The following is a 57485-nucleotide window of genomic DNA, read 5'->3' on the forward strand; positions in this document are numbered from 1 at the left end:
TGGGGATGGTTCCGCTGGTTCGAAAAGCCGATCTTCTGGCTGCTCGATTCGCTGTTCAAGCTGGTCAAGAACTTCGGCGTGGCGATCATCCTGCTGACGCTGATCGTGCGCGGTGTGATGTTCCCGATCGCCCAGCGCCAGTTCGCCTCGATGGCGGCGATGCGCGCGCTGCAGCCCAAGATGAAGGCGCTGCAGGAACGCTACAAGGACGACAAACAGACCCAGCAGCAGAAGATCATGGAGCTGTACAAGACAGAGAAGGTCAATCCGCTGGCCGGCTGCCTTCCGATGTTCCTGCAGATCCCGGTGTTCTTCGCGCTCTACAAGGTGCTGACGCTGGCCATCGAAATGCGGCACCAGCCGTTCGCGCTGTGGATCAAGGACTTGTCCGCGCCCGATCCGCTGCACGTGCTCAACCTCTTCGGCCTGCTGCCGTTCACCCCGCCCAGCTTCCTCGCCATCGGCGTGCTGGCGATCCTGCTCGGCATCACGATGTGGCTGCAGTTCAAGCTGCAACCGGCGGCGATGGACCCGGCGCAGCAGCAGGTCTTCGCGATCATGCCGTGGATGATGATGTTCGTGATGGCGCCGTTTGCGGCGGGCCTGCTGATCTACTGGATCACCTCGAACATCCTGACCATCGCGCAGCAGAAGTACCTTTACAGCAAGCACCCGCAGTTGAAGGCTCAGGCCGACAAGGACCAGCTCGATGTCGATCGCTCCGTCGCGCGTGAGCAGAAGCCTGCTGCCAACCGGAAGCCGAAGACGCGGTGACACCTGAAGAAGAAGCCGCCCGCGCCGAACTGATCGAACAGGCACGCCTCCTCTTTGCAGGCCGTGTCGAGTTCCTCAAGTCGGCCCCTGCGCTCAAGCACCTGCCCGATCCTGACGTGCCCGAGATCGCCTTTGCCGGCCGATCGAACGTCGGCAAGTCGTCGCTGCTCAACGCGCTGACCGGGCGCAAGTCAATTGCGCGCACCTCGGTCACGCCGGGGCGCACGCAGGAACTGAACTACTTCGAAGTGGGCGAGCCGACGCGCCTGCGCCTGGTCGACATGCCGGGCTATGGCTTCGCCAAGGCCCCGCCCAAGGTGGTCGAGCAGTGGCGCCGGCTGGTCCGCGATTTCCTGCGCGGACGTGTCGTCCTGAAGCGCACGCTGCTGCTGATCGACAGCCGCCACGGCGTGAAGCCGGTGGACGAGGACATGATGCAGATGCTCGATGAAGCGGGCGTCGGCTATCGCGTCGTGCTGACCAAGGCAGACAAGATCAAGGCCAGCGAACTTGAGGCCGTCACGGCCGAGACCATCGCCGCAGCGCGCAAGCGCACGGCGGCCTATCCCGAAGTGCTCGTCACCTCTTCCGAAAAGAAGATGGGCATCGAGGAACTGCGCGCCGCCGTGCTGCAGGATTCGTTAATCTAACATCTCTCTTTTCTGAATGACGAGCGCGTCAGTTATTCCTCCCCGGCCGCAGGTGGGAGGGGCCTAACGCAATCTCCCCTCCCGCAAGCGGGAGGGGTCGGGGGTGGGCAAGCGGCGAAAACCGCCGACCATTTCCAACACTCCGCCATTCCGGAACGATAAACGCTGTCCTACAGCCGCACGCATGACGCAGCCTTCGCGCCATGCCCTACCGCGATCCTCTCCTCCCCGCCCGCAATTCCTTCGGCCAAACCTTGCGTGAGGCCGTGACGGCGCCCGCTCTGCTGAACGGATATCGCCTCCACGAAGCTCTACGAGGGATCGAGACGATACACTCCTTGAACTGTGTAAACCGTGTAAACCCGTTCACGGTCGACACAGCGAACCTGAACGGCTACGCGGCTCGCAGGCGTAACAGGGCGAACACGATGAAGCTGATCATCGGCAACAAGAACTACTCCAGCTGGTCGCTGCGGGGCTGGCTGGCGTGCAAGCAGTCCGGCCTGCACTTCGAGGAAATCACCGTCCCGCTCTACGGCGAGGACTGGGACGAAGCGCGCCGGACCGACGAACTTGCACCATCTTCGGGAAAAGTGCCGATCCTGTGGGACGGCGATGGCGAGGACGCACCCGTGGTTTGGGACAGCCTCGCGATCATCGATTACCTTGCCGACAAGGTCGGGCGCGACCGCTTCTGGCCCAAGGACGAAACCGCGCGCGCCATGGCCCGCTCGATGGTGGCCGAGATGCATTCGAGCTACCTGCCGCTGCGCCGCAGCCTGCCGATGAACATCCGCAAGCGTGTCGAGGGCGTTGAGATCAGCGCCGAGGTTCGCGCCGACATCGTGCGCATCCTCTCGCTCTGGGCCGAGGCGCGGGCGCGGTTCGGCAAGGGCGGGCCGTTCCTGTTCGGCACCTTCTGCGCCGCTGACATCATCTATGCCCCCGTCGTCTCCCGCTTCATGACCTACGGCGTGCCTGTGCCCGGCTTCGCCATGACCTACATGGAAGCGGTCTGGACGCACGACTGGATGCAACAGTGGATCGAAGCCGCCGAGAGCGAGGGCTGGACCATCGAGCAGTTCGAGGAGCCCGCGCGCTGATGTCTCTTGATCCTGTAATCCTGGCCGAGCAGCTGATCGATTGCGAAAGCGTGACGCCCGCAACCGGCGCGGTATTCGACTGCCTGCAAGGAATGCTCGAACCGCTAGGGTTCGCAATCCATCGCTTCGTGGCGGGCGAAGCACCCGACGGCCCGGTCGAGAACATGTTCGCGATCCGGCGTGGTCCTGAAGGCTCGCGGCACTTCGCTTTTGCCGGGCACCTCGATGTCGTCCCGCCGGGTGAGGGCTGGACGACTGGTCCCTTCAAGGCCGAGCGCCGGGGCGAGCTGCTCTACGGGCGCGGCGCGGTCGACATGAAGGGCTCGATCGCCGCGATGGTTGCCGCTGCGGCCGAGGTTCCGGCCGAGGCCGGAACGCTAAGCTTCATCATCACTGGCGACGAGGAAGGCCCGGCGCGCTACGGCACGGTGCCGCTGATCGAACTGATCCGCGAAATGAAGACAGAGCCGGACCTGTGCCTGGTAGGCGAGCCGACCTCGGTCCACCGTCTGGGCGATATGGTGAAGATCGGCCGTCGCGGTTCGGTCAACATGTGGATCACCTGCAAGGGCGCGCAGGGCCACGTTGCCTATCCGCACCTCGCCGACAATCCGATCCCGCGCCTGATCGCGCTGCTGGCTGACCTTGACGCGCTGGTGCTGGACGAGGGCACGGAGTGGTTCCAGCCGTCGAACTTAGAGATCACCGACCTTGAAGTGGGCAACAAGGCGACGAACGTGATCCCCGCCGAGGCGCGCGCGCGCATCTCGATCCGCTTCAACGATCGTCAAACCGGGGCGGGGCTGGTCGCGATGGTCGAGGACGTGGCGCGGCGGCACAAGGGTGAGGTTCGTGCTGTCATTTCCGGCGAGAGCTTCATCACCCTGCCGGGCGATTACTCGACGCTGATCGCCGAGGCGGTGAAGGCCGAGACCGGCCTCGACCCCGAACTCTCGACCAGCGGCGGCACGTCGGACGCGCGCTTCCTGCGCAGCCTCTGCCCGGTGGTGGAATTCGGCCTGTGCAACGCGACGATGCACAAGAAGGACGAGGCGGTGGCGCTGGAAGACCTGTCCGTCCTCCAGCGCATCTACCGGCGTATCACGTTATCTGCGCTGCGCGCGTGAGGCGGCACCGGCCCACTCCCCCACCCGGCCACCCGCGAGAGTACCCTGAATGGGTGGCCGGGTGGGGGAGCGGGCCGGTGCCGATCAAAGGCCTCAGCCTTTGACTTTCGACGCGAAGCTCTTGCGCAGCTTCATCAGTTTGGGCGGAATTACGGCGAGGCAGTAGGGGTTCCGCTGGCCTTCGCCTTCCCAATATTCCTGGTGATAGTCCTCGGCCGGATACCAGGTTGCCATCGGTTCGATCGTGGTGACGATGGGCCCCGGCCAATCCGGCTGGGCGCGGGCAATGGCGGCTTCCATCGCGGCCTTCTGCGCCTCGTCTGCCGGGAACATGGCCGAGCGGTACTGCGTGCCGACGTCGTTCCCCTGGCGGTTCAGCTGCGTCGGATCGTGCGTGGCGAGGAAGATATCGAGGATCTGGTCGAGGCTGATCGTTTCGGGATTGAACGTCACGCGGATAGCTTCGGCATGTCCGGTGTTGCCGGAACAGACCTGCTTGTAGGTCGGGTTCTCGACCGTACCGCCGATGTAGCCGCTTTCGACATTGCTCACGCCGATGACGTCGCGGAACACTGCCTCGGTGCACCAGAAGCATCCCCCTGCGAGGATGGCCGTTGCTTGTTCGCTCATGCGCTATATTCTCCTGAATTGAGTGAGAGATAAGCACGCCTCCCCCGCTTGTCATCGGCCCGAAGGAGAATCTCCCCATGCGTTCATTGAGCCTTGCCTTGCTTGCTGCCGTTGCTGGCAGCAGCCTTGCCAATCCCGTAATGGCAGAGACTGCGAAGACGGCATCGGCCATGATCGACCCGGCCCTTGCCGCCGCAGTCGCTGACCCCTTGCGCGAAAAGGACCGTGCCCGTGACGTCTATCGCAAGCCTGCGGAGACGCTGAGCTTCTTTCAGGTTTCGCCGACGATGAAGGTGGGCGAATATGCGCCGGGCGGCGGCTGGTATTCGCGTCTGCTCGGGCTCTATCTCGGCCCGAAGGGCAAGCTGGTCGGTCTGTACTTCGACCCCACGTCGAGTGCGTTCGGCGACAAGATGAAGGCGGGCATCCGCGAAGGCGCGACCAAGTATCCGGCGGAGGTTGCGGAATGGTCGGGCCAACCGGCTGAGCGCTTCTCGGCCTTCACCCTCGATGTCCTTCCCGACAGCGAAAAGGGCACGTTCGACCGCATCCTCGTCATGCGCATGATGCACAACCTGCTGCGCTGGAACCTTGCCGCGCACGAGATCAAGCAGATGCGCGAGCTGCTGAAGCCCGATGGCATGATCGGCATCGAGCAGCACCGCGCCAAGCCTGATGCGCCCTACTCCTTCACCGACGGTTCGAAGGGCTACCTGCGCGAAGCCGACGTGATCAAGTTCATGGAGATCAACGGCTTCACCTTTGTCGGCAAGAGCGAGGCCAACGCCAACCCCAAGGACCCGGCGAACTGGCCAAACGGCGTCTGGACCCTGCCACCGCAGCTGGGCGGCAATCCGGACGAGGCCACCAAGGCCAAGCTGCAGGCCATCGGCGAGAGCGACCGCATGACCCTGCTGTTCCGCAAGCGTCCCTGATCTTGCGTTGATCGCAAACGGCGGCGGTTGAATTGCCGGGGCAGGGGCCTTAGGTCCCACCCATGACCACGATCTCCGTCGCCGCCCTGCAACTCGCCCTTCCCGGGGGCGAGGCCGAGAATATCGCCGCCACTGCCGCGCTGGTGGAAGAGGCCGCGCGTGGCGGCGCGCAGATCGTGCTGCCGCCCGAGCTCTTCGCCGGGCCCTATTTCTGCAAGGTCGAGGACGAGGCCCTGTTCTCGATGGCCTATCCGCTCGATGCGGACCCGTCGGTGCGCGAGATGCGCAAGCTCGCCAAGGCGCACGGCATTGCCATCCCCACCAGCTTCTTCGAGCGCGACGGGCACCACTACTACAACACGCTGGCGATGATTGGCCCGGATGGCGAAGTCATGGGCATCTATCGCAAGAGCCACATTCCCGATGGCCCCGGCTATGAGGAGAAGTACTACTTCCGCCCCGGCAACACTGGCTTCAAGGTGTGGGACGTGTTCGGCACGCGCATCGGCGTGGGCGTGTGCTGGGACCAGTGGTATCCCGAATGCGCCCGCGCCATGGCGCTGATGGGGGCAGAGCTGCTGTTCTACCCCACCGCAATCGGCAGCGAACCCTATGACGCCGATCTCGACACCAGCCGCATGTGGCGCCGCGCGATGATCGGCCATTCCGTCTCCAACTGCATGCCGGTCATCGCCGCCAATCGCATCGGGACCGAGGATGGCCAGCGTTTTTACGGGCACAGCTTCATTTCTGACGAATGGGGCGATTACCTTGCCGAGTTCGGCGCCAGCGAAGCCGGTGTGCTGCACGCGACGATCGACCTCAAGCGCGCTTCCACGCACCGTGCTGGCATGGGCTTCTTCCGCGATCGCCGCCCGCAGCTTTACGGCCGGCTCGCCGAGGACATCTGAGCCTGCACCGCTACATCGTGGCGCTCGGCTCGAACCAGCGCCATCCGCGCCATGGCGATCCTTCGGCGATCCTGTGGGCGGCGCTGGATGAGATCGGGCGGCGCAACTGCAGGATCGATGCGGTGTCCCCGACGATCCGCAGCAGGCCGATAGGTCCGTCGCAGCGCGTGTATTGCAACGGCATCGCTGTGGTTTCGACCGGTCTCGAACCCCACGAGCTGCTGGACGAACTGCAGGCTGTGGAAGCCCTGTTCGGACGTCGCCGACAAGGGCAGCGCTGGCGCTCGCGCACGCTCGATCTCGACATTGTCTTGTGGTCCGGCGGGTGCTGGGCGGACGAGAGCCTGATCATCCCGCACCCCGAATTCCGCAAGCGCGATTTCGTGCTGGGTCCGGCGGCGCGCGTTGCCGCTGGCTGGCGCGATCCGATTACCGGACTGACAGTGCAGCAGTTGCATCACCGGCTCGCCAAAGGCTTGACCCGCTCGCCCACGCCCCCTAGGTGACGCGCCACGCCTGACGCGCGATCCGCGTCAATGCAGGCGGGCCCTTAGCTCAGTCGGTAGAGCAACTGACTTTTAATCAGTAGGTCGCTGGTTCGAACCCAGCAGGGCTCACCATTACAGATCCGCAGTGATGCCGAATTGCAGAGCTATCGCAAGTGGCCTGCTGGTCGCTCGAAGCCGGACTCTTTTCCATCTCCCGTTTGCCACGGGAATGGGGCGACGGTGAGGGCCGCCGCCCCTGCCGGCCCTCAGGCAGGCTGGTATTCCGTGGCCTTTTCCTTGCGAACGGTGCGGCTGTTGCGACCGTCGATGCCAACCGGCACTTCGCCCGCGATTGTCGCGCGGCGCAGGGTGCGGCGTTGCAGGCCGAAGTCGGCGACGGCGCGGTGCTGGGTCGACTGGTTGTCCCAGAAGGCCACGTCACCGGGCTGCCAGCGCCAGCGCACGACGTTCTCGGGACGGGTGATGTGGTCCTGCAGGATCTGGAACAGGCGCGAAGAGTCAGCCTGGTTCAGCCCGACGAACTGCTTGACGAAATGGCCCAGCAGCAGGCTGCGCTGTCCCGAGACGGGATGGACGCGGACCACCGGGTGCTCGGTTTCGTAGACGGTCGAGGCGAAGACATTCTTCTGGAACAGCTGCCGTTCCTTCTCCACCGCGTCACCCTTCGGCGCGTTCGAGAGGACCGCTGCGTAGTCGTAGAGGTTGGTGTGGACTGCCCAAAGGTTGTTCACCAGCTGGCGCAGCGTTTCAGGGAGGCTTTCGTAAGCTGTCTCGCCATTGGCCCAGACGGTATCGCCACCGGCTTCGGGAATGGTGATCGCGCGCAGGATCGAGCCCTTGGGATAGGCATCGACGAACGTCACGTCGGTATGCCAGCTCGAGGCGGCGTAGCCTTCCTTGCTGTCGAGTTCGAGCAGGTAGCGCGAACCCTCGGCCACCGGCACGGTGGGATGTGCCACCGGATCGCCGAAAAGCGAGGCGAAGCCTTCGTGGCGTGCGTCGTCCAGTTCCTTCTGGCCACGGAAGAAGACGACCTTGTGGCGCACGACCGCGTCCTTGATCGCCTGCACGGTCTCCGCGCCAAGATCGCCGGAAAGGGTCACCCCGCGGATTTCGGCACCGATCGTCCCGGTGATCGGAACGATGTCGAGCGGGGAGTTCGGGTCCTTGGCATTGGCATAGGTGGTGATGGCATTCATGTGGGTTACTCCTGCTTGGGGTAAGGATTTGGGGTGTTATTCGGCGGGCTGGAGCGCGGGGTCGGCGGCGGTGTCCAACTGGCGGCGAATGGCGTTGTGCTGTTCGGCATCGAGCGCGAAGCCCGATATGACGGCAGCGGAGATGGCATGGGCGAGGGCAGGTCCGGTCGCGAAGACAAGCAACAGGCCGTTCAACGCCTCAGGAGAGTTTGCGGCGGACTTCGGATCGAAGCCCAGCCACGCGATCAGCGGCAGGGCGATGCCTGCGGCAAGCGCACCGCCGATCTTGTCGGCCAGGGCAAAGACTGAATAGTAAAGGCCGGCGCGCTCCTCGCCGGTCTCGGCGCGGTGCTTGTCGGCAACGTCGGCGACCATCGAGCGCAGCATGATGTTGCCTGAGCCCTGTGTGATCCCCTGAGCAAAGGCGAGCGCAAGGACCAGCCAGAACCGGTCGGGCGTGGTCAGCACCAGCGCGAGGTTGATCAGTGCCTGCAGCACTTCGGCGAGAATGGCAGCCCGGCGCTTGCCCAGGGATACACCGATGCGCTGCCAGATCGGCGCGGCGAGCATGCCGAAGGCGTATTGGAACAGGAACAGTCCTGCACCCCATTCAGGCCTTCCGAGATAGAAGGTCACGTAGAACAGCAAAAGCGTCGTGCGGATGCCCTGTCCTGCCCGGACTGCGGCGTCCGAAGCGAGGACGCGCAGCAGCAGGCGGTTGCCGAGCACCGCGCGCGCGGCGGCCAGTGGCGACAGCGGGAGTGCCAGAGCAGCAGGCGCGCTGTCATCGCGATTGGACAGCGTCAGCCACAGCGCCGGGATAGCGGCAGCGAGGACAAGCGAACCGAACAGCGTCAGTTGCAACTGACCGTCACCGGGTCGCAGATGCTGGGCGAGTGCCGCGAGCGCAAGCGCACCTACCAGCGCAATCGACTGCCACAGTGTAAAGGTTGATGCCGCGCGGGTCCGGTCGTGATAGCCGGTGGCGATCTCGCCGCTCCACGCCAGCAGCGGCGTGGAGAGAAGCGCAAGGCCGATGTAATAGGCGGCCAGTGCAGCAATCAGCCAGCCAACGCCGAGGTTCGCAGGCGGGAAGAACAGCATCGCGCTGCCAGCGACGAACAAGGATCCCCCGCCCGCTACCCACGGTCGCCGCCTGCCGAAGCGGCTCTGCGTGCGGTCGCTCAATGCGCCGACTATCGGGTCGAGCGCGCAGTTGAGCAACTGGCCCGCCAGATACAGCGTCCCTACCAGCGTGAGTGGCACGCCATAGTCTCGCGCAAGAATGGCGGGGAGCCAGGCAGCAACTGGCTGAGCAGCAGCGGTGACCGGCACGTAGATCGCAGCAAGGCGGTGGTAGCTACCAGAAGGCGAACTGACGGGGGATCCTGTTGTCATGCGGCCAGCCTCACAGTCGCGTCCGCAACGTCACACCATAAGTGCGTGGCTCGCCCACCTGGGCAGTGACCACGCCGGTGTTGGCGGCGGAGAGGTTGAGGAAATAGTCTTCGTTGAGCAGGTTGCGCGCCCAGACCGACAGGTCCCACAACCCGTCGTCGGTCTTCAGCCCGATGCGCGCATTGGCGATGCCGAAGCCCGGAACCTGCGCCCATGCGGAGTTGGTTGCAGATGTATTGAAACTCGAGCGGTGCGCGTAGTCGGCGTGGGCGTAAAGGCTCAGTTCGCGCCCGCCGAGCTCACCCAACGGCGTGTTGCCGTCGGCACCGACTGACCATGCGAACTTCGGAACGCCCGAAAGCGGTTTGCCTGACAGGTCCTGGATACCGCCGAGGTTGAGGTTCTCCACCGCCTGCGGTGCGTTGGCGTACTCGACGTATTTGGCGTCGGTGTAGCTTGCCGATGCGGTGAACGAGAGACTGTCGCTGGCCTGGAAGGCAAGGTCGCCCTCAACTCCGCGCGAACGCACCTTGGGGATGTTGGCGATGTATTGGCGCACGTTGACGGTGTTGGGCACCTGCTCGGTGATTGCCGTCTGATAGTCGCGGATCTCGGTCCAGAACGCAGCAGCATTGAAGGTGGCGCGCCGATCGAGGAACTGGGATTTGAAGCCCAGCTCGAACGCATCAACCTTTTCCGGGGCGACTTCGGGCGCAATGCCGGCGGGCAGCGCCGTCAGGTTCAGTCCGCCCGACTTGTTGCCGCGCGAATAGCTGCCATATACGCTCGCGTCCGGCGCAACCTTCCAGTTCAGCGTGACCAGCCCTGACAGGCTGTTGTCGCTGAATTTCGTCGCGAAGCTTGTCACCGGGTTGAACTGGGTGCGGATCGCGTTGATCGCGGTGACCTGCGCCGGGGTGAAGCCGGAAAGATCGGCACCATCCACCCAGAACTGGCTGAACGCGCCCGCCTTCTTCTCGTGCGTCCAACGCAGGCCGGTGGTCAGCGTCAGGGCATCGGACATGTGCCAGTCGGTCTGCCCGAACAGCGCGAATGTGCGCGTTTCCGGCGTCGAGGTCGAATTTGCCTCGAACCCGTTCAGCGCCGCATTGGCGAGGGTCTGGTCGGCCGCAGGCAGGTTCCACAGCGCGGCAGCCGAGCCATAGCGGGTGGCGCCATAGCCCTTGACGACCTGCCAGAAGTAGTACGCGCCGATCACGTAGTCGACCGTGCGGTTGCCCATCGAGGCAAGCCGCAGCTCCTGGCTGAACTGGCGCTGGCGGTTGGCTTGCTGGGCCTTGGTGGTGGTGGGCAGCGAGGTGCTGTCGCCATCGTTGGCCGGGTTCCAGTCCCACCAGCGATAGGCGGTGATGGAGGTCAGGGCCGCGCTGCCGAAGTCCCAGTTGACCTCGCCCGAAACACCATAGCCCGCCATGTTCGACTGGTAGTGGCTATCGGCCTCGCCGATGCGGTCGAACGGCCTGAAGGCGGGGAGGGTGTAGCCAGGGAACCGGGCAGCTCGCAGGGCAAAGTTGTTGGGTATCGTCGCGCCATTGGCATAGGTCGTGTGCAGGTCGGCGAAGACCGAGAGCACGTGATCCTGCTCCTGCTTTGCGTAGTCGCCGATGATCCGCACCTCGAAGTCCGGGTCCGGCGTGAACAGCAACTGGCCGCGAATGCTCTCGTTGCGGTAGTTCTGGGCGCGGGTATTGGTGGTCTTGTTGAACAGGAAGCCGTCGTTCCCGCTGATCGCGCCGGAGATGCGCACGGCGAGCAGATCGGGCAGGATACCTGCCGAGGCCGAAGCCCGGACTTGCCGGAAGCCGTAATTGCCGATGCTCGCCTCGCCCGAAAGCTCGGGATCGAAGCTCGGCTTGCGCGAGGTGATGTTGATGACGCCCGAGGTGGTGTTCTTGCCGAACAGCGTGCCCTGCGGACCGCGCAGCACTTCGATGCTCTGCAGGTCGACGAGGTCGAACTGTGAAAGCCCGACGCGGCCGTAGTAGACGTTGTCGATATAGAAGCCGACGCCGTTCTCGAGCCCGTCGTTGGTCAGCGCGACGTTCGAGCCCAGGCCACGGATGTTGATGTTGGTATTGCGCGGATTGAAGCTGAACACCTGCAGGCTCGGTACCTGCTGCTGGATCTGGCCGAGGGTGAAGTCGCCACGCCTTTCCAACGCGTCGGCGCTGATCACGCTGATGGCGACCGGCACGTCCTGGACATCCTCGTCGCGGCGGCGCGAGGCGGTGACAACGATGGCTTCACCGGCCTCGCCGGCGTCTTCGGCAGCAACTGCCGGAACCTCGACATCGGCAGGCTGCTCGGCGGCGAAAGCCGGAGCCGCGCCGATGAGCGAGCCCAAAGCCACGCCTGCAAGGATAAGCTGGCGCTGCTTGAAGAGAAAAACCCTGTTCATTCCATTACTTCCCTGAACCCAAGTGGCTTGCCGCGTCGGGGCGGCGATTGAAGGCAGCGGGAACGGGCACGGCTTCGCGCACGGGGTCGCCGGGGGCGACGCCGCAAAGGGCAACGATCGACTGTTGCAGGGACGCGGGATACCGGGCCAGTTCCGCAAGGTCGGAGCTGGTTAGCGGTCGCATGACGCATTCCTCCGGGCGGCGACCGCAAGGGCCGCGCCGAACTGGCGTTATGGTGAGAGAGGCGGACGAGAGCGGACCGCGCCCGGTCGGGGCGGCAGGTCCGTCAATCGTGTCCGGTGGTTTGCGCGCTCTAGGCGCGCGTCATGGGCTTGTGCATCGTATCACCTCTTGATTGGAGGGGAACACGATGCCTGGCGCCGTCGCCCCAGCATCGCGCGCTTTAGCGGTTGTTCACGCGGAGCAAGCTGCTTCCCATCAAATGCCGCGGATCAGGACCCTGGATGTGCAGGCCGACCTGATCGTCGGATGTCCTGCGGGTTAATCTCTACTTATCTGGTTGAGTCTTCTCGGTCAACCCGGGCCTCACCCGTTCGTCGCAAAAGGAAAACTTCCCGACGGACAAGATGAATTGTCTATCGATGCAATAGACATTGATGGGGCTGGCGATAAGTTCATATTGCCTTACGCGACCACGCGCGGGTCCACCTGCAACTGCAATCACGGACCGCACCATGACCTCGACCTACAGTCTTACCCGCCGCGCGACCCTTGCAGGCGCCGCCGCCACTCTGGCCGTCGGCTCTGTGCCCGCGATTGCCCGCAAGCGCGTGCGGCAGCCGAACATCCTCTACATCATGGCCGATGACCTCGGTTACGCCGATCTGTCCTGCTATGGTCGCCGCGATTTCGAGACGCCGGTGCTCGACAAGCTGGCGGCGGAGGGCCTGCGTTTCACCAATGCCTACGCCAACAGCGCCGTCTGCACGGCCACGCGCGTCGGCCTGATCACAGGCCGCTATCAGTATCGCCTGCCCGTTGGCCTCGAGGAGCCGCTGGCCTACCGACCCAACATCGGCCTGCCGCCTTCGCATCCGACGCTGCCGTCACTTCTCGCCAAGGCTGGCTATCGCACCTCGCTGATCGGCAAGTGGCATCTTGGCAGCCTCCCGGACTTCGACCCGATCAAGAGCGGCTACCAGTCTTTCTGGGGCATCCGCAGCGGGGGCGTCGACTATTACACCCACGCCACCAGCAACGGTCAGCCCGACCTGTGGGATGGTCCCACGCCCGTCGACAAGGCGGGTTACCTGACCGACCTGCTTGCCGACCGCGCGATTGCGGAAATCCGCCAGGCGTCGTCAGCCAAGGCGCCGTGGTTCATGTCGCTCCACTTCACTGCGCCGCACTGGCCGTGGGAAGGGCCTGACGACGCCAGCGAATCCGCTCGGATTGCCGGACTGAAGGACCCCAAGGCGCTGTTCCACTTCGACGGCGGCAGTGCGGCGATCTACGCCGCCATGGTCCGCCGTCTCGATTACCAGATCGGGCGCGTACTCGAAGCCCTCAAGGCAAACGGCGCCGAGCAGGACACCATCGTCGTCTTCACCAGCGACAACGGCGGCGAACGCTTCTCCGACACCTGGCCCTTCAGCGGCCGCAAGACCGAGCTGCTCGAAGGCGGCCTGCGCATTCCGGCCATCGTACGCTGGCCGGGCGTCACCATGGCATCGACGATCAGCGATGCACAGATCATCTCGATGGACTGGCTGCCGACATTCCTTGCCGCCGCCGGTGCAGCGCCAGATCCCGCATTCCCCAGCGATGGCGAAGACATCACCGCAGCCCTGTCGGGCCGAGCCTTGCCCGGACGCACGCTGTTCTGGCGCTACAAGAACCACGCCCAGCGCGCGGCCCGTCGCGGCAACCTCAAATACCTGAAGATCGGCGGGAACGAGTTCCTGTTCGACGTCGTTGCCGACCCTCTCGAGCGGGCCAACCTGAAAGACCGGCAGCCCGAAGCCTTCACCTCGCTCAAGAAGGCGTGGGAGGACTGGAACGCCCGAATGCTGCCGCTGGATGCGCAGTCCTACACCCACGGTTTCGGGCCTGGCGAACTGGCGGATCACTTCAACCCCGAACTCTGACAAGCCTCCGGCAGCCGGCAACATTTGGCATTGCTGGGAAACACTTGTCTTGAAAGCAGAAACATTGCATCAGCCGTCCAACCGGGTCAGCGCAACCTCCCGGTCAAGCGCAGCGCGCGCTCAAGTGTTGCTTCATTGGACGGCCGCTTGGCCGCGATGGAGCCTGCCTTGAAGTCGTTCGCGTTCCTTATGCCAGTTGCTGTCACCGCAGTTTTTCTACCGTCCGGCAGCGCACTCGCCGACACGCCCCGGCTCCAATCCATGCTCGGCGCGCCGCCGAATATCGCGGTCAGCGGCTCGGTCCGTCTGCGCTACGAGACCCTGACCGGACAGCCGCGCGTAAACCTGCCGCCCGCCGACGAGCAGCTCGCGCTTCGCACGACACTGGCCATCGAATACAAGGCCGCGCCGAACGTCCGCATCGGCGCGGAGATGTTCGACAGTCGGGCCTGGCTCGGCAAGCCCGGCAGTTCGGTCAGCGCCAACGACGTCAACACGCTCGAAATCGTGCAAGGCTATGTGGCCGTCGATCTTGCGCCCGCACAGGGCACCAGGCTCACGCTCGAAGCCGGGCGTTTCGTTCTTAACCTCGGCTCGCGACGACTGATCGCGGCAGACGACTATCGCAACACCACCAACGGCTACACCGGCCTGCGCGCGGACCTCAAGGCAAGTGATGGCACCGCTGCTACATTGATTTACACCTTGCCGCAGATCCGCAAGCCCGATGATCAGGCATCGGTGTTGTCCAACCGCCATGGGTTGGACAAGGAGAGTTTCGACCTCCGGCTCTGGGGTGGTCTGGTCTGGCATCCCAGGACCGTCGTAGGTGCCATGGCAGAAGCATCCTACTTTCGCCTGCAGGAGCGCGACAGCCCGTCACGCGCCACGCGGGACCGCAACCTCCACACCGTTGCCGCACGCCTGATCCGCGAGCCGAAGGCTGGCAAGCCCGATTTCGAGATCGAGGGCGGATGGCAGTTCGGAGATGTCAGCGAGACAACGCGGCCCAATACCCGCAAGCTCGATGTCGATGCCTGGTTTGTCCATGCCGATGTCGGATACCTGTTCCCCGGTCCGGCGCGGATGCGGCTGTCAGTCGAATACGATTACGCCAGTGGAGACGGTCCTGGCGGCTCCTATGGCCGCTTCGACACGCTGTTCGGCATGCGACGCGCTGACTTCAGCCCCGCAGGCGTGCTCGCCGCGATCGGCCGTAGCAACATCAACAGTCCCGGCATGCGCGCCGAAGTGGCCCCCGGCAAGCGCTTCGACGCGTTCGTCACCTACCATCCGCTTTGGCTCGCCGAAAAGACGGACAGCTTCGCCACGACCGGCGTGCGAGATGCGAGCGGCAAGGCAGGCTCCTTTGCTGGCCATCAGGTGGAAGGACGGATGCGCTACTGGATCGTGCCAGGCTTCCTGCGCGGGGAGATCAATGCGTTCTGGCTCGCAAAGGGACGGTTTATGCGCGGGGCTCCCAACGCACCGGCTTCAGACAACACGACCTATGTCAGCTCAGCCCTGTTGGCCTCATTCTGATGTTCGAAGACAAATGGGATCTTGATTGCCAATGGGGCGTCCCTTGCGCCCAGCAGGGCTCACCATTCCTCATCCTTGGCGCGCGCGGAGCCCTTCGCCCAGCAGGTCTGCGGCCACTTCGGCGATCTCTTCCACTGGACGGCTGTCGTCCCAGACGCCGAAGCGCAGGCCGAGGAAGACGTTCATGCCCATGATGGCCCATGCCCGCACGTCCTGTTCCCCATCGCGCAGCGTGCCGGACGCCACGCCGTCGGCCAGACGCGCGGCGATGCGAGTGGCGGTGCCTTCGTAGTGGTCGCGGTAGCTTTGCGGATCGGCAAATTCGGCCTCGTCGATAATCCGGTAGATTTCCTTGTGATCACGCGCAAAGTGCAGGAACCCGACCAAGGCTTCGCGCTCACGCTGCAAGCCGGTGGCGCCTTCGCTTACGGCGGCGGCGGCGGTCGTTGCCACCCTGGCTGACATGTCACGCACCAGCGCGGTGAAGATCGCGTCCTTCGAATCAAAATAGGTGTAGAAGCTGCCCAGGGCCGTCCCGGCGCGCCGGGTGATCCCGCTGATCGAGGCTTCGTGAAATCCGCGCTCGCCGAACTCTGCGGCAGCGGCGTCAAGCAACTTGCGCAAGGTTTCGCGCCCGCGTGCAGTGCGCGGCACCTTTCCCGGACTTGCAGCGCTCGTCTGCGCCATGTGCGATCCTCCCCGCAACCGCCCACCCCACACGCGTGTTGCCGTTTCGCCACGATTCGTAGCGACAAACGGGCAATCTCACAACGAGAAGTTGAAAGGTGGTTCAACTTTCAATATCAGGGTGATCGAGCGGACGGAGCAGTCCGCGAGAGGGAGCCTGTCTGATGACCCGTATTTCCACGCGCGCCGCCCTGGCCGCCACAGTTGCGCTGTTCGCCGTGCCCGCCATGCCCGCCTTCGCACAGGAAACGCCTGCTGCCGAAGATGCTTCGGATATCGCTACCGGGAACGAGATCACCGTGATTGCCCGCCGCCGCGAGGAACGCCTGCTCGACGTGCCGATTGCCATATCCGCACTGAATACCGATGCACTCGAACGTGCCGGTGCGAAGGACCTTTCGGGCATCCAGGGCGCCATTCCCAACGTGAACATCGTGCAGGGCCGCGGTTCGGCCAGCAGCGCCAACTTCTACATCCGCGGCATCGGCCAGCCTGATGCGCTGCAGACATTCGACCCCGCAGTCGGCGTCTATGTGGACGGGGTGTACCTGAGCCGTATCCAGGGCGCGCTGCTCAACCTGTTCGATGTCGAGCGGGTCGAAGTGCTGCGCGGGCCGCAGGGCACGCTCTACGGCAAGAACACGATCGGCGGTGCTGTCAACGTCGTGTCGAAGAAGCCCGACCTCGATACCGTGAAGGGCGAGGCTGCGTTCACCTACGGTCGCTTCGATGAGGTGACGGCGAAGGGATATGTTTCGGCCCCGCTGGTCACCGACAAGCTCGCGCTGTCGCTTGCCGGGGTCTATGACGACCGCGACGGGATCGTCACCGACCCGCGCACCGGCCGCAAGTACAACGATCGCAACAATCTTTCCGGCCGCGGAATCCTGCGTGCCAAGCCGACCGATACGGTCGAAGTGCTGATCTCGGGCGATTATACGCGCCAGCGCAATGCGGCCACGCTTGGCTATCTTACGGCACCGTTGATCCAGACCGACTTTGCCCGCGGCGCGGTCGTGCTTGCTCCGGCGGAACCTTATGGTCCCTATGACTACAAGGCATCGACCAGCCTTGCCTCGGACCAGGGCCAGAAGCTTGATCACTGGGGCGTTTCGGGCACGATCAACGTCGATCTCAGCGACAGCTTCCAGCTGACCTCGATCACTGCCTACCGCAAGCTCAAGACCGACTTCTTCATCGACATCGACGCCACGCAGTTCGAGCTGGGCGACGTGTTCGTCGGCGTTCGCCAGGACCAGTTCAGCCAGGAACTGCAGCTCAAGTACGATGCCGACAAGCTCAAGGGCGTGTTCGGCCTTTACTACCTCAACGAGAACGTGAGCTCGCATCAGGAAGCCTACGCCGACGGTCTGTTTGCCTTCAACGGCGCGCCGATTACCTTCCTGCGCACGATCGACGACAAGCAGGTGACCAAGAGCTATGCCGCCTTCGGCCAGCTGACCTACGATTTCACCGAGCAGCTCTCGATGACTGCCGGCCTGCGCTACACGCACGAGAAGAAGACCTACAACCGCTGCACGGTTACTGCCTCGACGCTTGGCCTGCTTAATAACATCCGTTACTGCTTCCCCGACAACCTGCCCGCGCCCTTCACCGGCGACAACGACGTAAGCTACGATGCGTGGACGCCGATGGTCAGCCTTTCCTACAAGCCGACGCCTGACACCCTGCTCTATGCCTCGGCCAGCCGCGGCTTCAAGGCGGGCGGCTTCAACGGCCGCGTCAACTCGAACGGCGATATCTCGGTAACGCGCAATGGCGTGACGACGGTGGTGCCGAACTTCGAACCGGAAACGGTCTGGTCCTATGAAGCGGGTGCCAAGGGCACCTTCCTCGACGGCCGCGTCAATGTTTCGGCTGCCGCCTTCTACACCGACTACAACAACTTCCAGGCCCGCGTCGGCAATGGCACCAATGTCGGGCTCGGCGGAAGCTTCCCCGTGCTCAACGCCGGCAAGCTGCGCATCCAGGGCTTCGAGTTCGACATCTCGGTCCGCCCGGTCCAGCCGCTGACGCTTTTTGCGTCGGTCGGCTACCTCGATGCCGATTACAAGCGCTTCGACGATCCGCGCCGCTTGCCGCCTGCCGGTGGCGCCGCGTTCAGCTGCAACCCGACAGGAACGCAGATCACCTGCCGGCCGGCCTTCGCGCCACCGCTTACGCTGCGGGCGGGCGGCGAATACCGCGTCTCGCTCGGCGATGCTTCGCTGACGCTGGGCGGTGACGTCCGCTTCGTCGACAAGCAGTACCTCTCGGTCGACAACCGCCCAGGATTGACCGAAGACGGTTACCTGATCGGCAATCTCTATGCCCAGGTCGACTTCGACAAGTTCTACCTTCGCGGCGCGGTCAAGAACGTGGGCAACACGCTCTACAAGACCGATGGGCAGGAATTCAGCTCGGTGGGCAACATCCAGACCGTCTACTACGGCGATCCGCGCACGTGGAACGTCACGGTCGGCGTCCGCTTCTGATGTGACACAAGACCTCGAGCGGGGCAGGCGCCCTCAAATCCCTCCATCGCCTGCCCCTGCCGCCGAAGCCCCGGTCCGACGTGGCCGGGGCTTTTGGCAGGTTTGGACTGCTCCATACCTGTTGGTTCTTCGCTTTGCGGACGAAGCGCGTCCCGCTCTATTGACGGCATGGAACTGCACTTCGAATGCACGCAATGCGGGCGCTGCTGCCATGATCTCAGGTTGACTCTTTCGGTAGCAGAAGCCTGTGCCTGGGCTGGAGAGGCCATCAGGTTGACCTGCTGACGGAAGCCTGGCCATGGCCCGACGATGGCGCTTCTTCCGATGCCGGGATGGCGTGGCGGAAGGCGACCAGCTTCGCTGTTCGCGTCGGGGACGTTCCATTCCGGATCAATCTCAGGCTGGTTGCGCGGCACGAGGGCGCTTGCCCCCATCTGCTGCCGGACATGCGCTGCGGCAACTACGAAGCCCGTCCTCGCATCTGCCGCATCTATCCGCTGGAAAGCCGCCCCTTCGAAGCGGTGGAGCCCGGGCGTCGGAAGTGCCCTCCCGAAGCCTGGCACGATGATCTGCCGCTGCTGGAGCGCGACGGTGAACCGTCCGAAAGCGCAGCGGGCGAAGTGCTCGCCGCGCATCGCCAGGCCATGATCGATGACGTCCCGGTCAAGGCGCGGCTGGCGTCGGCACTGGGCTTTGCCGAGACGGCCTTTGCCGGGGAGGGCATGGCGGTCTGTGAAGTCGCTCCGCTCGCCTTGCTGGCGGCTGTCGAGGAAGTGTCCTCCGGTCGCTGGGATGTTGCGCAGGGCTGGGCAATCGTCACGAACCGGACATCGACGGCGCAGATGCTGGCCAATCTCGATTGCCCGGTGCGGTTGGTGTCGGCCGGGCCCGCTTACCTGCCCGCCTTTGCTGACGAGGCTTGATCAGGCGGACTTGGCGCGTGCGCCGAAGCGACCGAACTTGCGGTAGCGCGTCATCCAGCGGGCGAGAAACAGGCCCAGCGGCCGCGGAGTTACGCCGAGTGCCTCGATTCCGGGCAGGTCGCCCGAAGCCACGTTGCCAGCCTTCAGCAGCTTCCACTGGTCGGTGCTCATCGGTGCGCCCGGCAGCCATCCGGTCAGCGAAGCGAAGGCGCCCGAAACCGCGTCCGGCAGTTCGACCAGCATGGGCGTGCGATCCGCAGCCTTGGCGATGCGGCGGTTGAGATCGCCCATGGTGATGACTTCGGGCCCGGCCAGCTCGTAAGTCTTGCCGCCGTGCGCCTGCGGATTGGCCAGGGCATTGCCGATGGCTTCGGCAGCATCGTCCACGAACACCGGCTGCAACCTGGCGGCAGGGCCGAATACCGGCAGCACCGGCAGCTTGGCTACCAGACCGCCGAACATGTTGAGGAAGTTGTCATCCTCGCCGAACAGGATCGAGGGGCGCACGACCGTGGCGGTAGGGAAAGCAGCCAGCGCGGCCTTCTCGCCCTCGGCCTTGGTCCGGGCGTAGGGCACGTCCGATCCGGCATCGGCGCCAAGCGCGGAGACATGGACAAACGCGCGCGCGCCCGCAGCCTTTGCAGCATCGGCCACGCGGCCTACGCCCTGTCCCTGCAGCGAATCGAGATCGCCGGCAAAGGCACCCACCAGGTTGACCACGGCGTCCGCGCCGGTCAGCGCAGCGGCGACGGTGTGCGGCTTGGTCACATCGGTGGCCACGAACTGGATCTGTCCCAGCGAGCCCAGCGGACGCAGCTTGAAGCTGCGCTCGGGATGACGGCTGCAAACGCGCAGGCGGGCACCGCGCGAAAGCAGTTCCTGCGCCAGATGCGTGCCGAAGAAGCCGCTGCCGCCCACCAGTGCCACCAGCATGCCTTCGAGATCGCGCGTCCTGCCGTTTGCCATATCGAGCGTGTCCTGAATCATCTTTGCCCGCCAATCAGGGCCGTTTCACGCGACGCCTTTGGCACAGCAGCGGGCGCAGTTTCAATGAGGAAACTCCCCATTGGCCTGCCAGTTGCAAAAAGAGTTACCCTCGCGTGGATTTGCCCCGTTGACACCCCGCCGCGCCTGTCCTAGTGGCGCGCTCCTACCCGGCGAGACGGCACTTCAGCCCCTCGCCTCCGTGCCCAGATGGCGGAATTGGTAGACGCACCGTCTTCAGGTGGCGGCGCTGGAAACGGCGTGGAGGTTCGAGTCCTCTTCTGGGCACCATTTCTTGATCGGGCGGTCATCCGCCATCAGGTTCAGCTCCCTTTTTGAGAATTGCGTATTCGCCTGGACAGGCGGTGTGCGGCATTCCGGCTTGGTCCGGTTCGCTTTTGCGGCGCAGGGAAATGTCCCTTCACTCCGATTTATTGTCGATGATCGACAGTCCCGTGCGTCTCGCTTATCCAGCAAGGCGGGATGGATTTCGAAACGGGGTGGGCACAGATGCGGGCTTCTCGGATGCGTAGGGCTGCGCTGGCCGCCGTCTCGGGCCTTGCCTGTCTTGGACAAGTGCCAAGCCATGCCGCAGCAAAGTCCCCCGCACCGCTCGCCGCGCTCGACAAGGCCCTGTCCGCGGCAATCAACCGGGAAAACGCCAATCCCAACCAAGCCAATTTCGATGCCAGCCTGAAAGCGGCCGAAGCCGTCATTGCTGCGGCGGAGGGTTTGCCGATGGGGCCGGACACATCGCCATATCTGGCGCGCGCGCTCGTATCGCGTTCAAGCTATGCGCGCGAAGCAGGAGAGATCGACAAGTCCCTGGCCGATGCCGAGCGTGCGCGCGAGGTGATCCTGCCCTATCGCGATCTTGCGCCCGATGCTTACGTGCAGTCTATTGCCCTTGCCGGTGACGTGGCGATCCGCCGGGCCTTGTTCCAGCAGGCGGCCGATCGGCTTGGCGAAGGGGCTGGCTATCTGGCGCAGCGGCGCGGCAAGGGGCCGTCGTCTGCGGCGCTCGACATGAGCGAATCCAACATCGGCTACACACTGGCAATCGCCTACATGCAGCTCGGGCAGTACGATGCCTCGGTCAAGGCGCAGGAAGCGAGCCTGGCTGCCCGGGTGCGCGCCGTGGGCGAGTTCCATCCGGCGACGATCAGCGCACGGTACAATCTGGCGTTGCGCCTGTCGCGGGCAGGGCGGCTCGAAGAGGCCGAAGCTATGGCGCGGCTTGCAGCCGAGCAGGTCAAGCAACATGTGCCGCAGACCGACCTGGGGCATGTCCGCGCCGTCGAGACGCTGGCGCTGGTGCTGGCAGGTGGAGGCAAGCGGAGTGAGGCGGTGGAGGTGGCGCGGCATGCGCTCGATATCCGCGTCGCCACCACTGGCACCGGCGATGTCAACTTTGCTGCCGGCCTGACCTCGCTGGGAGGGCTGCTGGCCGATCTCGGGCGCTATGACGAGGCCGTGAGCGTCCTGTCGGGGGCAACGTCGACGCAGGACAAGCTTGGCGCGCTTGCGGCGCCTACGGACCGCCTTCGCACCTTGACGTTTCTCGGGCATGCCCAATTGGGGCAGGGCAAGGTGGCCGATGCGCGTCAATCGCTGGATGCGGCCTACGCGATCTGGGAAAAGACCAGGGCGGCAGGGACGGCCGAAACCCTTCTGCCATCGGTAGCGCTGGCGCGTCTCGACAGTGGCGACGAAGCTGGTGCGGTTGCCGCCGCGACAGCACATCTTGCGGTCGCCTCCAGCCCAAGAGCGCCCGTGCTGGGCAAGGCTCAATCATGCGCTATCGGCGCCTTGCTTGGCATTGCGGCGGCCGAATGCGGCGGTAGTCCGGGCTATGCGCTTGTTCGCGCGGTGACCGACCGGCTCGATGCGAGTGCGGATGGCGAGCTCGTGCTGGCAGACCGCCTGTCGCTGGAACTGGCAATGCGGCTGGCACTGCGTAATGGTGATGTTCAACTGGCGGCCGATGCATCGCAGGTGCTGGTAGGATCGAAGGTTGCGCGGGCGACACGGCTTGCCGCGGCCCGGGCGGGGACTTCAGACCCCGGGCTGGCAGCGCGCATACGCACTCTTCAGGATGCCGAGATGGCCTACCGTCGTGCCAATTCGGTCTATCTGCTGCTGCTGGGAAATGGCGGCGACGTGCAATCGGCCCGTACGGCTCGCGATGTGGCGCTTGCCACGCTGGAGCAGGAGCGTGCCGGTATCGCCAGCAGCTATCCTGCCTGGGCCGCGCTTACCGCTCGCCAAGGCGTCCCCCTGGCCGATATCAGGAGCACGCTGGCAAAGGACGAGGCTGTCCTGGCGGTCGTTCCGGCGTTGACGTCGGCCTTCGTCCTGCTGGTCTCGCCAGACCGGGCCGTGGTGCAGCGGATGCAACCTAGCCGCGCGAGCTTTGCATCGAGCGCGGCACGGTTGCGTCGCGCGCTCGACCAGCGGAGCTTCGATGCGGCAAGCTCGCACGAACTCTATCGCGCGATCTTCGCAGGCATAGCACCTGATTTGCGCAGGACAGGGGCCTTGCGGATAGTCGCTGGTGGTGATGCCGCAGCCATCCCGTTCGCAACCTTGCTGGAGCGTCCGGTCGACAGGATCGGTCGCAAGGCTCCGTTTCTCGTCATGCGCTATGCCTTGTCGGCTGGTGCGTCATTGCAGGCGCGGACAGCACAGCCGCGGCGCGCGCTGGCTGCTTCGGCCATGCTGGCGCTGGGCGCGCCAACACCGTTCGGCACCAGCATGGCGGATGCGCAAGCGGCAAGGAAGGGGCCGCTCCTGGCAAGTGCTGTCTTTCGCGGGGGGCAGGCGGATGCGCAGTCGCTCGCCTCGCTGCCCGCCTTGCGCTCGGCCGAAGTTGAAGCCGTCTCGCGCAGCGTTGGCAAGGCAACCGTCCTTACCGGTGACCAGGCAAGCGAAGAGCAACTGGCCAAGACCAGGCTGGACCAGTACGGCGTCCTGTTGTTTGCCACGCATGCATTGGTCGCCGGGGAAATGGAAGGCGTTACCGAGCCCGCGCTCGTGCTGGCTCGACCGGAGCGAGGATCAAGCAGCGATGGCGTGCTGACCGCGTCAGAGATTGGCGCGCTACGGCTCGATGCCGACTGGGTGATCCTTTCCGCCTGCAACACTGCTGCCGGCGACGGTGAGGCAGCCCCGGCCTATTCCGGCCTCGCACAGGCATTCCGCTACGCGGGGGCACGAACGCTGATGCTTTCGCATTGGCCCGTACGCGACGATGCCGCGGCGGTACTGGCCGCAACAGTGCTCAAGGAGGCGGCGAAGGGGCGAAAGCCGGCGCAGGCGCTACGTGCGGCCATGTTGCACGCCATGGCCGATCCGGACCTGCCGGATGCGGCCAATCCGCACGTCTGGGCTCCGTTCGTCGTGTTCGAATAGGCGGATGTTCAGAGGTTTGACTTGAACAGGTCGAGCATCCTGCCCCAGGCCCGTTCTGCCTGGGTACGGTCATAGATTGGGGCGTCGAGAGTGCACCAGCCGTGCTGGGCAGGGTAGACTTCGATTTCGGCAGGGCGGCTGGTGGCATCGGCTGCCGCGCGAAGCTGGGTCTTCTCCTTGGGTGCGCGTTCGTCATCGTTCTGGGCGATGGCAAAGAGATAGGCGGCGCGGGTCTTGCCGATCAGGTTGACCGGGCTGTCAGCTTCCGGCCCGACGAGACCGCCGCCGTGGAACGAGGCAGCCGCGCCGACGCGAGCGGGGTTGGCAAAGGCCGTCCGCACCGTGAAGGGGCCGCCCATGCAATAGCCGGCGGAGCCGATGCGCTTCCTGGCGTTCACTTCCTTCTGCATGTCGAGCCATGACACGAATGCAGCGGCATCCGAGGTGGTGCCCGAAGGCGTGATTGCCGCGATCATGGGCTTAAGCTTCTTCTGCCCGGCGTCAGAGCGCCACGCCATCAGTGAATCGAGGATCGGGGCGGGGCTGGAGCGGTAATACTGGTTGACGACCAGCACCGCATAACCGGCAGCGGCAAGGCGGGTGCCCATGGTCTTGTAGGCATCGCGCAGGCCCGCGATGTCTGGCCACATGATCACGGCAGGGTGCTTGCCGCGGGTGGGGTAGACAAAGAAGGCATCGGCCTTGCCGTCGGGCGTGTCGATCGTCACCATGCGGCTGGAGGTCGGCGCTTCTGCGGCGGTGACGCAGCCCGGGATCGTCGCGAGTGCGGCAGCGCCTGCGCCGAGGCCTGCAAACTCGCGCCGGTTGAGGAAGAATGCAGCGTTTTCGGCTTCGGTGATCTCATCACACATAGCAGGTTCTCCAGCTCCCGTCAGTCGAGAAACCTAGCGCAGCGCAGTTCGCGCGCAAGGTTTGAATCGGTTTCATTTTTCCCTCTCGCAATCACGGCGACATTTGTTAGTGTTGCTTACAATATTAGCCCTGCCGAAGAACTCTGGGGAGAGTCGAGACATGACCGATGTGAATGCCCGCCTTGCCGCGCTCGAAGCGCGCGTGACCGAACTTGAGGATCTCAACGCGATCCGTCGCCTGCAGTGGGCCTACGGCTACTACATCGACTACAACCGGCCGGAAGAAGTGGCCGGGTTGTTCGCGAAGGACGGCGCGGTCGTGTTCCTGTCGGGCGAATACGTCGGCTACGAAGGGGTGATGCGGCTTTATGGAACGTGGTTCCAGAACCTGTTCACCGGAGGGCGGCGCGGCCCGGTCCATGGGCTGCTGCTCGACCACTTCCAGCTGCAGGACGTGATCACGATTTCTGACGACGGTCAGAGCGCCAAGGGACGGTTCCGGGGCATTCTTGCAGGCGGCTGGCACGATGACATCCTGGGGGACAAGCCCGAGGGCATGCCGCAGCAGTTCTGGGAAAGCGGGATCTACGAAAACGACTACGTCAAGGAAGACGGCGTCTGGAAGATCAAGCGCCTCGACTACATGATGCAGTGGCAGGCCGATTACGAGACTGGCTGGTCAAAGACCGTGGCGCACCTGCAGCCTGCCGCGGTGTGCTTCCCCGAGAACCCGATCGGGCCGGACCGCCTGCTACCCGATACCGACGTACGCCAGACCTGGCCGCATCGGCAGGAAGTGGCGATGAGCTTTGCCCATCCGGTGCTGGCCAAGGCCTTTGCCGTGGGGGATTTCACCAGGATGCAAAAAAAGTGGCCGTAAGGGGCGTCGGGGCGGGTTAACCGCCCCAGCGGCCGATGCGAGCGAGTACGGCTGCGGCGACGCGGCGGAAGGCTTCGCGGTCACGCGCCGGAACGCCCTTGAACAGGTCTGCGCCGACGTGGGCCAAGGCTGGAATGGTCTGTGCGAACAGTTCTTGCCCCGCAGTGGTCAGCCGAACCGGCTTGCGGCGGCGATTGCGGCGATTGGACCCGGGTTCCACAAGGCCGCGCTGCATGAGCGCGGCGATCGCACGGCTGACGTTCATCGGCGGGACGCCCATGATTTCGGACAGGTCATGGCCGGCCAGTTCGCCTTCGCCACCCAGGGCCAGGACAATGCGCAGGTCGGTGGTGGTAAGGCCAAGCGGATCGGCGACCCCTTCGCGCATCGGCGTGCCGATAAAGGTGCCCAGCTTGAGCAGGTCGACCAGCAGCGCAACCTCACCCTCGATCAGGGCGATGTTCTGGTCTGCTTGTGCCGTGGTTGGTGGCGTGTCCATCAGGCGCATCTATTGCCGGGTTCCCGTCCTTCGGCAAGGGCTGAAGTGTGCCCGATCTGCATCACTTTGCACCCTCTTGAACATGCGCAAATGTTAGGCTTGCAAAGCGGTAATTAGTATGTCTTACTAACAAACAGCAACCGGTTCCGAAGAGGACCATACAGGAGAGGGGATATGGCTCAAGCCCATCGTACCACGTCACATGTGCGCCTGCTAGCCGCAGGTAGCCTGGCCGCGCTCATGCTCGGTCTTGCCGCGCCGGCCATGGCGCAGGATGCTCAGGCGCAGGCTGAGGAAAGCACGCCGGAATCGGCGCGCGAGATCGTCGTGACCGCGCAGTTCCGCGAACAGCGCTTGCAGGATACGCCGCTTTCGATCACTGCCGTCGATGCGACCTTGCTGGCCTCGCGCAACCAGACCGACCTGTCGCAGATCGCGCAACAGGCCCCGAACGTCACGCTGAATGCGATGGGCGGCGCCTATGGCTCGTCGCTGGGCGCTTCGATCCGCGGCATCGGCCAGTTCGACTTCAACCCCGCCTACGAACCGGGCGTCGGCATGTATGTCGATGATGTGTATTACGCCACGCTGACCGGCGGCATTTTCGACCTGCTTGACCTTGAGCGCGTGGAAGTCCTGCGCGGCCCCCAGGGCACGTTGACCGGCCGTAACGCAATCGGCGGCGCGATCAAACTGTTCTCCAAGAAACCGACCGACGAGAATTCAGGCATGGTCGAGGCGGTCTACGGCAGCCGCAACCGCGTCGACATCCGTGGCAGCGCGAACTTCATCCTCGCGCAGGACCTCTATGCCCGCATCTCGGGCGTGTACAAGCGCCAGAATGGCTACGTCGACCAGATCGACTATGGCTGCGCCAATCCCGGCAACCCGCAGGGTATCAGCGCGCGCCCCGGATCGGGCCAGGACTGTGTGATCGATAAGCTCGGCGAGAAGGGCTACGCCGGTCTTCGCGGATCGGTGCGGTATAATCCGGGCGATAATTTCGACCTCGTCATCATCGGCGACTATACGCATGAGGAGCGCACCAACGCGGCAGAAGTGATCTCGCTGATCAACCCGGCGCGCATCACCAACGCCTATGCCTGCGGCCGCTTCTGCACTTACGCGAACTTCTACGCCCCGCCGGGCGGCTTCGTCAGCCAAGGCTACGAGATGCCCAACCGCCTGAAGTTCGATGGCTATGGCTTCTCGGCCAACATGACCGTGGGCCTGAGCGATTCGATCAACATTCAGTCGATCACCGCCTACCGCAACTACCGCCAGAAGTGGGGCACCGACGACGACTTCACCCCCGACCTTGCGATTGCGGGTCAGGGCTACAACGACCTGAAGTTCTGGTTCTTCAGCGAGGAACTGCGCGTCAACGCCAAGCTTGGTGACATGATCGACCTGACCGTCGGCGGGTTCTATTCCGACCAGCGCTCGGTCTACTTCACCCGCCAGGACATTCGCTACATCGCGCCGGGCCTGAACTTCCAGTTCCTCGGCAACGACCCGGTCAACGCCGATAGCAAGGCCGTGTTCGGCACGGTCATCGCCCGCCCGATGGATGGCCTGACGCTGACTGGCGGTCTGCGCTACACGAAGGAAAGCAAGGACTACACCTTCGTCCGCAAGAACTTCGGCGGCGTCACCAAGTCGATCTACCTGGGCGCACTCGACGGCGTGAAGGCCGTCTACTCGGGCGACAAGGTCGACTGGCGCCTTTCGGCTGACTATCGCTTCAGCCCGGAAGTGCTCGCCTACGTGACAGTCGGAACGGGCTTCAAGGGCGGCGGCGTTACCGCGCGTCCATTTGACGCCGCGCAGGCGCTCAACGGCAGCTTCGATCCCGAAACGGTCACCGCATATGAAGCAGGCCTCAAGACCGATCTGTTCGATCGCCGCCTGCGCATCAACATCGCCGGGTTCATCAACGACTACAACGATATCCAGCTGCCGCTGATCTCCTGTGCGTCGCTGGGCTCGAACGCGCCGTGCGGTGCGCGCCAGAATGCGGGTAACGGCCGCATCAAGGGCTTCGAGCTCGAAATGCAGGCCTCGCCGATTGAGGGTCTGGATATCGATGCCTCGCTCAGCCACCTGACCGGCAACTACAAGAATATCGATCCACGCGTTGGAAACGCGATCCTGCTGACCGACCCGATCGTGACACCGAACTGGAAGTACAGCTTCGGCATCCAGTATCGCGCCGATCTCGGCAGTGCAGGTTCGATCACCCCGCGCTTTGACTTTGCGCACACGGGCAAGACCAGCGCCGGCCGCATCGCTGCTGGCCAGCCGATTGAGTTCTTCAACGCCTATGACATCGGCAACGCCCGCCTAACCTGGCGGAACGAGGCCGAGGACCTGTCGATCTCGTTCGAAGTGCAGAACGTCTTCAACGAGTACTACACGCCGTTCCGCTTCGCATCGGTCTATGCCTTCACCGGTACGGCCTACAGCCAGGTGGGTCGTCCGCGTGAATGGGCAGTCACTGTGCAGAAGCGCTTCTGATCATTTCAGAGTACGCTAGGGAATGGGGCGGTCAGCGATGGCCGCCCCATTCTTTAGAGCTTGGCGTGAACCATATCAAATGTTAGCTTTTCCATGCGAGCCGAATCCGGCCGCTAGTGGGAGAGCCACCGTGCTGACGCGCGAAGCCTATGATCGCTATGTCGCCGCGTTCAACGCGAAGGACTATGACGCGGTTGCCGATTTCTACGTCGATCCGCCGCTGATGACGTTCTTTGGCGTCGAGATACGTTCGCGCCAGGCGCTCAAGGATTTTTACGCATTCCTTCACCATCATGTGAAGGAAAGCGTGACCGTTCTGAACTTTGCCTGTTCCGATACCCTGACCGCCATCGATGCTGTCATTCGGGTGGAAGCGGTGAAGGACCTTTCCCGTGAAGCGCTCGACGCGCGCGGGATGCACGGCTTCTTCCCGATCGCGGTGGGCGAAGTGCAGGAAATGCGGCAGTTCATATTCTATACGATCAAGGACGGCCTGATCGAGCGCGTTGAATGCGCGCTGGCGCAGGCGTGAGAGGACACCAAGCCATGACACCAGAAGGCGTGAACGTCGCCCATCCCGACAAGCTCTTCATCGGCGGTCGGTGGGTGCCCGCCCACTCCGGACGCATGATCGAACTGGTCTCGCCCAACACCGAGCAAGTGGTGGGGCGCGTGGCGGAGGCCGACGAGGCCGACATGGATGCTGCCGTGGCCGCAGCGCGCATGGCATTCGATCACGGGCCTTGGCCAACCACGCCGCCTGCCGAGCGCATCGCTATGTTCCGGCGGATGGTGGCCCACCTCGAAACGCGCGTGCCCGAACTGGCCAGAGCCTGGACAGCCCAGATGGGCGGGCTGGCCTCGTTTGCCGGGCCAATGCATGGCGGCAGCGTCAAGGCATTGAGCCAGATCGCCGGGTTTGCCGAACAGTTCGAATTCGTCGAGCGCCGCCCGAGCATGGCAGCGGACACAGCGCTGATCGCCTACGAGCCGGTCGGCGTCGTTGCGGCCATTGCGCCGTGGAACGGCCCGTTCGGGATCATGGCCAACAAGGTCGCCTATGCGCTGTTGACCGGTTGCACGGTGATCATGAAGCCATCGCCGGAAACGCCGCTCGAGGCCTACATCATTGCCGAGGCGGCAGAGGCGGCAGGCATTCCTGCGGGCGTGGTGAACCTTGTTACCGGGCACCGTGAGGCGAGCGACCATCTCGTCTGCAACGAAGGCGTCGACAAGGTGAGCTTCACCGGCAGCACCGTTGCAGGCAAGCGCATCGCCAGCGTCTGCGGCGCGCGCATGGCGCGGTGCACGCTGGAACTGGGTGGCAAGTCCGCAGCCATCGTGCGCGACGATTTCCCTATTGATGAGGCAGCCAAGATGCTGACCGGCACGATCACGATGATGAGCGGGCAGGTCTGCGCAATGCTCGGCCGCGTGATCGTACCGCGCCACCGGCACGACGAACTGGCCGAAGCCATCGCGGCGGAGATGAAGCAGGTCCGCATCGGTCATTCAGATGACCCCGAAACCCAGCTCGGTCCGGTGGCGATGAAACGCCAGCTCGAGCGCATCGAGATGTATGTCGAGGAGGGCAGGCAGACGGCTGATCTGGTCACCGGCGGCGGGCGTCCGGCACACCTCAACCGGGGGTATTTCATCGAACCGACCCTGTTTGCCAACGTGAAGAACGAAAGCCGCATCGCGCAGGAGGAGATCTTCGGTCCGGTCCTCAGCCTGATCCCGGTGGAAGACGAGGAAGATGCGATCCGCACCGCCAATGCCAGCGCCTATGGCCTTAACGGTTCGGTGCTGACGACAGATGCCGACGCAGCCTACCGCATAGCCCGGCGCGTCCGCACCGGCGGCTTCGGGCAGAACGGCTTGCGCATGGATTTCGGCCTGCCCTTTGGCGGGTTCAAGCAATCGGGCATTGGCCGCGAAGGCGGGCCGGAGGGGCTGTTCCCCTATCTCGAGATGAAGACGATCCTGATCGACGCAATGCCGTCGGCACTTTGAAGGACACGGGCATGAGCGGACACATTGCGGGCAAGTCGATCGTCATTACGGGCGCCGGTGGCGGATTTGGCAGCATGGTAGCGAAGAAGGCGGCCGCGCTGGGCGCCCGCGTGACGCTCGGCGACATCGACCTTGCTGCGGCGCAAGGCGTGACCGATGCCATCATCGGGGCCGGGGGCAAGGCGCAGGCCGTTGCTGTCGACGTGCGCGATCTGGGGCAGGTCAAGGCCTTGGTCGGCGCTGCACTGGATGCCTACGGCGCGGTGGATGTCATGGTCAACAACGCGGGCATCATGCCCTTGGCGTTTTTCTCGGACCATGAGGCGGCCTATCCTGCGTGGGAACGCTGCATCGACATCAACATCAAGGGTGTTCTGAACGGCATGGTCGCGGCCTATGATCAGATGATTGCGGCGGGGCGGGGACAGATCGTCAACATCTCGTCCATCTATGGCAATTTCCCGGTGATCGGCGCGGCGGTCTATGGTGCATCGAAATCAGCAGTGAATTTCCTGTCTGAATCGCTGCGGGTTGAAAGCCGCGGGAAGATCAAGGTCACCACGATCAAGCCAACCGGCGTGCCGACGACCGGCCTCTCCGGCACGGTGGTCAATCAGGCCGCCGGTATCGGCATCGTTGCACACAACATGCCCGATTTCATGGAGATGGTCGGCGAGATGGCGGCGGGGACGTTCCCACCCGAACGGCTCGATCCCGAGGCGATGGACTATGCCAGCCTTGCACCGGAACACATCGCCGATGCCGTGATCCATGCAATCGACCAGCCTTGGGGCGTCTCGATTGCCGAAGTGACTGTCCGGGCGGCCGGAGACCACTTCGTTCTGTGAGGAGCGTGGTTGCTCGTCACGTCAGTTGTACTGCACCATCACCGTAACGGTCCCTGTCAGCGTGCCGAGCGCCGAGGAGCCACTGAGGGGCACGGAGCCACCGACACTGACATTCACCGTACCGGCCGAACCGGTTGAGCCGCTCAGCACCTGCGGGCCACCCCCGACATTGGTCAGTGTAGCCGTGACCGAGCCACCGCTGCCCGATAGCGTCATCGTGGTCGGCACCGATATGGTGACCGCCTGACCGCCCTCGCCGCTTACGGTGAACTGGGCTGCTGTCGCCGCTGGCGCAGGGAAGCGGCGGACATTGGTTCCGCTGACCGAGACGACCCCATCGGGCGTCAGCGTGACCGCGCCGGAACCGCTCGTGGGACGTGTGACCGCGCCGAACTGCAGGTCCTGCGTCTTGGCAATGCTGACAGGGCGGATGACCTTCGCCAGGATGTTGCCGACAAGCGAATCCGATCCGCCGCCCGTCGCGCGCTGTGCGGTGATAAGGTAGCTACTGGAGGCGCTCCCCGTCGGAGATGCGGACTCGTTGCCGTCGACAGGAAGGTCGAAGCCGATCAGGAACGTGCGTGAAGATCTGCGAGGAATGGGTGCCAGATTGATCACGACATAGTTCCCCGCACTGTAAGCGGAGTTTACCGTTGCAGTGCCATTCGCAACGCTGATTGCGGTAATGTATCCGACGCGTCCTGTGGGGGATCCGGCCAGTGCCAGCGTCACCTGGACATTCGTCGCATTGCAGGCAAAAGTGTTGCTGCACGAAATCGTCACTTCGGCGTTTGCTGCCGTGTTCGACAGCCGCACCCCCGAACCGGAGGCAACCGTGACCGATCCGGACGAAGCGTTTGACCGGAACACCGTCTGCCCGGAGGCTGCGGAGACGACGTCGCCGAAGTTGGCATCGGTGATCGCATCGACCGTGTAGGTCTGGGCATGCGCCACTGGAATCGGCACGAGTTGCAACAACAGGGTGCAGAGCGTGGTCAGCAACAAGCGGGTCATCAGCGTTTCACCATTTGCACGTGTTCGCTGAAGGCGACTTCACCGTTGACGTCAACGACACTCCCATCCGCTCCCACTGTCGCAATTATCGGTTCCTTCAGCCGCATGCCGAGGCGGGCAGCCTGGTCAGCGTCGATCTCGATTGCGTACTTGCCTGGCTTCACCCCGTCGAACACGACCGTGCCATCGAATTCGGTCATGCCGGATGCGACATCGCCCTTGGGCGAAACAAGCCGCACTTTCACCGCCGAAAGGCCATTCAATGCCCCGTCCCGGCCACGAAAGCGGATGCGGGTGACCAACTCGGACGTCGGCACAAGCGGATAGTCGATCCGCGCAATTCCCCCTGAACGCGCAGCAAACGTGATGTTCTGTGGCGGAGGGGAAACAAATACGGTGTCGGTCCCCGAGATGTCGGTGCGCAGTGAAGTCATGTTGCCATCGCCGAGGCCAGTCACGAACGCCCGGCCCTGTCCATCCGTCACGGCCTTCAGTCCGCCACCCTGCACGACCACGCCGGGCACTGCTTCCTCACCCTCATCGCGCCGGCCGTTGGCATTGGCGTCGATGAAAGCCAGGAGCGCTGCGCTGGCTCCATTGGCCGGGCCCGGCGGCGTCACGCGATAGCGGCCTTTGAGCGGGTCGCGTGCTATCCCGAAGTTGAGCTGTACGCCCACGCGCCAGCGGTTCTGGCTGGTGGACCAGTCGCCGCCCAGCGTCGCGGTCGCCATCGGCAAGCGCGCGGTCAGCCCTGCCTGCAGGGCCGTATCATGCCCGGCAAAATTGCGTGTCGCACCAAGGCGCAAACTGTACCGATCGCTAATTGCTCGGTCCGCGGCAAAACCCAGCGTTTCCAGCCGGGTGCCTGGCTTGATCCCGAAATCGGCAGTGGCGCGCAGTTGCCACTTGTAGTCGATCAGCCGCATCGCACCGAGATTGGCGTTGATGCGGGTGTCGGCGAAATTGCCCTGCGTGCGGTGGCTGTAGTCGGCGCCTATGGCGAACAGGGTCTGCCCCACGCTCGCGGTGGTGCGTGCCCGGGCCGAGAGGGTCTGGCTGCCGTCGACGAACTCGGCACGGTCGAACCGCCCAGAGACCGGCAGGCCAAGCGAGCCCGGCAGCGGTACCGCCAGGTCGAAGACGACTTCGCTGTAGCGGCGCATCGGGCGCGACGGATCGAAAGCGGTGTTGGCCTCATCGGCAAAGCCCCCGCCGTATTCGACATGGCGGCCAAGGAAGCTTACGCCTGCGATGCGTCCGGCAAGGCCCAGAGACATCGCCCGCCCGCCTGCGAAGTCGCTGGCAAGGTCGGTCTGCACGGCAAGGCCGAGCAGCGAATGGCGCGCGCCAATCGAACCGATGACGTGTGAAGTGCCGCCCAAGTCGGTGAAGCGCGAAAGACCGGCCGCGACAGTCAGGTGTTCGCTTATGCCGTGGGCGATGTTGAAAGTGGCGCGCAGATCGCCCTTGCCCTTGGCAAAGCCGCTGAGGTTGGCATCAGACAGGTCGATCACGGTCCGGTCCTGCGAAACGATGCCGAGATCAACCGTCGTCTTGCCCGCCGCAAGCTGGCCGCCTCCCACGTTGATCACGCGGGTGCGTTCGATGCGTTCTCCGCGCGGCCCATAGAGCACGACGCGCAGGGCGTTTCGGCCGCGCACCAGCGGGATGTCGTTGAATTCATAGCGTCCCTGCACGCCCGCACCGCGCTGGGCGGATCGCAGGATATCGTTGACGTAGAGCTCGGCATCATATCCCAGCGGCAGTTCTCCTCGCAGGTTGATGCGCTGGAACACGCTGGCCTCATCGATGCGCGACGATGAGAACGTGAAACCGGCCCCGCCAAGACTGCGTGCGCCGACGACCTGGGGGGGCGTGAAGACGTCGCCCAGCGCGGCAGACGTGCCGCCGAGCGAGCCGAGCAGTCGTCCGTCCTCGGACCGGCGCGTGAAGGCAAGGCGGGCCGAAACCGGGTCGCCGTGGTCGTCGGTGGCGATCCAGGCGTTGAAGCCTGCTTTCAGCAGATCGCCCGCCACACGGCCTTCAAAGCGCGTGACAGAGCGGCCACCGCCGTTGATGCCTTCGCTGTTGTAGCCAAGCTCGGTCGTGAAATCGAAAGCGGGGGGACCGATCCAGCGGTAGGGCGTTGCGACGCGCATGGCATCGTCCTGCGATTCCGGCTGCCCGGCAAGCCCTGCCATGCGGGCAAGGCGTTCGCGCTGGGCCTGCAAGGGCAGCTTTTCCGTGGCTTCGAGGGTGAGGATCATCTCGTCGGCAATCGACGTGATCTTCAGCGGCAGCAACTTGGCCACCAGCGAGGCCCGCAGGTAGATATCGGTTTCGGAGATCAAGCTGTCGGGCGGAATCAGCGCGACAACCTTGCCGCCAATAAGGGCCTGACCTGACCGCAGATCGATAGTGATGGGACGCTGGCTCTCGCCGATGCGGCCCGATGCAACGCCATTTGTAACGTCGATATCGAGCGGAAGTTCAAGCAGACGGGTGAGTTCACCGAGCGGCAGCAGCGGGTCTGTGGGGTCGCCGTACGCCGTCAGCGCCTCGCTGATGGTGGTGCCGTCAAGCTGCACGGAAAACAGCAGGAGGTCTTCGTTTGCAGCCTGCGTCGTGCCGAACGCAGACGCCCCGACCACCGGATCGGGGGCCTGCACGGGCGCAGCCGGTCCCGCTGGCGCGCTGCTGTTGGCAGCGGCCAGGGCCAGAATGGCCAGCGTCGCAGTCATGTCAGGGGGCGGTGTAGCTTCCGCTGGCGATCTCGACCGGCTTCTTGCCGTCGTCGGCGCTGTATGTGGCGGTTATCACTTCGCCTCGTTTCAGCGGGCGGAGCAAAGGCACGAGGGCCTGGCGTTCATCAGCTTCCGGGTAGACGGCAATACCCCGCGCCACGCCGACCACTTCCTTGGCCGTGCGCAGTTCGAGATTGCCGTAAAGCGAAGTCGTGCCCTTGCGTTGCAGGGTTACTGCAAGCGCAGGGCCATCGCGCGTGGCGGAAGGCGTTATTGCGCCAATTCCGCCGGTTGCATCGGGCGTGCCGCCCCGCACGATCAGCGGGATCGAGATGCCGAAGACGGACTGAATGCGAAGAACCAGCTCGCCCTTTTCGGCGGCAGCAGCCTGTTCGGCAGTCAGCCCCGTATCGGCGGGGGGCACCGTGGTGACGGTCAGGTGGGTGCGATACTCCGCGGTCGTGGCGGTGTCGGCCAGGGTGGCGCGAACACGAACCGTCTTGCCTTGGCCCGGTGGCAGGATCAGGCGGCTGGGTGCGGCAAGCACGAAGGGTTTGGCGGAGCGCACTTTCGCGCCAAGACCTTCGGCACCACGCTCTGCAAGGCGGCTCACCGGCACGATCTCGCCAGAGGGCAGCATGGCGTTGTCGACCAGCGCCACATCAACCGTCACCGGCGTGGTGCCTTGGTTGAACACGTAGACCGCTTCGGTACGCTTGGTGGAATCGAAGATCACGCGGCGTGGCGTAATGTTGATATTGGCTGCGGCTGCCTGGACCGGGACGGTTACCTGGGCGTCTTGCGCCTTGGGCCCGGCGATCGGGAGCGGTGCCTGCTGGGCAGCCACCATTGCAGGCGCCAGCAAGGTCAGGAGGCCTGGCATCATCACGAGGTTGCGCTTCATGGCTCGATGACCTTCAGTTGAATTGTGCGAGGAACAGGATGGAGCTGTCGCCTGGAACAGTGCCGCGCCCAGAAACACTGCCGCGCATTGCGCCGCGCAGGCGTGCGTCCGATGCGGCCGGTTGCAGCAGGTCAATGCGGTAGACGCCGCTTGCCATGACCAGGACGCCGCTGGCGTCACGGGGCATGCCCTTCTTGCCTGGCTTGCGCGGTGACATCAGCACCGAGACCGAATCTCCCGCATCGCCATTGAGGAACACAGCGGAAACGGCATCGCTCAGGATGTCGAACGAGAACCCTGCGCCAACCGGCTCGAGGATGACCACGGCTGCTTCTGCCGATGCGGGTGCTGGTGCAGCGTGGGCAACCGCCGGCGAGGCCATGGTCGCGCAAGCGGCGAAAAGCGCTCCGGCGATTTGCCCGATGCGAACCTTCGATCCTGCGTCCATGGCTTGTCCCCCTCTCGCCGACGGTTGCCGTCTGCCTCGGGGAGGTGCCGCGCAGATGCGGCAACGCTCCCCGAAGTTCCATCACTGATAGGTGACAGTCACCGTGAAGTTGCCGGTGTAGGCGCCTGAAGCCTGTGTGTCAGGCAGGCTGAACGATCCGCCGACGTTGAGCGTGGCGGATCCTGCGGCTGCCAGGGCGCCAGAGAGGGTCACCGTGCTGCCGAAGTCGGGCAGCAACGTTACCGGGATGGTGTTGGTCCCGCTGGTCAGGGTGACCGTCGCCGGGATCGAGGTGGTGACCGATTGGCCTCCCTCGCCATCGACAGTGAACTGTGCGCGGCTGGTGGTGCTGGCAAGTGCGACGGCACCGCTGGCGGCGACAACGGAGTTGCCGGTGTTTGCCAGCGTGACCGTACCGGTTCCGCCGGTGCGCGGACGCACGATGCGGCCAAAGGCAAGGTCGCTGTTCTTGGTGATCGTCAGCGGTCGGACAATGGTGACCGACCCCGACGCAGTAGCACTGCTGGTATTTGCGGCAGTCTGGGCGAAGGCGGATCCTCCGGCCAGAAGCCCGGCGGCAATTGCCGCGCTGGCAAGCAACTTCTTCATCTCAATTCCCCTATCCAACACTCCGGAGCCACCGGAGTTGTCCCGAGAAGGATCGTGCCGGATGTCGCACAAACCTTTGCCGGCGAACTGGCCGGACAAGGGCGTTTCCTAGGTAGAGGGGCCTAAGTAATGGTTAATTTCCGCCCGCTTGGGGCGCAGTCATTGTCAACAGCCGTTTACCATGCTCACAGTGAAATATCGTTTATATCCATGCATGTATGCCCGTTTCTGTCGAGAATTCGGGTCAAATTTAACATCATTTAATGTTAGAGGAAGGGGACTGCGCTCTCGAGCCGTTAACTAAAGTTATTAATACCCACATCTCGGCCGCGAAGGGCGCTCGATAATTTACGGCAGGTATGTCTGGCCCCGGTGAAGGCGTGACCGATCGATGCGCGGGCGGGCGGAATCGGGTTCAGTTCTGGAAGGGGATGCCGGTTCAACCGTCTGGACGGGATCCTGGCGAAATTGCCGGATGACCGGCACGGTGCTGCGGGATTGGCGCACCGTATGATGTGGACCCGGCGCCCACAAGTGCGGGCGCCGGTCCGGAACGGATCAGCCGTTCAGCTTGTCCTTGACCGCCTTGGCAGCCGAGAAGGTCAGCTTGTTGGAAGCTGCGATCTGGATGGTGGCGCCGGTCGAGGGGTTGCGGCCTTCGCGGGCCGGGGTGTTCTTGACCTTGAACTTACCGAAGCCGTTCAGCGAGACTTCCTCGCCCTTCGCGGCTGCGTCGGCGATCGCGGCAAACACGCCGTCGACGACCTTGCGGGCGTCTGCCTTCGAAAGGCCGTGGCTTGCTGCGATGGTATCTGCGAGGTCGCTGTTGTTCATTGTCCTGATGTCCTCTGCTGGAAAGGGACGGCACGGCTAACGCAAGCAGAACCGCGAAAGCCATGGCCTGCGGCCGTCTTTCCACCGAATTTCGCGCGCTACCAGTGATTTTGCGGCGATTTTGGACTTGCACTGCGACGAATCGGAGATTTCGAGGAGGTCCAAGGCCAGTTGTAACTTTGTGTCGCAGCTTTTGCGCTTGCCCATCAAGGGACGTGCGCCAAGGCGGCAATCTGCTAGACACGGGTCGGAAACGCATCTCGCACTTGCAGCACGGATGGCGCCGCGCAGGGCGCGATTCGCAATTTTGCTATGGCCGGTGCGATGGAACGATCGAGATTTCGAGAGAGACTGTCCTTGTCGTCGACCAATCGCTTTGTATTTGCCCTGCCTACCGTTGTTGCCTCGGCGCTGGCGCTCTCGGCTTGCGGCTCCGCCGATGCCCAGAAGGAAAAGCCAACGCCGGTCGTCGGCGTCATGGTGGCAAGAGCCGAGCCGGTCGAACTGACGACCGAACTATCCGGGCGTACGGAAGCATCGGAGATTGCCGAAGTGCGACCGCAGGTGGCGGGGCTCGTTACCGCTCGGCTATTCCAGGAAGGCTCGTTCGTGCGGGCCGGCCAGCCGCTCTACCAGATCGATTCCCGGCTCTACGCCGCTAGCCAGGCTCAGGCCTCGGCGTCGCTTGCGGCTGCGCAGGCTACCGTCGAGGCCAACCGACTCAAGGCCGAACGTTTTGCATTGCTTGCCCAACAGGGCGGCGTAAGCAAGCAGGAAGCAGCAGACGCACGCGCAGCCTACAGTCAGTCACGCGCGGCAGTGGGGCAGGCGCGGGCAGCGCTTTCGTCGGCACAGGTCAATCTTGGCTTCACCCGCGTCACCTCGCCGATCAGCGGACGCATCGGCATTTCGATGGTGACGAAGGGGGCTCTGGTGACGAACGCCCAGGCTGCGCCCATGGCCAAAGTGCAGCGGCTCGATCCGATGTACGTCAACATCAAGCAGTCGGGGGCAGACTTCATCGCGCTGCGTCGCGCGATCGAGAGCGGCAAGCTCGTTGCCGGCGCGGCCCCCGTGACCGTGATCCTGCCCGACGGCAGCACCTATCCGGTTGCGGGCAAGCTCAATCCCGCCGACATCGACGTCGATCCCGAAACCGGTACAATCACCGTGCGCGCGGTCGTGCCCAATCCCAGAGGCGATCTGCTGCCCGGCCTGTTCGTCCGGGCCCGCGTCGGTCAGGGAACGGTGCCGAACGGCATACTCGTGCCCCAGGCCGCCGTCAGTCGCGATCCGCGTGGGCGGGCCAGTGTGCTTGTCGCGAATGCCAAGGACGAACTCGAAAAGCGCGACGTGGTCGCCGACAATCCGGTGGGACAGAACTGGCTCGTCACATCAGGACTGAAGCCAGGCGACAGGGTAGTCGTCGAGGGGCTGATCAATGCGCGCGAAGGACAGAAGGTCAAGGTGGTTCCGGCGGGTTCGAAGCCGAAGCCCGAGGGGGCAGCGGGCTCTGGCGCAAGCGGCGGGAACTGATCGCGGATGACTTCCCGTTTCTTCGCATACCGACCGATCTTCGCGTGGGTACTGGCCATCGTCATCATGGCGGCCGGCCTGCTGGCGCTGCGCACCATGGGCGTGGAGCAATATCCCGATATCGCGCCGCCCACGGTCTCGATCAACGCGACTTATGGCGGCGCCGATGCTTCGACGGTCGAGAACTCGGTCACCCAGGTGCTCGAGCAGCAGCTCAAGGGCCTCGACGGGATGCTCTACTTCAGCTCGACCTCGTCGAACGGGTCTGCCAGCATCACAGTCACGTTCGACAAGGGTACCGATCCCGATACCGCGCAGGTTCAGGTCCAGAACGCGATCTCGCGTGCGGTCAGCCGCCTGCCGGCCGTGGTCCAGCAGCAGGGCGTCAACGTCAACAAGGCGCAGTCCGATCAGCTCATGGTCGTGTCGATCTACGACAAGACGGGCCGCGCGACGAACTCCGACATCTCCGACTACCTGACCACGCACTTTCAGGATCCGATCTCGCGCGTGGAGGGCGTTGGCAGCACCAACATCTTCGGCGGATCCTTTGCCATGCGGGTCTGGCTTGATCCCTTGCGGCTGGCGGCGGTGCAACTGATGCCCTCGGACGTGACGGCTGCGTTGCAGGCCCAGAACACGCAAGTTGCAGCGGGCGAGATCGGCGCCAATCCTGCGCCCGAAGGCCAGCGGCTCAACGCCACGGTCACTGCACGCTCGCGCCTTGAGACGCCTGACCAGTTCAGGAACGTGGTCGTGAAGACCAATGTCGATGGCTCGGTGGTCAAGCTCAAGGACGTCGCCCGGGTGGAACTGGGCGAGGAAAGCTACGGTGCGCTTAGCCGGTTCAACGGCATGCCGGCCACCGGCCTGTCGATCAGCCTTGCCTCGGGCGCCAATGCCACCCGCACGGCCGATCTGGTCAAGGCCAAGGTTGAGGAACTCTCCGCCGACCTGCCCGAAGGCTATGCCGTTGCCTATCCGCGTGACAGCTCGATCTTCGTGAAGCTTTCGATCGAGGAAGTGGTCTGGTCCCTCTTCGAAGCCATCGCGCTGGTCGTGGTGGTGATGTTCGTGTTCCTGCAGAACTGGCGCGCCACGCTGATCCCGGCGATTGCGGTTCCGGTCGTTCTGCTGGGCACCTTCGGCGTGCTCTTCCTGTTTGGCTATACGATCAACACGTTGACGATGTTCGGCGTAGTTCTTGCCATCGGCCTGCTGGTGGATGACGCCATCGTTGTGGTCGAGAATGTCGAACGCGTGATGCACGAGGAGAAGCTTGGTCCGCTCGAGGCCACCGTCAAGTCGATGGAGGAGATCACCTCGGCGCTGATCGGGATCACGCTGGTCCTCACGGCTGTCTTCGTGCCCATGGCGTTCTTCGGGGGGTCGACCGGCGCCATCTACCGTCAGTTCTCCGTCACGATCGTTTCAGCCATGACGCTTTCGGTGCTCGTCGCGCTGGTGTTCACGCCTGCACTGTGCGCCACGCTGCTGAAGCCCGTGGCAGATCATGAAAAGCCCAAAGGCCGGTTCTTCCGCGCGTTCAATTCGGGTTATTCCGGTCTTGAAGAGCGTTATCGCAATCGGTTGGCCCGGATCGTGGGGCGCCCCCGCGCCTGGATGATCGCCTTCCTCGGCATCACCATCGCCATGGTCGCGCTCTATGTGCAGCTGCCAACCAGCTTCCTGCCCGACGAGGATCAGGGCAATATCTCGATCAGCTACCAATTGCCGGTGGGTTCGACCACGGAACAGACCCGCGCAGTCGCAACGGGCATATCGGATTACATTCGCAAGAGCGAGGCCGACAACATCAAGGCAGTCTTTGTCGTGATGGGGCGTGGGCAGTCGGGATCGGCGCAGAATGCGGGGCAAGGTTTCATCCTGCTCAAGGATTGGTCCGAGCGGAAGGGTGCGGACCGGTCCGCATCGGCCATAGCCGAACGCCTGAACGCCCATTTCCGTTCATCGCGCGAAGCGCAGATCTTCATACTCAATCCACCACCGATCCGCGGGCTGGGCAGCTCGTCGGGCTTTGAAATGTGGTTGCAGGATGCGTCCGGCGCGGGCCGCGAAGCGCTTACCGCTGCACGCCGACAGCTGACCAAGCTGGCTGGCGAGGACTCGCGCATGGCGCAAGTCCGGTTCAGCGGTCTGGAAGACACGCCGCAACTGAAGGTGTACATCGACGACGATGCGCTCACTGCCTTCCAGATCGCGCCTGCCAGCGCCAATTCGACGCTGTCGATCGCCTGGGGCGGCCTCTACGTGAACGACTTCGTCGATCGCGGCAGGGTCAAGCGTGTCTACGTGCAGGGCGATGCGCCCTATCGCGCCAAGCCGGCAGATCTTGGCCAGTGGTTCGTGCGCAGTGCCAACGGCGAGATGGCGCCATTCTCGGCCTTTGCATCGACCCGGTGGACGCAAGGACCGGTGCGCCTGGACCGCTTCAACGGCATCGCCGCGCAACAGCTTCAGGGAAGCGGCGCGCCAGGCGTAAGCTCGGGCGATGCGATGACGATCATGGAAGAGAACGTCGGCAAGCTCGAAGGAAACTTCACACCCGCATGGAGCGGACTGTCCTATCAGGAGCGCGCGGCATCGAGCCAGTCGGGCCTGCTCTATGCGGCTTCGATCTTCTTCATCTTCCTGTGTCTTGCCGCGTTGTACGAAAGTTGGTCGGTGCCGGTAGCGGTTCTGCTGGTGATCCCGCTCGGGATTGTCGGCGCGGTGCTGGCGGTCACGCTGCGCGGGTTCGACAACGACATCTACTTCCAGGTGGCACTTCTGACGACGATCGGCCTGTCCGCCAAGAACGCGATCCTCATCGTGGAGTTTGCCGAGTTCGCCATGGCGCGCGGGGCAAGCGCGATCGACGCCGCGCTTGAAGGCGCGCGCCTGCGGCTGCGCCCGATCATCATGACCAGCGTGGCCTTCATCGCCGGCGTCATTCCGCTGGCGTTCGCAGATGGTGCGGGCGCCAACGGGCGGCAGGCGATCGGCACTGGCGTGATGGGCGGGATGATCTCGGCAACAGTGCTGGCGATCTTCCTGGTGCCGGTGTTCTTCGTCGTGGTGAAGGGCTGGGTAGACCGCCGCAAGAACAAGCGGCCGCCTCTTGCTGCAGGAGAAACGGCATGAAGCGGCAGATCGCATTCGCGGCCCTGCCAGCGCTCGCGCTGAGCGCATGCAATTTCGCGCCAAGGTACGTGCAGCCCACGCCGCCGGTGCCGCAGTCCTTGCCCCAAGGCGGCGTCTACCCGGCATTGGCCGGAAGCGAGACTGCCGTCGATGCGCTGGGCTGGCGGGAATTCTTCGTAGATCCACGCCTGCAGCAGGTCATCGCCACGGCTCTTGCCGAGAACCGGAACCTGCGTGCCACTCTGGCCAACGTCGAACGGGCGAGGGCGCTCTATCGCGTGGACCGTGCGGCACTGTTCCCTATTGTCAACACCACTGGCACGCTATCGGCGGTGCAGGGAACGGCGGGCCGGGTAACCGACAATTTCCTCGTCCAAGCCGGGACGAGCGCCTACGAGATCGACTTGTGGGGGCGCTTGCGCAATCAGAGCCGCAGCTCGCTCGAGACCTATCTCGCCACCGACGAAGGCCGCAAGGCGACGCAGATCGCACTGGTCGCCGAGGCGGCGAGCGCCTGGCTGTCCTACGCGGCGACAGCCGACGCCTTGCGCATTGCCGAGGAAACCGTCGCTTCCCGGCGCAGCACGCTCGACGTGAACGTGCGGCGTGAAGCAAACGGCATCGGCACCAGGCTCGAAGTCGCCACGGCGACGACCGCGCTAAACAGCGCTGAGGCGGCCGTAGCAGACTTTCGCACCAGCCTTGCCCAGGCGCGCAATGCGCTCGACCTTATCGTGGGCAAGCCGCTCACCGATGATCTTCTGCCGACAACCCTGGGGGCGGGCGATCAAATACGCGATGCCTTGCCGGTCGGGCTTTCATCGGAAGTCCTGCTGCGCCGCCCCGACGTGCTTGCGGCCGAGCATGATCTCAAGGCGACTTATGCGGACATAGGCGCAGCCCGCGCTGCCTTCTTCCCGACCCTCTCGCTCACGGGCCTGTTCGGCTTTGCCAGTGCCGGGCTCACCAACATCTTCAACAGCGGAGAATTTCAGAAGACGGTAAACGGCTCGCTGCGGCAGCGCATCTTCGATGGGGGCGCTACGGCCAATAACCTTGCTGCGGCAAAGGCCTCGCGCGATGCAGCCCTTGCAACCTACGAACGCACCATCCAGACCGCGTTTCGCGAAGTGGCCGACGCCTTGGCCCGGCGCGGGACGATTGACGAGAGCATCCGTGCCCAGTCGTCGCTTGAGGCCAATGCGGCGACTGCCTATCGCATCAGCCAGTCGCGCTATGACGCTGGTGTCGCCAATTACCTCGAACCGCTTGACGCCCAGCGGACGCTCTACAGCGCTCGCCAGTCGCTGATATCGGCGCGGCTGACCAAGGCGGCGAACATGGTGGAACTTTACCGCGCGCTGGGTGGGGGACTGGTGGAAGTCACAAGGAAGTGACTGCCCCTGCGAAAAGCGGGTTGCCAGTTTTAACCACGCGCTTAAATGGTTCGAGCCACATCGGGAGAGAACCATGGAAGCCCCACGTTATTCGCTCGCAGGCCGCGTTGCGCTGATTACCGGGGCGTCATCGGGCCTCGGCGCACGCTTTGCCCGTCTTTACGCAGCCGCCGGCGCGTCGGTGGTCATCGGCGCGCGCAGGGTTGAGCGCGTGGCTGCTCTTGCCGACGAGATCAACGGCCAAGGCGGCAAGGCGCTGGCCGTTGCTCTCGACGTGACCGAGGAAGCCTCGATCATCGCGGCCTTCGATGCGGCCGAAGCCAGTGTCGGAGTGCCCGATGTCGTCGTCGCCAACGCCGGCATCGTCGAGGCGGGACGCTCGATCGATCTTCCTGCTGACTCGATGCGCCGGGTCGTCGATACCAACTTCAATGGCGTCTACCTGACAGCACGCGAAGGGGCGCGAAGGATGATCGCGGCCGGATCGAAGCAGTCCGAGAAAGGGCGCATCATCCTGACCGGATCGATCACCGCGCAGATGACCGCGCAGGGCGACAGCGCCTATGCGGCCACGAAGCTCGCCGTGCAGCACCTCGGCCGCCAGTTCGCCCGCGAATGGGCACGGCTGGGAATCAACGTGAACGTGATCCAGCCCGGCTACATCCGCACCGAGATCGATGGCGAATGGTTCGATAGCGAAGGCGGCAAGGCACAGATCGCATCCTGGCCGAGGAAGCGGCTGACCGAAATTTCGGCGCTGGACGACATGATGCTGTTCTTTGCCTCCGACGCCTCGCGGCAGGTCACGGGCACGTTCATTTCGGTCGACGACGGCCAGTCGCTCTGATGCTCAGACGCTGACCGCCGGCCTCAGCCAACCAGGCTGACCAGCAGGTCCTTGGTGAGGACTTGCGGCAGCTGTTGCGGCTCTCCGCCCCCGTTGGGATACCACAGGTACAGGGGCACGCCCGCCGCGCCGTGCCTTGCAAGGAAGCGCGTGATTTCCGGATCGCGCCGCGTCCAGTCTGCGCGCATCACCACCACGCCACGCATCCGAAACGCCGCATCGGTCATGTCGGTCTGTATCGCAACCTTCTCGTTGACCTTGCAGGACAGGCACCAATCGGCGGTGAAATAGAGGAAAACCGGCAGGTTGTTGCGGCGTGCCTCGGCAAGGGCAGCCTCGGAAAACGGCCGTGAACCGAGCAGGTCTTCCTCGACGCCTGCCACGGGTGCCGGTGGTGGAAGCCCCGCCACTCCGCCGATCATGATCAGCGCACTGACTGCGGCCAGCGCGCCAATTGGCCTGCTCTTGCGCTGCGTGATCCCGATGGCGGCCAGCGCTGCCAGAAGGATCACCGCGATTGCCACGGCGACGGCCGCGTATTGCGCGCCCCCGATCCGCCAGGTGAGCCAACCCAGGCCGAGCGCGGTCAGTCCCATAGGCAGGGCCATGATGCGGCGGAAGCGCTCCATCCACTTGCCAGGCTTGGGCAGGAGGCGGCGCAGGGCAGGGACGAAGCCCAGCAGCAGGAACGGCAGCGCAAGACCAAGGCCAAGCGCCGCAAATACGCCGAGCGCTGCCCATGCCGGCAGGACCAGGGCGGCACCCATGGCTGCGGCCATGAACGGTCCGGTGCAGGGCGTGGCAACGAATGCGGCAAGCAGGCCGGTGCCGAATGCTCCCGAATGGCCTGCACCGCGTTCGACCGAAAGGCCGGGAAGCTCATAGAGGCCAGCAAAGTTGGCAGTGATCGCCACGGCCAGCAGCAGCAGCACCGCGACCACGCCCGGCTCCTGCAGCTGAAACGCCCAGCCGACCTCTTCGCCACCCGCGCGCAGGGCCAGCATCGCGCCGCCGAGCAGCAGGCAGGCGAGCACCACGCCTGCCGTATAGGCCAGGCCTTCGCTCCGTGCATTCTGCGAATTGCCTCGGGCGAGGGCGAGGGCCTTGAGGCTGAGGATCGGAAACACGCAGGGCATGACGTTGAGGATCAGGCCGCCCAGGAATGCGCCGAACAAGGCGAACGCCAGCGTCGATGCGGTGAAGGCCCCTTCGCCGCCGACTTCATCACCCCCCGTTGGCACGGCTCCCGGGGCCGAAGCGAAGGCGATGCCGCCTGCATCCTTGCCCATCGCCAGCACGCCTTCGATCCTTTCGGACGGAGCGGGTGACTTGGCCAGCGGGACTTCCACCACCAGCGTATCGCCGTTGCGGAAAAAGCGCTGGGCGGCGGCATAGTCGATGACGCGCTCGGTCTTCAGGAAAAGATGGGGTGCATCGAGCGGCGCCGAGGCGGGAAAGGGCAAGGCAAGGCGCAGGACCTTGCCGGTCAGCCTGAACGTGCCCGGACGGTCGAGCGGGGCAGGCATCGCTGCGCGCCAGCCCTCGAAGCGCTTGTCCCCCGGGCCACTTCCGACGGTAACTGTGCCCTGCAACTCGGCGCGTTCGGGCACGCAGATCTCATTGGTGCAGACCAGCCATTGCGCCTTGACCGAGATCGGCAGGATCGTGCCCGGCTTTGCATCGACGGGCAGTTTGAGCGGCACCAGCACGGCATAGTCGTGCTCGTACACGTGGTTCATCAGTCCCTGGATGACCAGGGTCTGCGGCACCGGAAACTCCATCGCTCCGGTGCTTGCGCCCTTGGGCAGGGTCCAGTCGAGGGTCAGTCCATAGCCGGCATCACCCGGGTTCGACCAATAGCCGTGCCACCCCTTTTCGGGCTGCATCAGCAGGGCAAGGGCGACCGTGCTGCCGGGCTGCGCCGGACCTTCGGCAATCAGGCTGGCGCGCATGTGGTTGGGTGCTGCTTGCGCGGGCGCGAAGACCATCAGCAATAGCGCTGTCACAAACATCGCTATTGTGCGCAAGGTCTTGATCCCGGCCAGTTCGCGTATCGGCATCAGGGCGTTACCGGTTCCATCTGGCCCCTTGAACGGGAGCGCTTGGCGGGCCATGCGTAGCGCTCTTGGGCGTCCTACGGCTGGCCTTCCTTCGAGTCCAGTGTACGTGCCCACAGGAGTATGTTTCGCGTGAAAGCCCTTACCCGTTACGCCGCAGTCCTGTTGGCATGCGCTGCCCCGATCCTTCCCCTTGCGGCGCAGGAGGTATCGCCCGCGCCCGCGGTCAGCCAGCAGGTTCCGGCAGGCGCGCCCAAGCTGCTTGTCGCGATTTCCATCGACCAGTTCTCCGCCGACATCTTCGCGCAGTATCGCCAGCACTTTACCGGTGGCTTCGTGCGGCTGACTCAAGGCGCGGTATTCCCGGCGGGCTACCAGAGCCACGCCGCAACCGAGACCTGCCCCGGCCACTCGACGATCCTGACCGGCAACCGCCCGGCCCACACCGGCATCATCGCCAACTCGTGGATCGACCAGACCGTCACCACGGGCCCCAAGGTCGTCTATTGCGCCGAGGACGTATCGAAGCGCACGGCGGGATCGCGGGACTACGTCGCCTCGCCCGTGCATCTGCTGGTGCCGACGCTAGGCGAGTGGATGAAGAAGGCCAACCCCGCGGCCCGCAACATTGCTGTCTCGGGCAAGGATCGCGGCGCGCTGATGATGGGCGGGCACGATATCGACCAGGTCTACTGGTGGAAGGGCAAGCAGTTCGTCACGCTTGCCGGGCGTCAGCTGGGCCCGACGGCGATCGCGCAGAACGCCGAGATTGATCGTCTGCTGGCCAAGGGCGCGGGTGAGTTTCCGCTGGCGGCCTATTGCCGTCGCGCCGATCGCGCCGTGCAGGCCGGTGACGTCTCTGTCGGCAATGGCCACTTCGCGCTGAAGGCCGGTGAGCCTGACCAGTTCCGCGTTTCGCCCCGTCTCGATCGCGCCACGCTCGACCTCGCGGTCAAGCTGGTGGACGAACAGAAGCTGGGCCGTAACACCGTGCCCGATCTCCTCGCCGTCAGCCTATCGGCCACCGACTATGTCGGCCACGCCACCGGCACCGAGGGCGCGGAGATGTGCATCCAGTTGACCCAGCTTGACCTGGCGCTCGGCGATTTCTTCGCCAGCCTCGACAAGCGCGGGATCGACTATGCCGTGGTGCTGACTGCCGATCACGGCGGGTTCGACATTCCCGAACGCCTCCACGAGCAGGGCCTTGAAAAGACCTCTCGCGTCGGCCCGGAAGTTTCGGCCGAGGCGCTGTCGGCTACCCTCGGCAAGCGCTACGGGCTCGAGCCCAAGGGCCTGATCCTGTCGGATGGCCCCGCGGGCGACTACTGGCTGCGCAAGGACCTCGACATCGGCCTCAAGGGCAAGATCATCGACGACGCCAGCGCGATCCTGATGACCAGCCCCTTCGTCGAGAAGGTGCTCTCGGCCGCGGAAATCGCCGCGACACCGATGCCGCAGGGCTCGCCCGAAACCTGGACCCTGGCCGAACGCGCGCGCGCCTCGTACAACCCGCTGCATTCGGGGGACTTCGTGGTGATGCTCAAACGCGGCGTGGTCGCCATTCCGCAGGCGCGCAAGGGCTACGTCGCCACCCACGGCAGCCCATGGGACTACGACCGCCGCGTGCCGATCCTGTTCTGGCGCAAGGGGATGACCGGTTTCGAACAGCCGAGCGGCGTGGAAACGGTGGACATCGCCCCCTCACTTGCGGCACTGATCGGCCTCAAGATCCCCCAAGGTGCATTTGACGGACGCTGCCTCGATCTCGATGGTGGCGTCGGCAATACATGTGGAGTGGTCAAGTGAACGAGTCGCAGGCAGACGTCGTTATTCTGGGTGGTGGTCTGGTGGGCATGACGCTCGCCATCGGCCTCGCCAAGGCGGGAATCACCTCCCACGTGGTCGACAATTCCGACCCTGCGGCGCAGACCGCCGAAGGGTTCGACGGCCGCGCCTCAGCCATCTCCACCGCGAGCTGGAACCTCTACACCAACCTCGGCTTGGCCGAGGAACTGGCGCCCAAGGGCTGCCCGATTGAATCCATCGCGGTGACCGACGGTATGAAACCGGGCCGGATCGACTTCAAGCCGGGCGAGGGGGACGGCTCATTGGGCCGCATGTACGCCAACCGCGATCTGCGCATTGCGATGTACCGAGTGGCCGCGCGCGAAGAGGCGATCACCTTCCACCCCAACAGCCACGTCGTGGCCCGCGAGCGCGGCGAACACGGCGTTTCGGTCACTCTCTCCGATGGCCGCCTGCTCAAGGGGCGGCTCATGGTCGCAGCCGAAGGGCGCAAGAGCCCGACGCGCGACGAGGCCGGGTTCACGCCCGCCAAGTGGGACTACGGCCACCGCGCGATCATCGCTGGGCTGACGCACGAGAAGCCGCACGGCAACGTCGCGTGGGAAGTGTTCTACCCGGCGGGCCCCTTCGCGCTGCTGCCGCTGCTTGATGAAAATGGCAAGCATCGTTCGGCGCTGGTCTGGACCGTGGCCGAGAAGGACGCCGCCGCCGTGCTGGCCATGCCAGAGGCGATGTTCCTGAATGAAGTCGCCAGCCGCATGCACGGCATCTTCGGCAAGATCGAATTGGCCAGCCCGCGCTCGTCCTATCCGCTCAATTTCCACCACACCGCGCGCATCGTGGAGGACCGGCTGGCGCTGGTCGGCGATGCCGCGCACGGCATGCACCCGATCGCGGGGCAGGGCCTCAACGTCGGCCTGCGCGATGTCGCGGCACTGGTCGAGGTGCTGTCGGACGGCGTGCGCCTGGGTCTCGACGTAGGCGACGCGCAACTCCTCGCCCGCTACGAACGCTGGCGCGCGGCCGATACCTTCATGGTGGCCACGGCAACGGATGTGCTGACCCGCCTGTTCGGCATCCCCGGCAAGCTCCCCTCGGCAGTCCGCCGCCTCGGCATGGCCGGCGTGCAGCGCGCGGCGCCGCTGAAGCGCTGGTTCATGGACGAAGCGCGCGGCATGAGCGGCGATCTGCCCAAGCTGCTGCGCGCGGCGTGATGTTGGCGGCGTTGCGCCGCGGATGACCACCTAACCGTCGGCCCGTGCTCGACGCGGGGCTTGGCTTTTCTTTCCAGCCCAGCGCTGAACAAGAAAAGCCAAGTCCCGGATCAAGTCCGGGACGACGGGTTTTGGGAACTCACCGCTGAGGCCTGAACGGCTGGAATGGGGTGGTTTTCTGCTGTTGCAGAGCGCGCAGCACTAAAGCAAAACGCATTGAATGCACCGCCCCTTCAAAGCCATGCCTTGCCTGCTGCCTCTCGGATTAGTCCTCGGGTGTAACAATGACACAACCGCGGCGAGCGACACCCCGCTACAAGCTGCTCTTGGGAATTATCCGGGGGGATGCAGCAAGCCGATGGCACCGTTTCGGACGCCCGCGGATGGCTTGGACCATCATGCCACCGTCTTCGCCGTTAAATTGCTGCGAGATAATCGCGTTTTGCTGAACGGCGATGAGATTGAGGAATCCAAGCTACGTGCCGTTGCGAGTGAGGTAAATGACCTCTTACCGCCTCCGTATCTGGTGCTTGAGGTGGAGTCAGGAACTCCGTGCAGATTCGTTGTTGAGAGCCCGATTCAGAAGTTGATCAAATTTGACAGTATCTTGCGGTTCTGCGCGTGAGCATGCGGATTGAGGCGATGAGGGCCCATGCGGTGGATGACGCGATGGACCTTTCCCAATCCTTTGCCAGCCTTCGACAGCGCCCAAGCCAAGCGAAGGTTCGCTCGACAACCCATCGGCGCGGTAGCACCTCGAAGCCCTTGGCTTTGTCGGAACGCTTGATGATGTCGATAGTCCACTTGCCCATGCCGACAAGCGCGGATCGCAGTTTATCACCTGCATAGCCGCCGTCAGCGAAGACATGGCGTAACCATGGAAACCGCGTCCGGACGGCAGCCAGCACATCGACAGCACCATCGCGATCCTGAATGTCGGCGGCGTGGACGAGAATGAAGATCAGAAAGCCGCATGTGTCGGTCAGGATGTGTCGTTTGCGGCCTTTGACCTTCTTGCCTGCGTCAAACCCGGAAACTCCGCCACTTTCCGTGGTCTTCACCGATTGGCTGTCGATCACTCCAGCACTGGGCGAGGCTTCGCGTCCTTCGATTTCCCGCAGGTTCATAACCAGCACGGTGTTGATGGCCTCGAACAAACCGGCATTGCGCCAGGCGTAAAAGTAGCGCCGCACCGTCGACACCGGAGGGAAGCATTTGGGCAAGAGTCGCCACGCGCACCCACTCGCGGCTACATAAAGCAAAGCGTTGAGGACTTCGCGCATGTCTGCCGTTCGAGGTCGGCCTCCACGCCTTGCCGGAGGCACGAATGGCTCTGCCAGCGCCCACTCCGCATCCGTCATATCCGATGGATATCGCAATCCCTCCCGGCTATGCTCGCGCCGGGCAATACCAGTCCATGTCACCATTCACTCCATCTCTTCGCAAAGAGGCGTGAATCACAACATGCTGGTATTGCTCAACAACTTTCGGATCAGGTTCTGAGCACCGCACTAAACTTGGAGAGACTGCTTTGTGTAAATCAGGTCACTGCGCAGAGGGGGCTGATCCAACCAGTTGGCCGATCAGGATGGGGGCACAGTCTTAAGGACTGAACCATAATCATGTCCGCAACGCCATTGTGTCTGGAACGGCAGGTTCTGGTGTGAATATCGGAACAGCGGACTCAGCTACCCTACCTAAACCGTCCCAGATCAAACCTCCGGCGTAGACCCCGCCGGTGGCAGCGGCGGCACGGCAGGCGATGCGCTCGCCGTCGACTCCGGCGCAACCGTCTGCGCTGGCGCAGCAACCGGTTGGGCGCCCATCAGCGCGGCAGCCTCAAGCTGATCCAGCGCGCGCTGCGTCGCCATGTAATCACGGGCACGCACCAGCCAGTCTTGCGCGGCGTCGTGGCCGGGCATCTTTTCGACTTCGGCGGCGGCGGCTTCGATCTTGCCGCCGGCGAGGAAGGCGCGGGTGCGTTGCAGGCGGCTTTCCGGCGCGGGCGAGGGGGAATCGTCGTGGCGGATCACGAACAGGTCCGAAAGCTGGCGGCCAAGCCAGTCGAGCGTGCCTTCATCCGCCTTGCCGCCGACCAGTTCGGGCGCGAGGAGTTCGAACTGTTCGCCAAGCTGGGCGAGCGTCACTGGCGCGGCGCCTGCGGCAATCACGCGGTCCACCGCCGCGCCCTGCGTCGTGCCGAAACGAGCGCGCAACTGCGCTTCGATCCAGCCCAAGGGCTGCCCGCGCTCCAGTGCACGACGCGCAGCGAAAGCCAGCAACAGCGATTCCGCGTGGGTGGCATTGCCCGAGGCGGCGATCGCCTGCTGGTTAAGCTCCGCCAGCCGCTGTTCGAGCATGGCGATCCTGGCGGCGGTACTGTCAATTTGCGCGCCGATCTGGGCCTGTGCTGCTGCAGTCTGGGCGGCGGACGGGCCGGGGGCAGGCTCGGTGGCAGGCGAAGTAACCAGCTGCGGGATTCCGGAGCTGTCCATCCGCACATCGATCAGGCCATTGCGCCAGCCGAGCCAGGCGGCACCCGCAGCGCCTGCCAGCAGGCACCCGGCGACCAGCGCGGCGATGCCACGGCCGCCTATGCCGCTCCTTCGCGGGCTTTGCCCCCGCGTGCTGTAGACCAGATCCTCCATGCGTTTTCGCTTGTCCTGTCGCCCCGATGTCACACTGTCTGGCACATCCGCGCGCCGAGTTCCAGAACCTCCTTGTCGGTCCTGCCGGCAGCCACTGCGACTGTGCCCCAGCCATTGCCAGCGAGTTCCGCTATGCGTGGGGCCAAGCTGGCAAGATGGAGACTTTTCTTGGAGATTCCAAGTCTTTCGCATTCCTGCGCGAAATGGCGGGCCGCTTCGCCGGAGTGCAGAAGCACCACCGCACCGCGATTCAGGGCGGTTTGGAGCGCTGCCGGAACTGCCCTTTTCCGGGACGCGTAAGTTACAACCGTGACGATTCGCACGTCCTCGGGCGGGGACAGCTTCACCCGATCTTCACCGGCGATTCGGATGTAATTCCCCGGCGGCAGGGTCATCACCACTGGCTGCAATCCGCCTTCGCCAACGCGGGAGACCACGAACCCGGCAGAACGTGCCGCCGCTGCCGTCGTCTCGCCTACCGCAATCACCGGCACATCGGAGAAGTGCGCCAGACCCGCCCCGCCATGCCGGAACACATTGGCGCTGCCGGCAAGGATCGCATCGAAATGCTCGTCGGGCGCGTCGCAGTCGACTGCCTCGATCTCGAACAGGGGGGCGCTGACAGGTTCCAACCCCATCTCGCGCGCTGCCGCGCAAGTTGCCGAATTCCCCGGCTCGGGTCGGATCACCACCAGCGGCAGCGGTTCAGCGCTGCTCATTCGCCGGAAAAGTGTACCGTTACCGACTCCGGCGCTTGCGACAGCAGACGATGCGCGAGACGGCGGGGGCCTTCGCTGTCAGCAGGCGCGAAGGTCTCGCTGGCTTCGATCCGCTCGGCACCATCGGGGCTGTAGATCGCTGCGCGCACTGTCAGCGAGCTCTCGTGATGCGTGGTCAGCACTGCAATCGGGCTGTGGCAATTGCCGCCCAGTGCCGCCAGCAAGGCGCGTTCGGCCAGCACCGCCTCGTGCGTCGGTCGGTCGTCAATGGCCGAAAGCCAGCCGCGCACGTCATCGCTCGCCAACAGGCATTCGATGCCGATCGCACCCTGCGCCGGGGCCGGGAGCCATTCGAATTCCGACAGCGGCGTGCCGACACCCGTCTCGCCCAGGCGCTGCAGGCCCGCGGCGGCAAGCAATGTCACGTCCGCTTCGTCAGCCTGCAGCTTGGCGAGGCGCGTGGCGACATTGCCGCGAAAGCCGACGATCTTGAGGTCCGGCCGGGCATGGAGCATCTGCGCGGCCCTGCGCGGTGCGCTGGTGCCGACGCGCGCTCCGGGCGGAATGGCATGGATGGAGGCCGCACCAACCAGCACGTCGCGCACGTCGGCACGGGGAAGAACGGCGGCGATGCAGAATTGTTCAGGCCGGGTCGTCTCGACGTCCTTCATCGAGTGAACGGCAAAGTCGATCTCGCCTTCGAACAGCCAGGCGTCGAGCTCCTTGGTCCACAGCGCCTTGCCGCCGATCTCGGCGAGCGGGCGGTCAAGGATCTTGTCGCCACTGGCGGTGACGGGGACGATCTCCACCATGCTTTCGGCCCATCCGTGGGCGGCGCAAAGCCTGTCGCGGGTCTCTTCGGCCTGCGCCATGGCAAGCGGGGAGCGGCGGGTTCCGAGCCTCAGCGGGCGTTCAGGTGCCAAGGGCGTAGATGATGTGTTCATGCACTGCTTGCCGTAACGGGGATTATCATTAGAGGAAAGCGCCAGATGGCCCTGATCCTTGGCATAGAATCCAGTTGCGATGAAACCGCCGCCGCGGTGATCGACGGCAATGGCACGACGCTGGCCGCGCGCATCGTCGCGCAACGCATTGCTTCGCAAGACGAAGCGCACCGCCCTTACGGCGGTGTCGTCCCCGAGATCGCCGCTCGCGCACACGTTGAAGTGCTGGGGCCGATGGTCGAGGCAGTGCTCGCCGATGCGGGCATGACGCTGAACGATGTCGATGCGATCGCGGCAACCGCAGGCCCCGGCCTGATCGGCGGCGTCATGGTTGGGCTGGTCACCGCAAAGGCACTGGCCATGGCGGCCGACAAGCCGCTGGTGGCAGTGAATCACCTTGAAGGCCACGCGCTGTCGCCGCGCCTTGCCGATCCCGCTCTGCAATACCCTTATCTGCTGCTGCTGGTTTCGGGCGGGCACTGCCAGATCCTCGAAGTGGCAGGCGTTGGCCAGTATCGCCGCCTTGCCACCACCATCGACGATGCACTGGGCGAAGCTTTCGACAAGACCGCGAAGATCCTCGGGCTTGGCTATCCCGGTGGCCCTGCGGTCGAGCGGCTGGCGCGTGAGGGCAACCCCAAGGCCGTGGCCCTGCCGCGCCCCCTTGTCGGCAGCGGTGAGCCGCACTTCTCGTTCGCCGGGCTCAAGAGCGCAGTGATGCGGGCCAAGGATGCCGGCATCCACGCCGATGCCGACATCGCCGCCTCGTTCCAGCAGGCCGCGCTCGATTGCGTGGAGGACCGGACGCGGATCGCTCTTGGCACTGCCTCGTCGGGGATGACCGCGCTGGTCGTGGCAGGTGGAGTCGCCGCCAATGCCGCCCTGCGCGCCGCGCTCGAAGCGCTTGCCGCCGAACACGGCCTCCCGCTGGTCGCCCCGCCACCGAAACTGTGTACAGACAATGCCGCCATGATCGGCTGGGCTGGCGCTGAGCGCTTCGCTCTGGGATATACCGACCCGCTCGACGTGGCCGCGCGCCCGCGCTGGCCGCTCGACGACAATGCCGCCCCGGTGCGCGGCGCAGGGGTGAAGGCATGACCGCTGGTATAGGTGTCGTAGGCGCAGGCGCATGGGGCACCGCGCTCGCCCAGATGCTGGCAAGCGATGGCCGCGAAGTCCTGCTTTGGGCGCGCGAGGCGGAACTGGTCGATGAGATCAATGCCAAGCGCACGAACAGCCTGTTCCTGCCCTCGGCGCAGCTCGCGCCTGCGATCCGCGCGACGAGCGACCTTGGCGAGATGGCAGCACTGCCGGTTTTGCTGATGGTTACGCCAGCGCAGTTCTTGGCCGGTGTGCTCGGTGCGATGGGCAGAAAGGACGGCGACGTCGTGCTCTGCTCGAAGGGCATCGAAGCGGGCACCGGCCGCCTCATGGCCGAGGTTGCCCGTGATGCGGCATCGGGTGCCGAGATTGCTGTCCTGTCAGGCCCGACCTTTGCGCACGAGGTGGCAGCAGGACTGCCCACTGCCGTCACGCTCGCCTGTGAGGGCGGCGAAACGCAATGGCAGCGGCTTTCGCCGGTGATCGCCCGCCCGACCTTCCGGCCCTATTATTCCGACGACGTGGCAGGCGCCGAAATCGGCGGCGCGGTGAAGAACGTCCTCGCCATTGCCTGCGGCGTGGTCGATGGCCTCGGCCTCGGTCAGAACGCCCGTGCGGCGCTGATCAGCCGCGGCTTTGCCGAGATGCAGCGCTTTGGCCTCGCCTTGGGTGCGCGGGCGGAAACCCTTTCGGGTCTTTCCGGTCTGGGAGACCTCGTTCTGACCTGCTCGTCCACTTCCAGCCGCAACTTTTCGCTGGGCAAGGCGCTGGGCGAGGGAGCCAGCGCAACCGATGTGCTCGGCGCAAGGAACTCGGTGGCCGAGGGTGCCTTTACCGCGCCGGTCCTCGCCGATATCGCCCGCAGCCGCGGCATTTCCATGCCCATCGTCGAGGCGGTGGTGACGCTCCTCGAGGGTGCAGCCCCGGCGCGGGACGTGGTCGCAGGATTGCTGTCGCGCCCGCTCAAGGCGGAAACAGTCCTTGTCTGAAGCCAGGGCCCCGCAACAGGATATCGCCGCGCTGGCCAAGGGCGGGCGGACGAATTTCCTTGGCTTCCTGCTGCGTCTGCTCGCGCGCATCCCGTTCCTCTTCATTGCCAGCCGCCTTTACGGGGCGCCCGCCATGGGGCGTTTCGCCTCGGCCCTGGTGATGGTCGAATTCGCCGGGATGCTGGCGACATTGGGCCAGAAACGCGGCCTCGCCCAGCGCCTTGCCGAGAATGACGAGCACCCCGCCAACGTGGTGGGCGATGCGGTGCTGCTGGCAATGTCGCTGGCGCTCGGCATGGGAGCGCTTATCTACCTGTTCCCGCAATCGATGTACCCCAGCGGCAACTTCACGTTGGCCGACCGTCTGCTGGTACTCTCGATTCCCGGCCTCGCGCTTGGCGATCTTGCGCTTGCGGCGCTGGCCTACCGCTTTGACGTGGCAACCACGGTTCGCGCCCGTTCCGTGGTCGAGCCGTGGACGATCTCCATCGCGGCAGGTGCGTTCTACTTCATCTGGCCGAGTTCCGGCCTCAGCCTTGCCTATCTCGCCTCGGTCTGGGCAGCGACCGGCGTTGCCGTCTTCGTCCTGCTGCGCACTTACGGCTTGCCGCGCGCGTGGAAGCCGCGTCCCGGCCCGCTGTGGCAGATCGCTCGCCGCAACATCCCGCTTGCCGGGGCGGACGCCGTGGAATGGGGCACGCGCAAGCTCGACGTATTCATCCTGCGCTTTTTCGTGGGCGAGGCGCCGGTCGGCATCTATTACTTCGCACAGCAGATCGCCTCGCTGCCGCAAAAGCTCAAGACCAGCTTCGAACCGGTGCTCGGCCCGGTCATCACGCGCAGTGTCAAGGACAAGGACTACGCGGCAATTGCCAAGCAGGTCTGCCAGGTCGGCTTCTGGATCGGCGCGGCGCAGATCGGCATCGCACTGGCATTGGGCATTCCGGGCGAGGGGCTGATGGGGCTGGGCGGTCCGGCCTTCGTTTCTGGCACGGCGGCGCTGGTGTTCCTGCTGGTAGCAGAAGTGGTCGCGTCCAAGGCCGTGGTGAGCGAAGCGGCGCTGGTCTACCTCGCGCGCATGCGCAACCT

46 protein-coding genes and 2 tRNA genes (2 of these 48 only partly in view) are annotated in these 57485 nt (G+C 64.5%); 28 read left to right on the forward strand and 20 right to left on the reverse strand.

Annotated elements, in window-relative coordinates; all coding sequences use genetic code 11:
- The 4 genes from yidC to dapE all read left to right on the forward strand — a co-directional run.
- Window positions 1–774, forward strand: the final stretch of a protein-coding gene (gene yidC, locus AC3WLM_RS10555; RefSeq protein WP_492477328.1) for a membrane protein insertase YidC. Its footprint begins 1020 nt before the window's first position; only the last 774 of its 1794 coding nucleotides appear in the window; the start codon falls outside the window, past its left edge; the stop codon is at window positions 772–774.
- Window positions 771–1424, forward strand: a complete 654-nt coding sequence (gene yihA / locus AC3WLM_RS10560; protein ID WP_039336442.1) for a ribosome biogenesis GTP-binding protein YihA/YsxC — start codon at window positions 771–773, stop codon at window positions 1422–1424. The genes yidC and yihA overlap by 4 nt, the downstream gene beginning before the upstream one ends.
- Window positions 1425–1852: 428 nt before the next feature.
- Window positions 1853–2527: a glutathione S-transferase family protein gene (locus AC3WLM_RS10565; protein WP_039336514.1), complete on the forward strand. Its 675-nt coding sequence runs from the start codon at window positions 1853–1855 to the stop codon at window positions 2525–2527.
- On the forward strand, window positions 2527–3654 hold the full coding sequence (dapE, locus tag AC3WLM_RS10570) for a succinyl-diaminopimelate desuccinylase (protein WP_039336443.1): 1128 nt from the start codon (window positions 2527–2529) through the stop codon (window positions 3652–3654). Before AC3WLM_RS10565 ends, dapE begins: the two co-directional genes overlap by 1 nt.
- Before the next feature lie 93 nt (window positions 3655–3747).
- Here dapE and msrA read toward each other — a convergent pair whose 3' ends face one another.
- Entirely contained in the window at window positions 3748–4284 is a 537-nt protein-coding gene (gene msrA, locus AC3WLM_RS10575; protein WP_492477329.1) for a peptide-methionine (S)-S-oxide reductase MsrA, read from the reverse strand.
- Window positions 4285–4361: 77 nt separating this feature from the next.
- Between msrA and AC3WLM_RS10580 the strand changes: the two genes are divergently transcribed.
- The 4 genes from AC3WLM_RS10580 (at window position 4362) to AC3WLM_RS10595 (ending at window position 6750) form a co-directional block, all read left to right on the forward strand.
- Window positions 4362–5219 (forward strand): class I SAM-dependent methyltransferase, encoded by an 858-nt coding sequence (locus AC3WLM_RS10580; protein ID WP_062347532.1) that lies wholly within the window; start codon window positions 4362–4364, stop codon window positions 5217–5219.
- Between the two features lie 62 nt (window positions 5220–5281).
- Complete coding sequence (gene aguB / locus AC3WLM_RS10585; protein ID WP_492477330.1) at window positions 5282–6130, forward strand: N-carbamoylputrescine amidase; 849 nt, start codon at window positions 5282–5284, stop codon at window positions 6128–6130.
- 17 nt (window positions 6131–6147) lie between these two features.
- Window positions 6148–6636, forward strand: a complete 489-nt coding sequence (folK, locus tag AC3WLM_RS10590) for a 2-amino-4-hydroxy-6-hydroxymethyldihydropteridine diphosphokinase (protein ID WP_231735667.1) — start codon at window positions 6148–6150, stop codon at window positions 6634–6636.
- Window positions 6637–6674: 38 nt separating this feature from the next.
- Window positions 6675–6750, forward strand: a tRNA-Lys gene (locus AC3WLM_RS10595).
- A gap of 134 nt (window positions 6751–6884) precedes the next feature.
- On the opposite strand, the gene AC3WLM_RS10600 is transcribed toward AC3WLM_RS10595, so the two are convergent.
- The 4 genes from AC3WLM_RS10600 to AC3WLM_RS10615 are packed head-to-tail and all read right to left on the reverse strand — an operon-like array spanning window position 6885 to window position 11839.
- Window positions 6885–7838, reverse strand: coding sequence for a TauD/TfdA dioxygenase family protein (locus AC3WLM_RS10600; protein ID WP_427467256.1), 954 nt, complete (start codon window positions 7836–7838; stop codon window positions 6885–6887).
- A 36-nt stretch (window positions 7839–7874) separates the two neighbouring features.
- A complete protein-coding gene (locus AC3WLM_RS10605) occupies window positions 7875–9236 on the reverse strand; it encodes an MFS transporter (RefSeq protein ID WP_492477331.1) in 1362 nt (453 codons plus the stop codon).
- A gap of 10 nt (window positions 9237–9246) precedes the next feature.
- Window positions 9247–11655, reverse strand: a complete 2409-nt coding sequence (locus AC3WLM_RS10610) for a TonB-dependent receptor (RefSeq protein ID WP_492477332.1) — start codon at window positions 11653–11655, stop codon at window positions 9247–9249.
- Window positions 11656–11659: 4 nt separating this feature from the next.
- Window positions 11660–11839, reverse strand: a complete 180-nt coding sequence (locus AC3WLM_RS10615; RefSeq protein WP_039336458.1) for a hypothetical protein — start codon at window positions 11837–11839, stop codon at window positions 11660–11662.
- Window positions 11840–12351: 512 nt separating this feature from the next.
- Here AC3WLM_RS10615 and AC3WLM_RS10620 point away from each other — a divergent pair.
- On the forward strand, window positions 12352–13764 hold the full coding sequence (locus tag AC3WLM_RS10620; RefSeq protein ID WP_193827593.1) for a sulfatase family protein: 1413 nt from the start codon (window positions 12352–12354) through the stop codon (window positions 13762–13764).
- A 168-nt stretch (window positions 13765–13932) separates the two neighbouring features.
- On the forward strand, window positions 13933–15306 hold the full coding sequence (locus tag AC3WLM_RS10625; protein ID WP_492477333.1) for an alginate export family protein: 1374 nt from the start codon (window positions 13933–13935) through the stop codon (window positions 15304–15306).
- 69 nt (window positions 15307–15375) lie between these two features.
- Here AC3WLM_RS10625 and AC3WLM_RS10630 read toward each other — a convergent pair whose 3' ends face one another.
- Entirely contained in the window at window positions 15376–15993 is a 618-nt protein-coding gene (locus AC3WLM_RS10630; protein WP_039336463.1) for a TetR/AcrR family transcriptional regulator, read from the reverse strand.
- Between the two features lie 164 nt (window positions 15994–16157).
- On the opposite strand from AC3WLM_RS10630, the gene AC3WLM_RS10635 reads away from it, so the two are divergent.
- Together AC3WLM_RS10635 and AC3WLM_RS10640 are read left to right on the forward strand one after the other, a co-directional pair.
- Window positions 16158–18488 carry a TonB-dependent receptor gene (locus tag AC3WLM_RS10635; RefSeq protein ID WP_492477334.1) on the forward strand — a complete coding sequence of 777 codons (2331 nt, stop codon included), beginning with the start codon at window positions 16158–16160 and terminating at the stop codon, window positions 18486–18488.
- Window positions 18489–18820: 332 nt separating this feature from the next.
- On the forward strand, window positions 18821–19411 hold the full coding sequence (locus AC3WLM_RS10640; protein WP_492477335.1) for a YkgJ family cysteine cluster protein: 591 nt from the start codon (window positions 18821–18823) through the stop codon (window positions 19409–19411).
- Here the strand turns inward: AC3WLM_RS10640 and AC3WLM_RS10645 are convergent, their stop codons facing one another.
- Window positions 19412–20377: a complex I NDUFA9 subunit family protein gene (locus AC3WLM_RS10645; RefSeq protein WP_492477336.1), complete on the reverse strand. Its 966-nt coding sequence runs from the start codon at window positions 20375–20377 to the stop codon at window positions 19412–19414.
- Window positions 20378–20599: 222 nt separating this feature from the next.
- On the opposite strand from AC3WLM_RS10645, the gene AC3WLM_RS10650 reads away from it, so the two are divergent.
- Window positions 20600–20686: transfer RNA gene (locus AC3WLM_RS10650), tRNA-Leu, on the forward strand.
- A gap of 234 nt (window positions 20687–20920) precedes the next feature.
- Window positions 20921–23806, forward strand: a complete 2886-nt coding sequence (locus AC3WLM_RS10655) for a CHAT domain-containing protein (protein WP_492477337.1) — start codon at window positions 20921–20923, stop codon at window positions 23804–23806.
- 8 nt (window positions 23807–23814) lie between these two features.
- Here the strand turns inward: AC3WLM_RS10655 and AC3WLM_RS10660 are convergent, their stop codons facing one another.
- Complete coding sequence (locus AC3WLM_RS10660) at window positions 23815–24678, reverse strand: dienelactone hydrolase family protein (protein ID WP_492477338.1); 864 nt, start codon at window positions 24676–24678, stop codon at window positions 23815–23817.
- A gap of 160 nt (window positions 24679–24838) precedes the next feature.
- Here AC3WLM_RS10660 and AC3WLM_RS10665 point away from each other — a divergent pair, with 160 nt between their 5' ends.
- Window positions 24839–25558: a nuclear transport factor 2 family protein gene (locus tag AC3WLM_RS10665; protein ID WP_039336472.1), complete on the forward strand. Its 720-nt coding sequence runs from the start codon at window positions 24839–24841 to the stop codon at window positions 25556–25558.
- A 16-nt stretch (window positions 25559–25574) separates the two neighbouring features.
- Here the strand turns inward: AC3WLM_RS10665 and AC3WLM_RS10670 are convergent, their stop codons facing one another.
- Window positions 25575–26057 carry a MarR family winged helix-turn-helix transcriptional regulator gene (locus tag AC3WLM_RS10670; protein WP_169745737.1) on the reverse strand — a complete coding sequence of 161 codons (483 nt, stop codon included), beginning with the start codon at window positions 26055–26057 and terminating at the stop codon, window positions 25575–25577.
- 174 nt (window positions 26058–26231) lie between these two features.
- Between AC3WLM_RS10670 and AC3WLM_RS10675 the strand changes: the two genes are divergently transcribed.
- The 4 genes from AC3WLM_RS10675 (at window position 26232) to AC3WLM_RS10690 (ending at window position 31438) form a co-directional block, all read left to right on the forward strand.
- Complete coding sequence (locus tag AC3WLM_RS10675) at window positions 26232–28574, forward strand: TonB-dependent receptor (protein ID WP_492477339.1); 2343 nt, start codon at window positions 26232–26234, stop codon at window positions 28572–28574.
- A gap of 130 nt (window positions 28575–28704) precedes the next feature.
- Window positions 28705–29106, forward strand: coding sequence for a nuclear transport factor 2 family protein (locus tag AC3WLM_RS10680; RefSeq protein ID WP_193827600.1), 402 nt, complete (start codon window positions 28705–28707; stop codon window positions 29104–29106).
- Between the two features lie 14 nt (window positions 29107–29120).
- Window positions 29121–30590: an aldehyde dehydrogenase gene (locus AC3WLM_RS10685; protein WP_492477340.1), complete on the forward strand. Its 1470-nt coding sequence runs from the start codon at window positions 29121–29123 to the stop codon at window positions 30588–30590.
- An 11-nt stretch (window positions 30591–30601) separates the two neighbouring features.
- Window positions 30602–31438, forward strand: coding sequence for an SDR family oxidoreductase (locus tag AC3WLM_RS10690; RefSeq protein ID WP_492477341.1), 837 nt, complete (start codon window positions 30602–30604; stop codon window positions 31436–31438).
- A 21-nt stretch (window positions 31439–31459) separates the two neighbouring features.
- Here the strand turns inward: AC3WLM_RS10690 and AC3WLM_RS10695 are convergent, their stop codons facing one another.
- The 6 genes from AC3WLM_RS10695 to AC3WLM_RS10720 all read right to left on the reverse strand — a co-directional run bounded on the left by AC3WLM_RS10695 (window position 31460) and on the right by AC3WLM_RS10720 (window position 37991).
- On the reverse strand, window positions 31460–32452 hold the full coding sequence (locus tag AC3WLM_RS10695; RefSeq protein ID WP_039336482.1) for a DUF4402 domain-containing protein: 993 nt from the start codon (window positions 32450–32452) through the stop codon (window positions 31460–31462).
- Window positions 32452–35193, reverse strand: a complete 2742-nt coding sequence (locus tag AC3WLM_RS10700) for a collagen binding domain-containing protein (protein WP_492477342.1) — start codon at window positions 35191–35193, stop codon at window positions 32452–32454. The genes AC3WLM_RS10695 and AC3WLM_RS10700 overlap by 1 nt, the downstream gene beginning before the upstream one ends.
- A gap of 1 nt (window position 35194) precedes the next feature.
- Window positions 35195–36100 carry a fimbrial biogenesis chaperone gene (locus AC3WLM_RS10705; RefSeq protein ID WP_492477343.1) on the reverse strand — a complete coding sequence of 302 codons (906 nt, stop codon included), beginning with the start codon at window positions 36098–36100 and terminating at the stop codon, window positions 35195–35197.
- A gap of 13 nt (window positions 36101–36113) precedes the next feature.
- Window positions 36114–36548, reverse strand: coding sequence for a hypothetical protein (locus AC3WLM_RS10710; RefSeq protein WP_492477344.1), 435 nt, complete (start codon window positions 36546–36548; stop codon window positions 36114–36116).
- Between the two features lie 81 nt (window positions 36549–36629).
- Window positions 36630–37157, reverse strand: coding sequence for a DUF4402 domain-containing protein (locus AC3WLM_RS10715; RefSeq protein WP_039336289.1), 528 nt, complete (start codon window positions 37155–37157; stop codon window positions 36630–36632).
- 558 nt (window positions 37158–37715) lie between these two features.
- Complete coding sequence (locus AC3WLM_RS10720; protein ID WP_039336287.1) at window positions 37716–37991, reverse strand: HU family DNA-binding protein; 276 nt, start codon at window positions 37989–37991, stop codon at window positions 37716–37718.
- Window positions 37992–38348: 357 nt separating this feature from the next.
- Here AC3WLM_RS10720 and AC3WLM_RS10725 point away from each other — a divergent pair, with 357 nt between their 5' ends.
- The 4 genes from AC3WLM_RS10725 (at window position 38349) to AC3WLM_RS10740 (ending at window position 44915) form a co-directional block, all read left to right on the forward strand.
- Window positions 38349–39527, forward strand: a complete 1179-nt coding sequence (locus tag AC3WLM_RS10725) for an efflux RND transporter periplasmic adaptor subunit (protein WP_492477345.1) — start codon at window positions 38349–38351, stop codon at window positions 39525–39527.
- A 6-nt stretch (window positions 39528–39533) separates the two neighbouring features.
- Window positions 39534–42671 carry an efflux RND transporter permease subunit gene (locus AC3WLM_RS10730; RefSeq protein ID WP_492477346.1) on the forward strand — a complete coding sequence of 1046 codons (3138 nt, stop codon included), beginning with the start codon at window positions 39534–39536 and terminating at the stop codon, window positions 42669–42671.
- Window positions 42668–44068 (forward strand): efflux transporter outer membrane subunit, encoded by a 1401-nt coding sequence (locus tag AC3WLM_RS10735; RefSeq protein WP_492477347.1) that lies wholly within the window; start codon window positions 42668–42670, stop codon window positions 44066–44068. Before AC3WLM_RS10730 ends, AC3WLM_RS10735 begins: the two co-directional genes overlap by 4 nt.
- 73 nt (window positions 44069–44141) lie before the next feature.
- Entirely contained in the window at window positions 44142–44915 is a 774-nt protein-coding gene (locus AC3WLM_RS10740) for an SDR family NAD(P)-dependent oxidoreductase (RefSeq protein ID WP_492477348.1), read from the forward strand.
- A gap of 23 nt (window positions 44916–44938) precedes the next feature.
- On the opposite strand, the gene AC3WLM_RS10745 is transcribed toward AC3WLM_RS10740, so the two are convergent.
- Window positions 44939–46975, reverse strand: a complete 2037-nt coding sequence (locus AC3WLM_RS10745; protein ID WP_492478117.1) for a protein-disulfide reductase DsbD family protein — start codon at window positions 46973–46975, stop codon at window positions 44939–44941.
- 120 nt (window positions 46976–47095) lie between these two features.
- Between AC3WLM_RS10745 and AC3WLM_RS10750 the strand changes: the two genes are divergently transcribed.
- Together AC3WLM_RS10750 and AC3WLM_RS10755 are read left to right on the forward strand one after the other, a co-directional pair.
- Entirely contained in the window at window positions 47096–48781 is a 1686-nt protein-coding gene (locus tag AC3WLM_RS10750) for an alkaline phosphatase family protein (RefSeq protein WP_492477349.1), read from the forward strand.
- The gene (locus tag AC3WLM_RS10755; protein ID WP_492477350.1) at window positions 48763–49995 is read left to right on the forward strand and encodes a UbiH/UbiF/VisC/COQ6 family ubiquinone biosynthesis hydroxylase; all 1233 of its coding nucleotides are present in this window, start codon (window positions 48763–48765) and stop codon (window positions 49993–49995) included. Before AC3WLM_RS10750 ends, AC3WLM_RS10755 begins: the two co-directional genes overlap by 19 nt.
- 590 nt (window positions 49996–50585) lie before the next feature.
- Here AC3WLM_RS10755 and AC3WLM_RS10760 read toward each other — a convergent pair.
- The 4 genes from AC3WLM_RS10760 to hemC form a co-directional block, all read right to left on the reverse strand.
- Complete coding sequence (locus tag AC3WLM_RS10760; RefSeq protein ID WP_226019834.1) at window positions 50586–51422, reverse strand: IS5 family transposase; 837 nt, start codon at window positions 51420–51422, stop codon at window positions 50586–50588.
- Window positions 51423–51707: 285 nt separating this feature from the next.
- Complete coding sequence (locus AC3WLM_RS10765; protein WP_492477351.1) at window positions 51708–52643, reverse strand: hypothetical protein; 936 nt, start codon at window positions 52641–52643, stop codon at window positions 51708–51710.
- A 29-nt stretch (window positions 52644–52672) separates the two neighbouring features.
- A complete protein-coding gene (locus AC3WLM_RS10770; RefSeq protein ID WP_492477352.1) occupies window positions 52673–53362 on the reverse strand; it encodes a uroporphyrinogen-III synthase in 690 nt (229 codons plus the stop codon).
- Window positions 53359–54306: a hydroxymethylbilane synthase gene (hemC, locus tag AC3WLM_RS10775; RefSeq protein ID WP_492477353.1), complete on the reverse strand. Its 948-nt coding sequence runs from the start codon at window positions 54304–54306 to the stop codon at window positions 53359–53361. The genes AC3WLM_RS10770 and hemC overlap by 4 nt, the downstream gene beginning before the upstream one ends.
- Window positions 54307–54351: 45 nt before the next feature.
- Here hemC and tsaD point away from each other — a divergent pair, with 45 nt between their 5' ends.
- The 3 genes in view from tsaD to AC3WLM_RS10790 are tightly spaced (each overlapping or abutting the next) and all read left to right on the forward strand, a layout consistent with a single transcriptional unit that may run on beyond the window.
- On the forward strand, window positions 54352–55404 hold the full coding sequence (gene tsaD / locus AC3WLM_RS10780; protein WP_492477354.1) for a tRNA (adenosine(37)-N6)-threonylcarbamoyltransferase complex transferase subunit TsaD: 1053 nt from the start codon (window positions 54352–54354) through the stop codon (window positions 55402–55404).
- Entirely contained in the window at window positions 55401–56396 is a 996-nt protein-coding gene (locus AC3WLM_RS10785; RefSeq protein ID WP_062344828.1) for an NAD(P)H-dependent glycerol-3-phosphate dehydrogenase, read from the forward strand. The genes tsaD and AC3WLM_RS10785 overlap by 4 nt, the downstream gene beginning before the upstream one ends.
- Window positions 56389–57485, forward strand: partial view of a lipopolysaccharide biosynthesis protein gene (locus tag AC3WLM_RS10790; protein ID WP_062344830.1) — the 5' portion only. The gene runs 382 nt beyond the window's last position; only the first 1097 of its 1479 coding nucleotides appear in the window; the start codon lies at window positions 56389–56391; the stop codon falls past the right edge of the window. Before AC3WLM_RS10785 ends, AC3WLM_RS10790 begins: the two co-directional genes overlap by 8 nt.

This window comes from Novosphingobium sp. FW305-C-30-35, from assembly GCF_058783135.1.

What these genes read in the sequence shown, in the direction of transcription:
- AC3WLM_RS10565 (WP_039336514.1), top strand. Translation starts at nt 1,853, where the DNA reads ATGAAGCTGATCATCGGCAACAAGAACTACTCCAGCTGGTCGCTGCGG.
- dapE (WP_039336443.1), top strand. Translation starts at nt 2,527, where the DNA reads ATGTCTCTTGATCCTGTAATCCTGGCCGAGCAGCTGATCGATTGCGAA.
- msrA (WP_492477329.1), bottom strand. Translation starts at nt 4,284, where the DNA reads ATGAGCGAACAAGCAACGGCCATCCTCGCAGGGGGATGCTTCTGGTGC.
- AC3WLM_RS10580 (WP_062347532.1), top strand. Translation starts at nt 4,362, where the DNA reads ATGCGTTCATTGAGCCTTGCCTTGCTTGCTGCCGTTGCTGGCAGCAGC.
- aguB (WP_492477330.1), top strand. Translation starts at nt 5,282, where the DNA reads ATGACCACGATCTCCGTCGCCGCCCTGCAACTCGCCCTTCCCGGGGGC.
- AC3WLM_RS10600 (WP_427467256.1), bottom strand. Translation starts at nt 7,838, where the DNA reads ATGAATGCCATCACCACCTATGCCAATGCCAAGGACCCGAACTCCCCG.
- AC3WLM_RS10605 (WP_492477331.1), bottom strand. Translation starts at nt 9,236, where the DNA reads ATGACAACAGGATCCCCCGTCAGTTCGCCTTCTGGTAGCTACCACCGC.
- AC3WLM_RS10610 (WP_492477332.1), bottom strand. Translation starts at nt 11,655, where the DNA reads ATGAACAGGGTTTTTCTCTTCAAGCAGCGCCAGCTTATCCTTGCAGGC.
- AC3WLM_RS10615 (WP_039336458.1), bottom strand. Translation starts at nt 11,839, where the DNA reads ATGCGACCGCTAACCAGCTCCGACCTTGCGGAACTGGCCCGGTATCCC.
- AC3WLM_RS10620 (WP_193827593.1), top strand. Translation starts at nt 12,352, where the DNA reads ATGACCTCGACCTACAGTCTTACCCGCCGCGCGACCCTTGCAGGCGCC.
- AC3WLM_RS10630 (WP_039336463.1), bottom strand. Translation starts at nt 15,993, where the DNA reads ATGGCGCAGACGAGCGCTGCAAGTCCGGGAAAGGTGCCGCGCACTGCA.
- AC3WLM_RS10635 (WP_492477334.1), top strand. Translation starts at nt 16,158, where the DNA reads ATGACCCGTATTTCCACGCGCGCCGCCCTGGCCGCCACAGTTGCGCTG.
- AC3WLM_RS10640 (WP_492477335.1), top strand. Translation starts at nt 18,821, where the DNA reads ATGGCGTGGCGGAAGGCGACCAGCTTCGCTGTTCGCGTCGGGGACGTT.
- AC3WLM_RS10645 (WP_492477336.1), bottom strand. Translation starts at nt 20,377, where the DNA reads ATGGCAAACGGCAGGACGCGCGATCTCGAAGGCATGCTGGTGGCACTG.
- AC3WLM_RS10655 (WP_492477337.1), top strand. Translation starts at nt 20,921, where the DNA reads ATGCGTAGGGCTGCGCTGGCCGCCGTCTCGGGCCTTGCCTGTCTTGGA.
- AC3WLM_RS10660 (WP_492477338.1), bottom strand. Translation starts at nt 24,678, where the DNA reads ATGTGTGATGAGATCACCGAAGCCGAAAACGCTGCATTCTTCCTCAAC.
- AC3WLM_RS10665 (WP_039336472.1), top strand. Translation starts at nt 24,839, where the DNA reads ATGACCGATGTGAATGCCCGCCTTGCCGCGCTCGAAGCGCGCGTGACC.
- AC3WLM_RS10670 (WP_169745737.1), bottom strand. Translation starts at nt 26,057, where the DNA reads ATGGACACGCCACCAACCACGGCACAAGCAGACCAGAACATCGCCCTG.
- AC3WLM_RS10675 (WP_492477339.1), top strand. Translation starts at nt 26,232, where the DNA reads ATGGCTCAAGCCCATCGTACCACGTCACATGTGCGCCTGCTAGCCGCA.
- AC3WLM_RS10685 (WP_492477340.1), top strand. Translation starts at nt 29,121, where the DNA reads ATGACACCAGAAGGCGTGAACGTCGCCCATCCCGACAAGCTCTTCATC.
- AC3WLM_RS10690 (WP_492477341.1), top strand. Translation starts at nt 30,602, where the DNA reads ATGAGCGGACACATTGCGGGCAAGTCGATCGTCATTACGGGCGCCGGT.
- AC3WLM_RS10695 (WP_039336482.1), bottom strand. Translation starts at nt 32,452, where the DNA reads ATGACCCGCTTGTTGCTGACCACGCTCTGCACCCTGTTGTTGCAACTC.
- AC3WLM_RS10700 (WP_492477342.1), bottom strand. Translation starts at nt 35,193, where the DNA reads ATGACTGCGACGCTGGCCATTCTGGCCCTGGCCGCTGCCAACAGCAGC.
- AC3WLM_RS10705 (WP_492477343.1), bottom strand. Translation starts at nt 36,100, where the DNA reads ATGAAGCGCAACCTCGTGATGATGCCAGGCCTCCTGACCTTGCTGGCG.
- AC3WLM_RS10710 (WP_492477344.1), bottom strand. Translation starts at nt 36,548, where the DNA reads ATGGACGCAGGATCGAAGGTTCGCATCGGGCAAATCGCCGGAGCGCTT.
- AC3WLM_RS10715 (WP_039336289.1), bottom strand. Translation starts at nt 37,157, where the DNA reads ATGAAGAAGTTGCTTGCCAGCGCGGCAATTGCCGCCGGGCTTCTGGCC.
- AC3WLM_RS10720 (WP_039336287.1), bottom strand. Translation starts at nt 37,991, where the DNA reads ATGAACAACAGCGACCTCGCAGATACCATCGCAGCAAGCCACGGCCTT.
- AC3WLM_RS10730 (WP_492477346.1), top strand. Translation starts at nt 39,534, where the DNA reads ATGACTTCCCGTTTCTTCGCATACCGACCGATCTTCGCGTGGGTACTG.
- AC3WLM_RS10735 (WP_492477347.1), top strand. Translation starts at nt 42,668, where the DNA reads ATGAAGCGGCAGATCGCATTCGCGGCCCTGCCAGCGCTCGCGCTGAGC.
- AC3WLM_RS10740 (WP_492477348.1), top strand. Translation starts at nt 44,142, where the DNA reads ATGGAAGCCCCACGTTATTCGCTCGCAGGCCGCGTTGCGCTGATTACC.
- AC3WLM_RS10745 (WP_492478117.1), bottom strand. Translation starts at nt 46,975, where the DNA reads ATGCCGATACGCGAACTGGCCGGGATCAAGACCTTGCGCACAATAGCG.
- AC3WLM_RS10750 (WP_492477349.1), top strand. Translation starts at nt 47,096, where the DNA reads ATGTTTCGCGTGAAAGCCCTTACCCGTTACGCCGCAGTCCTGTTGGCA.
- AC3WLM_RS10755 (WP_492477350.1), top strand. Translation starts at nt 48,763, where the DNA reads ATGTGGAGTGGTCAAGTGAACGAGTCGCAGGCAGACGTCGTTATTCTG.
- AC3WLM_RS10760 (WP_226019834.1), bottom strand. Translation starts at nt 51,422, where the DNA reads ATGGTGACATGGACTGGTATTGCCCGGCGCGAGCATAGCCGGGAGGGA.
- AC3WLM_RS10765 (WP_492477351.1), bottom strand. Translation starts at nt 52,643, where the DNA reads ATGGAGGATCTGGTCTACAGCACGCGGGGGCAAAGCCCGCGAAGGAGC.
- AC3WLM_RS10770 (WP_492477352.1), bottom strand. Translation starts at nt 53,362, where the DNA reads ATGAGCAGCGCTGAACCGCTGCCGCTGGTGGTGATCCGACCCGAGCCG.
- hemC (WP_492477353.1), bottom strand. Translation starts at nt 54,306, where the DNA reads ATGAACACATCATCTACGCCCTTGGCACCTGAACGCCCGCTGAGGCTC.
- tsaD (WP_492477354.1), top strand. Translation starts at nt 54,352, where the DNA reads ATGGCCCTGATCCTTGGCATAGAATCCAGTTGCGATGAAACCGCCGCC.
- AC3WLM_RS10785 (WP_062344828.1), top strand. Translation starts at nt 55,401, where the DNA reads ATGACCGCTGGTATAGGTGTCGTAGGCGCAGGCGCATGGGGCACCGCG.